48 protein-coding genes, 3 tRNA genes and 1 pseudogene (1 of these 52 running past the window's edge) are annotated in these 57,671 nt (G+C 66.1%); 21 read left to right on the top strand and 31 right to left on the bottom strand.

What is annotated here, in order from left to right:
• Together ON32_RS18420 and ON32_RS18425 are read right to left on the bottom strand one after the other, a co-directional pair.
• Nucleotides 1-3,300: type I polyketide synthase (locus ON32_RS18420; RefSeq protein ID WP_157224232.1), on the bottom strand; the 3,300-nt coding region annotated here is incomplete at its 3' end.
• Nucleotides 3,301-3,359: 59 nt separating this feature from the next.
• Nucleotides 3,360-12,371 carry a type I polyketide synthase gene (locus ON32_RS18425; RefSeq protein WP_051133414.1) on the bottom strand — a complete coding sequence of 3,004 codons (9,012 nt, stop codon included), beginning with the start codon at nucleotides 12,369-12,371 and terminating at the stop codon, nucleotides 3,360-3,362.
• Nucleotides 12,372-13,030: 659 nt separating this feature from the next.
• On the opposite strand from ON32_RS18425, the gene ON32_RS18430 reads away from it, so the two are divergent.
• A complete protein-coding gene (locus ON32_RS18430) occupies nucleotides 13,031-15,061 on the top strand; it encodes an NADPH-dependent 2,4-dienoyl-CoA reductase (RefSeq protein WP_040792326.1) in 2,031 nt (676 codons plus the stop codon).
• A gap of 486 nt (nucleotides 15,062-15,547) precedes the next feature.
• Here the strand turns inward: ON32_RS18430 and ON32_RS18440 are convergent, their stop codons facing one another.
• The gene (locus tag ON32_RS18440; protein WP_083874621.1) at nucleotides 15,548-16,585 is read right to left on the bottom strand and encodes a helix-turn-helix transcriptional regulator; all 1,038 of its coding nucleotides are present in this window, start codon (nucleotides 16,583-16,585) and stop codon (nucleotides 15,548-15,550) included.
• 80 nt (nucleotides 16,586-16,665) lie between these two features.
• On the opposite strand from ON32_RS18440, the gene ON32_RS18445 reads away from it, so the two are divergent.
• A complete protein-coding gene (locus ON32_RS18445) occupies nucleotides 16,666-17,277 on the top strand; it encodes a VOC family protein (protein WP_040792225.1) in 612 nt (203 codons plus the stop codon).
• A gap of 122 nt (nucleotides 17,278-17,399) precedes the next feature.
• On the opposite strand, the gene ON32_RS18450 is transcribed toward ON32_RS18445, so the two are convergent.
• The 6 genes from ON32_RS18450 to ON32_RS18475 form a co-directional block, all read right to left on the bottom strand.
• Nucleotides 17,400-18,419, bottom strand: a complete 1,020-nt coding sequence (locus tag ON32_RS18450; protein WP_040792226.1) for an ABC transporter substrate-binding protein — start codon at nucleotides 18,417-18,419, stop codon at nucleotides 17,400-17,402.
• Complete coding sequence (locus tag ON32_RS18455) at nucleotides 18,416-19,255, bottom strand: ABC transporter ATP-binding protein (protein ID WP_083874623.1); 840 nt, start codon at nucleotides 19,253-19,255, stop codon at nucleotides 18,416-18,418. The genes ON32_RS18450 and ON32_RS18455 overlap by 4 nt, the downstream gene beginning before the upstream one ends.
• A complete protein-coding gene (locus ON32_RS18460; RefSeq protein WP_083874624.1) occupies nucleotides 19,252-20,085 on the bottom strand; it encodes an ABC transporter permease in 834 nt (277 codons plus the stop codon). The genes ON32_RS18455 and ON32_RS18460 overlap by 4 nt, the downstream gene beginning before the upstream one ends.
• On the bottom strand, nucleotides 20,082-20,888 hold the full coding sequence (locus ON32_RS18465; RefSeq protein WP_051133417.1) for an ABC transporter permease: 807 nt from the start codon (nucleotides 20,886-20,888) through the stop codon (nucleotides 20,082-20,084). The genes ON32_RS18460 and ON32_RS18465 overlap by 4 nt, the downstream gene beginning before the upstream one ends.
• 181 nt (nucleotides 20,889-21,069) lie before the next feature.
• Entirely contained in the window at nucleotides 21,070-22,257 is a 1,188-nt protein-coding gene (locus ON32_RS18470) for a DUF5005 domain-containing protein (protein WP_083874625.1), read from the bottom strand.
• Nucleotides 22,258-22,355: 98 nt separating this feature from the next.
• Nucleotides 22,356-25,328 carry a type II toxin-antitoxin system Rv0910 family toxin gene (locus tag ON32_RS18475; protein WP_040792227.1) on the bottom strand — a complete coding sequence of 991 codons (2,973 nt, stop codon included), beginning with the start codon at nucleotides 25,326-25,328 and terminating at the stop codon, nucleotides 22,356-22,358.
• Between the two features lie 93 nt (nucleotides 25,329-25,421).
• Between ON32_RS18475 and ON32_RS18480 the strand changes: the two genes are divergently transcribed.
• Both ON32_RS18480 and ON32_RS18485 read left to right on the top strand, forming a co-directional pair.
• The gene (locus ON32_RS18480; protein ID WP_040792228.1) at nucleotides 25,422-26,072 is read left to right on the top strand and encodes a TetR/AcrR family transcriptional regulator; all 651 of its coding nucleotides are present in this window, start codon (nucleotides 25,422-25,424) and stop codon (nucleotides 26,070-26,072) included.
• A gap of 147 nt (nucleotides 26,073-26,219) precedes the next feature.
• The gene (locus tag ON32_RS18485) at nucleotides 26,220-27,380 is read left to right on the top strand and encodes an acyl-CoA dehydrogenase family protein (protein WP_040792333.1); all 1,161 of its coding nucleotides are present in this window, start codon (nucleotides 26,220-26,222) and stop codon (nucleotides 27,378-27,380) included.
• A 68-nt stretch (nucleotides 27,381-27,448) separates the two neighbouring features.
• Here ON32_RS18485 and ON32_RS18490 read toward each other — a convergent pair whose 3' ends face one another.
• Both ON32_RS18490 and ON32_RS18495 read right to left on the bottom strand, forming a co-directional pair.
• Entirely contained in the window at nucleotides 27,449-29,092 is a 1,644-nt protein-coding gene (locus tag ON32_RS18490) for an acyl-CoA synthetase (protein ID WP_040792229.1), read from the bottom strand.
• A gap of 53 nt (nucleotides 29,093-29,145) precedes the next feature.
• Nucleotides 29,146-29,997 carry an SDR family NAD(P)-dependent oxidoreductase gene (locus tag ON32_RS18495; protein WP_040792334.1) on the bottom strand — a complete coding sequence of 284 codons (852 nt, stop codon included), beginning with the start codon at nucleotides 29,995-29,997 and terminating at the stop codon, nucleotides 29,146-29,148.
• A gap of 116 nt (nucleotides 29,998-30,113) precedes the next feature.
• On the opposite strand from ON32_RS18495, the gene ON32_RS18500 reads away from it, so the two are divergent.
• The 5 genes from ON32_RS18500 to ON32_RS18520 all read left to right on the top strand — a co-directional run bounded on the left by ON32_RS18500 (nucleotide 30,114) and on the right by ON32_RS18520 (nucleotide 32,007).
• Nucleotides 30,114-31,124, top strand: a complete 1,011-nt coding sequence (locus ON32_RS18500) for an AraC family transcriptional regulator (RefSeq protein WP_083874626.1) — start codon at nucleotides 30,114-30,116, stop codon at nucleotides 31,122-31,124.
• Between the two features lie 88 nt (nucleotides 31,125-31,212).
• Nucleotides 31,213-31,455: a hypothetical protein gene (locus tag ON32_RS18505; RefSeq protein WP_040792230.1), complete on the top strand. Its 243-nt coding sequence runs from the start codon at nucleotides 31,213-31,215 to the stop codon at nucleotides 31,453-31,455.
• On the top strand, nucleotides 31,452-31,688 hold the full coding sequence (locus ON32_RS18510; protein WP_051133420.1) for a hypothetical protein: 237 nt from the start codon (nucleotides 31,452-31,454) through the stop codon (nucleotides 31,686-31,688). The genes ON32_RS18505 and ON32_RS18510 overlap by 4 nt, the downstream gene beginning before the upstream one ends.
• 169 nt (nucleotides 31,689-31,857) lie before the next feature.
• A tRNA-Gln gene (locus ON32_RS18515) sits at nucleotides 31,858-31,929 on the top strand.
• A gap of 5 nt (nucleotides 31,930-31,934) precedes the next feature.
• A tRNA-Trp gene (locus ON32_RS18520) sits at nucleotides 31,935-32,007 on the top strand.
• A 52-nt stretch (nucleotides 32,008-32,059) separates the two neighbouring features.
• On the opposite strand, the gene ON32_RS18525 is transcribed toward ON32_RS18520, so the two are convergent.
• Complete coding sequence (locus ON32_RS18525) at nucleotides 32,060-32,242, bottom strand: TetR/AcrR family transcriptional regulator C-terminal domain-containing protein (RefSeq protein WP_040792231.1); 183 nt, start codon at nucleotides 32,240-32,242, stop codon at nucleotides 32,060-32,062.
• Between the two features lie 274 nt (nucleotides 32,243-32,516).
• Here ON32_RS18525 and ON32_RS30980 point away from each other — a divergent pair, with 274 nt between their 5' ends.
• From ON32_RS30980 to ON32_RS18565, 6 genes are all read left to right on the top strand, one after another.
• Nucleotides 32,517-33,683 (top strand): MFS transporter, encoded by a 1,167-nt coding sequence (locus ON32_RS30980; protein WP_505775517.1) that lies wholly within the window; start codon nucleotides 32,517-32,519, stop codon nucleotides 33,681-33,683.
• A 50-nt stretch (nucleotides 33,684-33,733) separates the two neighbouring features.
• Entirely contained in the window at nucleotides 33,734-34,060 is a 327-nt protein-coding gene (locus tag ON32_RS18545; RefSeq protein WP_157224234.1) for a hypothetical protein, read from the top strand.
• Entirely contained in the window at nucleotides 34,057-35,292 is a 1,236-nt protein-coding gene (locus ON32_RS18550; RefSeq protein WP_051133423.1) for a hypothetical protein, read from the top strand. The genes ON32_RS18545 and ON32_RS18550 overlap by 4 nt, the downstream gene beginning before the upstream one ends.
• Nucleotides 35,289-35,957 (top strand): hypothetical protein, encoded by a 669-nt coding sequence (locus ON32_RS18555; protein ID WP_157224235.1) that lies wholly within the window; start codon nucleotides 35,289-35,291, stop codon nucleotides 35,955-35,957. Before ON32_RS18550 ends, ON32_RS18555 begins: the two co-directional genes overlap by 4 nt.
• Before the next feature lie 88 nt (nucleotides 35,958-36,045).
• Nucleotides 36,046-36,495, top strand: a complete 450-nt coding sequence (locus ON32_RS18560) for a hypothetical protein (RefSeq protein WP_157224236.1) — start codon at nucleotides 36,046-36,048, stop codon at nucleotides 36,493-36,495.
• 17 nt (nucleotides 36,496-36,512) lie between these two features.
• Nucleotides 36,513-37,052 (top strand): hypothetical protein, encoded by a 540-nt coding sequence (locus ON32_RS18565; RefSeq protein ID WP_040792237.1) that lies wholly within the window; start codon nucleotides 36,513-36,515, stop codon nucleotides 37,050-37,052.
• A 96-nt stretch (nucleotides 37,053-37,148) separates the two neighbouring features.
• Here the strand turns inward: ON32_RS18565 and ON32_RS18570 are convergent, their stop codons facing one another.
• The 13 genes from ON32_RS18570 to ON32_RS18630 all read right to left on the bottom strand — a co-directional run bounded on the left by ON32_RS18570 (nucleotide 37,149) and on the right by ON32_RS18630 (nucleotide 46,645).
• Nucleotides 37,149-37,976 carry a hypothetical protein gene (locus ON32_RS18570; RefSeq protein WP_157224237.1) on the bottom strand — a complete coding sequence of 276 codons (828 nt, stop codon included), beginning with the start codon at nucleotides 37,974-37,976 and terminating at the stop codon, nucleotides 37,149-37,151.
• 115 nt (nucleotides 37,977-38,091) lie between these two features.
• Nucleotides 38,092-39,801 (bottom strand): MFS transporter, encoded by a 1,710-nt coding sequence (locus ON32_RS18575; RefSeq protein WP_245551140.1) that lies wholly within the window; start codon nucleotides 39,799-39,801, stop codon nucleotides 38,092-38,094.
• 45 nt (nucleotides 39,802-39,846) lie between these two features.
• Nucleotides 39,847-40,791 carry an SAM-dependent methyltransferase gene (locus ON32_RS18580; RefSeq protein WP_083874652.1) on the bottom strand — a complete coding sequence of 315 codons (945 nt, stop codon included), beginning with the start codon at nucleotides 40,789-40,791 and terminating at the stop codon, nucleotides 39,847-39,849.
• Nucleotides 40,792-40,796: 5 nt separating this feature from the next.
• Entirely contained in the window at nucleotides 40,797-41,123 is a 327-nt protein-coding gene (locus ON32_RS28950; RefSeq protein ID WP_157224238.1) for an antibiotic biosynthesis monooxygenase family protein, read from the bottom strand.
• The gene (locus ON32_RS28955; RefSeq protein ID WP_040792239.1) at nucleotides 41,120-41,443 is read right to left on the bottom strand and encodes an antibiotic biosynthesis monooxygenase family protein; all 324 of its coding nucleotides are present in this window, start codon (nucleotides 41,441-41,443) and stop codon (nucleotides 41,120-41,122) included. The genes ON32_RS28950 and ON32_RS28955 overlap by 4 nt, the downstream gene beginning before the upstream one ends.
• Nucleotides 41,440-41,727 carry a hypothetical protein gene (locus ON32_RS28960; protein ID WP_040792240.1) on the bottom strand — a complete coding sequence of 96 codons (288 nt, stop codon included), beginning with the start codon at nucleotides 41,725-41,727 and terminating at the stop codon, nucleotides 41,440-41,442. Before ON32_RS28960 ends, ON32_RS28955 begins: the two co-directional genes overlap by 4 nt.
• Nucleotides 41,728-41,730: 3 nt before the next feature.
• Nucleotides 41,731-42,549, bottom strand: coding sequence for an SDR family NAD(P)-dependent oxidoreductase (locus tag ON32_RS18600; protein WP_245551142.1), 819 nt, complete (start codon nucleotides 42,547-42,549; stop codon nucleotides 41,731-41,733).
• A complete protein-coding gene (locus ON32_RS18605; RefSeq protein WP_040792241.1) occupies nucleotides 42,546-43,817 on the bottom strand; it encodes a beta-ketoacyl synthase N-terminal-like domain-containing protein in 1,272 nt (423 codons plus the stop codon). Before ON32_RS18605 ends, ON32_RS18600 begins: the two co-directional genes overlap by 4 nt.
• A complete protein-coding gene (locus ON32_RS18610; RefSeq protein WP_040792242.1) occupies nucleotides 43,814-45,076 on the bottom strand; it encodes a beta-ketoacyl-[acyl-carrier-protein] synthase family protein in 1,263 nt (420 codons plus the stop codon). Before ON32_RS18610 ends, ON32_RS18605 begins: the two co-directional genes overlap by 4 nt.
• A complete protein-coding gene (locus tag ON32_RS18615) occupies nucleotides 45,073-45,486 on the bottom strand; it encodes a cupin domain-containing protein (RefSeq protein ID WP_040792243.1) in 414 nt (137 codons plus the stop codon). Before ON32_RS18615 ends, ON32_RS18610 begins: the two co-directional genes overlap by 4 nt.
• Nucleotides 45,487-45,541: 55 nt before the next feature.
• Complete coding sequence (locus ON32_RS18620; protein ID WP_040792244.1) at nucleotides 45,542-46,009, bottom strand: SRPBCC family protein; 468 nt, start codon at nucleotides 46,007-46,009, stop codon at nucleotides 45,542-45,544.
• A complete protein-coding gene (locus tag ON32_RS18625) occupies nucleotides 46,009-46,266 on the bottom strand; it encodes an acyl carrier protein (RefSeq protein ID WP_040792245.1) in 258 nt (85 codons plus the stop codon). The genes ON32_RS18620 and ON32_RS18625 overlap by 1 nt, the downstream gene beginning before the upstream one ends.
• A gap of 43 nt (nucleotides 46,267-46,309) precedes the next feature.
• Nucleotides 46,310-46,645, bottom strand: coding sequence for a TcmI family type II polyketide cyclase (locus tag ON32_RS18630; RefSeq protein ID WP_040792246.1), 336 nt, complete (start codon nucleotides 46,643-46,645; stop codon nucleotides 46,310-46,312).
• Between the two features lie 633 nt (nucleotides 46,646-47,278).
• Between ON32_RS18630 and ON32_RS27210 the strand changes: the two genes are divergently transcribed.
• Nucleotides 47,279-49,372, top strand: a complete 2,094-nt coding sequence (locus tag ON32_RS27210) for a serine/threonine-protein kinase (protein ID WP_083874630.1) — start codon at nucleotides 47,279-47,281, stop codon at nucleotides 49,370-49,372.
• A 130-nt stretch (nucleotides 49,373-49,502) separates the two neighbouring features.
• Here the strand turns inward: ON32_RS27210 and ON32_RS18640 are convergent.
• The 6 genes from ON32_RS18640 to ON32_RS18665 all read right to left on the bottom strand — a co-directional run bounded on the left by ON32_RS18640 (nucleotide 49,503) and on the right by ON32_RS18665 (nucleotide 54,869).
• Nucleotides 49,503-49,575, bottom strand: a tRNA-Tyr gene (locus ON32_RS18640).
• A gap of 279 nt (nucleotides 49,576-49,854) precedes the next feature.
• A complete protein-coding gene (locus tag ON32_RS18645) occupies nucleotides 49,855-50,589 on the bottom strand; it encodes a DUF7873 family protein (RefSeq protein WP_040792247.1) in 735 nt (244 codons plus the stop codon).
• 103 nt (nucleotides 50,590-50,692) lie between these two features.
• Nucleotides 50,693-51,331 (bottom strand): DUF305 domain-containing protein, encoded by a 639-nt coding sequence (locus ON32_RS18650; RefSeq protein ID WP_040792248.1) that lies wholly within the window; start codon nucleotides 51,329-51,331, stop codon nucleotides 50,693-50,695.
• A complete protein-coding gene (locus ON32_RS18655) occupies nucleotides 51,328-52,911 on the bottom strand; it encodes an LVIVD repeat-containing protein (protein ID WP_245551144.1) in 1,584 nt (527 codons plus the stop codon). Before ON32_RS18655 ends, ON32_RS18650 begins: the two co-directional genes overlap by 4 nt.
• 131 nt (nucleotides 52,912-53,042) lie before the next feature.
• The gene (locus ON32_RS18660) at nucleotides 53,043-53,954 is read right to left on the bottom strand and encodes an alpha/beta fold hydrolase (protein ID WP_217998080.1); all 912 of its coding nucleotides are present in this window, start codon (nucleotides 53,952-53,954) and stop codon (nucleotides 53,043-53,045) included.
• Nucleotides 53,955-53,957: 3 nt separating this feature from the next.
• Complete coding sequence (locus ON32_RS18665) at nucleotides 53,958-54,869, bottom strand: oxygenase MpaB family protein (RefSeq protein ID WP_051133427.1); 912 nt, start codon at nucleotides 54,867-54,869, stop codon at nucleotides 53,958-53,960.
• Nucleotides 54,870-54,913: 44 nt separating this feature from the next.
• On the opposite strand from ON32_RS18665, the gene ON32_RS18670 reads away from it, so the two are divergent.
• From ON32_RS18670 to ON32_RS18685, 5 genes and pseudogenes are all read left to right on the top strand, one after another.
• Nucleotides 54,914-55,561 carry a TetR/AcrR family transcriptional regulator gene (locus ON32_RS18670; RefSeq protein WP_083874631.1) on the top strand — a complete coding sequence of 216 codons (648 nt, stop codon included), beginning with the start codon at nucleotides 54,914-54,916 and terminating at the stop codon, nucleotides 55,559-55,561.
• Nucleotides 55,562-55,757: 196 nt separating this feature from the next.
• Nucleotides 55,758-55,937 (top strand): annotated as a pseudogene (locus ON32_RS30165) (acyl-CoA dehydrogenase family protein); the annotation flags it as partial.
• A gap of 66 nt (nucleotides 55,938-56,003) precedes the next feature.
• Nucleotides 56,004-56,207: a hypothetical protein gene (locus ON32_RS30170; RefSeq protein ID WP_245551153.1), complete on the top strand. Its 204-nt coding sequence runs from the start codon at nucleotides 56,004-56,006 to the stop codon at nucleotides 56,205-56,207.
• 49 nt (nucleotides 56,208-56,256) lie between these two features.
• Nucleotides 56,257-56,655: a winged helix-turn-helix transcriptional regulator gene (locus ON32_RS18680; RefSeq protein WP_083874632.1), complete on the top strand. Its 399-nt coding sequence runs from the start codon at nucleotides 56,257-56,259 to the stop codon at nucleotides 56,653-56,655.
• 218 nt (nucleotides 56,656-56,873) lie between these two features.
• Nucleotides 56,874-57,671, top strand: partial view of an aminotransferase class I/II-fold pyridoxal phosphate-dependent enzyme gene (locus tag ON32_RS18685; RefSeq protein WP_051133428.1) — the beginning only. Its footprint extends 2,004 nt past the window's final position; only the first 798 of its 2,802 coding nucleotides appear in the window; the start codon lies at nucleotides 56,874-56,876; its stop codon lies off the right edge, out of view.

Below are 57,671 nucleotides of genomic sequence, written 5' to 3' on the forward strand. Positions count from 1 at the left end.
ACCCGGGAACCGGCACCCGATCCCCACGATCGCGATCGGCTCCTCGGACGCGACACCACCCACCACCTGCGGGACAGCGGGGACCGTCCCTTCCAGACGCTGCCGCAGCAACCGCGCCACCGCCGACGGGGTCGGGTAATCGAAAATCAACGTCGCCGGCAACTCCACCCCCGTCACCGCCACCAACCGGTTACGCAACTGCTGCCCGCTCAACGAATCGAACCCGAACGCGGTGAACGCCCGCTCCGGATGAATGGCGGCCGCCGAATCATGACCGAGCACCACCGCCGCCTGCTCGGCCACCACCCCCAACACCAACCCGTCACGATCGCGTTCGGCGACAGCCATCAACCGCGACGCCAGGGCTCCCGCCACCGTCGAGCCGCCGGCATCGGACGCCATCGCCCCCACACCGACCGTCCCACCCGACTCCTCGTCCGCCACCGGATCGACAACCACCCCACCCGACCGACCCACGACCAAACCCGACACATCCCCCGGAACCCAACACCGCCGCCGCTGAAACGCATAGGCGGGCAAATCCACCCGGTCGGCAGGTGCCGCCAACGCTTCTGCGGGCACGTCGATACCGATGCAGTAGGCGTGTGCCAGCGCGGTGGCGATGTGTTCCGGACCGCCTCTATCCCGCTGCAATGTGCCCAGGACGGCGACCTGTTCGGCCTTGCCGATCGAGTTCGCCGTCGACTCGATTGCGGTGGAAACCACCGGGTGCGGACTCACCTCGATGAACGCATTCATGCCCGACTGCAGTAACGCCTCGATCGCCTCGGCGAACCGCACCGGTTCCCGCAATCCTCGATACCAATATTCCGAGTCCAGTTCGCAGGTGTCGATATAGCCCGCGGTTACCGTGGAGAAGAACGGCACCGACCCCGACTGCGGCACGATCGTCTCCAATTCCGCGATCACCCGATCCCGGATGCGTTCCACCGCCGCCGAATGCGATGCGTAGTCCACCGCGATCCGCCGCACCCACACACCGGCGGACTCGCACCTGTCCACGAACTCGTCCACCGCGGCCGTTTCCCCCGACACCACCGTCCGGTCCGGCCCATTCATCGCCGCCACCGAGAGCCGATCGCCGAACTCGGCCACCCATTCGGCCGCGACGTCCGCCGATATTCCGACCGACACCATGCCGCCGGCACCGGCGAGTTGCTCGGCCACCGCCCGGGACCGCATCGCCACCACCCGCGCGCCATCGGCCAACGGCAGGCCACCGGCCACCACCGCCGCTGCGATCTCCCCCTGCGAATGCCCCACCACCGCTGCCGGTTCCACCCCGTGGGAACGCCACAGCCGGGCAAGGGACACCATTACCGCGAACAACACCGGCTGAACCACGTCCACCCGGTCCAACGAGGCCGCGCCCGGCTCACCCCGCAACACCGCCGGCAACGACCAATCCACCCACGGCGCCAACGCGGCCTGGCACTCCGCGATCGATTCCGCGAACACTCCACCCGCGGCCAGCAGCTCGGCAGCCATCCCCACCCACTGACCGCCCTGCCCCGGGAATACGAACACCACACGACGCGACCGGGCGTGTCCTGTCACCGCCGTGGGTTCGAGCCCGAGGGCCGCGGACGGGTCGATCAGCGCGCTCAGTCCGGCGTTCAGTCCGTCGATATCGTGGCCGACGACCGCGCCGCGCCACTCCAGCGGCGTCCGGGTGTTCAGCAGGGAATACGCGATATCGGCGGCGTGGGCCTCGGGGTGATCGGTCAACCATTCCCGTAACCGAACGGCCTGACCGCGCAGCGCCTCCGGGCTCTGCCCGGACAATATCCACACCAGTGACCGCGAAGTACTCGTGGCCGCGGCCGAACCCGCTCCGCCGGATGTTTCTCCGACAGAAGGCTGCGAGGTGACGCTATCGCCCGCCGAAGCCGCCGTGGGGGGTTCTTCCACGATCACATGTGCGTTCGTGCCGCCCATACCGAACGACGACACACCCGCTCGGCGCGGCGCCGCGGTATCGCCGGCGGCGCTTGTGCGGTCTTCCGCCGTTTCCGCTCCCAACCCGGTGCTCGATATCGGGGCGGGCCAGTGCTCCGTCGTGGTCTGTACCCGCAGGCCCAGATCGTCGAGCGGGATTCGCGGGTTCGGGGTGTGGAAGTTCAGGCTGGGTACCAATTCGCGATACCGCAGCGACAATGCGGTCTTGATCAGGCCCGCGATTCCGGCGGCACCATCGAGATGACCGATATTGGTCTTGACCGAACCCACCGCCAATGGCGCGCTCTGTGCCCGCCCCGCGCCGTAGACCTCGCCCAGGGCCGCCGCCTCCACCGGATCACCCGCCGGGGTGCCGGTGCCGTGCAACTCCACATACTGCACGGATGAACCGTCCACCCCGGCCGACACCAATGCCGCCCGGACAACCGCTGTCTGCGCCGCCACACTGGGTGCGCTCAACACCTGGCGTTCGTTACCGTTGTTGACCGCGCTACCGCGGATTACGGCATAGATCCGATCACCGTCGGTGACCGCTTCCGCCAGTGGCTTGAGCACGACGATGCCGCCGCCTTCACCACGGACCGTGCCATCGGCGCTTTCGTCGAATGTCCGGCATTTCCCCGATCGCGAAAGCGCACCGAAATGCGCGTAACGCTCCCCACTCGCCGGCGACAGGATCAGGCTCACCCCGCCGGCCAGCGCCATATCGCATTCTCCTCGACGCAATGATTCGCACGCCAAATGCACTGCGACCAACGAGGAGGATTGCCCGCTGTCGACCACCAGGCTGGGGCCGGTGAAGCCGTAATGATTCGAGATCCGGTTGGCGGTGACTCCTCTACCGACCGCCGACAGCGAGTGCCTGTCGATACCCGAAATGCCTTGTAATGCAGTGATTTCGGCGAAATCTGTACCTGTCGCCCCCACGAACACCCCGGCGCGCGCGCCATTGCGATCGCGGTGACCCGCGTCCTCCAACGCCTCCCAGCTGAGCTCCAAGCCCAGCAGCTGCTGAGGATCGAGCGCTCGCGCCTCGTTCGGTGATACCCCGAAGAAATCGGCGTCGAATTCCGATACCGAATCGAGGAAACCGGCCACCTCACCGATTCCCGACCGGTCGACCGGGGCCGGTCCCACCGCGTCGCGACCTTCACGCAGCAAACGCCAAAAGCTCGAGAGATCGGGCGCTCCCGGCATCCGACACGACATTCCGACAATGGCGATCGCGTCGTTCGCGAAGCCGGCCGACGGCACGATCCGTTGCCGCTTCGGGTCGCTGTATCGCAGCGCTGGGGCGACCTCGTTCGCTGATTCGACCATGGGATTCCTCTACCGCGCCTTATCCTGTGCCAAGCGTTGTGATGTCGTGTGGATGGTTTTCACGGCTTCGGGCCGCCGTGTTCGTCGAGCCGGCGGCGTATCTCCGCCGCCGCGACAGCGCAGTCCGCGCCGATGATCGAGAAGTGGTCGGCATCGATCTCGACCGTCTCGCCGGTGTGCAGCCACGCGGGCATCCGATCGATACCGTCCATTCCCGGCAACGGCCGCGCGGCCCGCAGATTCAATGTCGGCGCGGTGACGGACACGGGTTGCTGTTCGTCGAATATCCGCATGTACTTCGCCATGGCGATCAGACCGTGATCATCGATCTCGGTCATTTCGTGTCCGTTGGCGAGCACCGTGTCGATCGCACTCACGGTCGCCCGACGACGCAGTTCCACACTCTCGGGCGCATAGGGGTCCACCAATATCACCGCCGCCGGACCGCGCCCGCTCTGCTCCAGGCGGTGCGCCACCGCCTGCGCGATCGCCCCACCCGCCGAATAACCGACCAGGACAATCGATGCGCTGTCGCCGATATCCGCCACGGTTTCCGCCAGACAATCCAGTAATGCGTCCGAGGATGCGGGCAACAGCTCCCCGGGTCGGGTACCCGGCAGCCGCAGCGCGATCACCGTGCGGTCACGGCCGAGGGCACGCGCCAATCGCGCGAACTGTTGCGGCCCGGTGCCGACCACGAACGACGGAACACAGACCAAGGAGAATCGGGAAGTACCCCTGTTCAAGGGGATCGGCATCGGCCTGGTGGGCAGGTCGGCGGCGGTGGTGAACGTCTCGGCCAACTCGGCGCTTTCCAACAGCATCGGTATCGCGGTGTCGACGTGTCCACGCCGATGCGCGGCCAGGAACAGGTTGGTGAGACCACCGCGCCAAGAGGATGCCGCGGCACGGGCCTCCGACATACGGGAGCGGAGATAATCCAGTGCTCGTGTCGTCGCGGGGTCGAAGGCGGGCCGGTCGTCTTCGTCGACGGACCGAGCCGCTTCCGGCGAATCCGGGTTGCGGGTTTCATCGGCCGCCACCGTGGCATCGGTGATGGGCCAATAACGTTGGCGCGCGAACGCGTATGTCGGCAACGACACCCGTCTCGGGGCCCGGCCGGTGAACAGGGGCTCCCAGTTCACGTCGATACCCGCATGGTGGGCGTGCGTGAGGAATGTCAGCAGCTGCGTCACCTCGTCGATACCTTCCCGGCCCGCGGCCGCCACCAACGAGGTCGATTCGAGTTCCGCGGGCAGGCACTGCCGGGTCGGCTCCGTCAGCACCGTATCGGGGCCCAACTCCAGGAACCGTCGGACACCCAACTCGCGCAGGGCGTCGACCCCCTGCGCGAATCGGACCGTATCGCGCACATGACCGACCCAATAGCCCGGTTCGGCGAAGGCCGCGCCACCGTCCATACCGAATACGGTGGACACCACCGGCAACAGCGCCCGGCCATAACTCAGCCCCTCGGCGACGGCCTCGAATTCGGGCAATGCGGGATCCACTGCGGCGGAGTGGAATGCGTGATCGACCCGCAGCCGTGAGATCGCGACCTGCTCCGCGGCCAGTATCGCTTCGAGTTTGTCGATGGCGTCCTCGTCTCCGGCGAACTCGACCGCGGACGGACCGTTCACCGCCGCGATCGACAGCCGCCTCCGGAATTCGGCGACGAACTGCGTCGCCCGTTCTTCGGAGACCGCGGCGGCGAGCATCGCACCCTCGGCCGGCAACGCACCCACCAGCCGGCTCCGCGCCACGACCAGCGCGCACGCGTCGGCCGTGGACCACAGTCCCGCCGTGTACGCGGCGACCAGTTCCCCGATCGAATGCCCGATGAGCGCGTCCGGGGTGATGCCGAACGACTCCACCAACCGGAACAACGCCACCTCGAAAGCGAACAGCGCCGGCTGGGCGAATTCCGTTCGATGTACCGAATCCGCGTCCGCGACACCGAAGGCGATGTCCTTCAGCGACACCCCGAGCAACCGGTCGAATTCGGCACATATTTCGTCGAACGCCGATGCGAATACCGGGAACGCCGCATACAACCCGGCCCCCATACCGACACGTTGCGATCCCAGCCCCGTGAACAGAAATGCGATCTTCCCCGATACCGGCGTGCCCTCGGTCACCCTCGGTGCGGTCGTGCCCGCGGCCAGATCCGCCAAACCGGCCAGCATGCCATCCCGGTCCTCGGCGATCACCGCTCCACGCCATTCCAGTCTGCTGCGCATCGTCAGCAGGGAATGAGCCACATCCACCGGTTGCGCTTCCGGATGCGTCGACAGCCAGTCCCGAAGCCGAGCGGCCTGCCTGCGCAATCCCGCGGCGGATTTCGCCGACACCAGCAACGGCACCGTCCTCGCCGCCCCGGGCGGAACGTCCGCTGCCACCGGCTCCACCCGCTGCACGGCCGCCGGTGCTTCCTCGAGGATGAGATGCGCATTGGTGCCGCTGATCCCGAACGCCGACACCCCCGCCCGACGCACCCGCTCCCCCGCGGGCCACGGCTCCGGCTCGGTCAACAACCGCACTCCGCCCGACGACCAATCCACATGTGGCGACGGCGCATCCACATGCAATGTCACAGGCAGCACTTGGTGCCGCATGGCCTGCACCATCTTGATCACACCCCCCACCCCCGCAGCCGCCTGCGCATGACCGATATTCGACTTCAGCGACCCCACCCGTAACGGCTCGGACCGTCCCCGTCCATAGGTGGCGATCAACGCCTGCACCTCGACCGGATCCCCCAACGGCGTCCCCGTACCGTGTGCCTCCACCGCGTCCACATCACTCGCCCCCACACCCGCCGCCGCCAATGCCGCCGCGATCACCTGCTCCTGCGCTGGACCGCTCGGCACGGTCATACCGTCGGCCGCCCCGTCCTGGTTGACCGCCGAACCTCGAATCACGGCGAGCACATCGTGTCCCAACCGTTGCGCATCCGACAACCGCTCCAACACCACAACCCCCACACCCTCCGACCACCCCACACCATCCGCCGACGCCGAAAACGACTTACACCGACCATCCCGCGACAACCCCCGCTGCCGCGAGAACTCCACGAACAAAAACGGCGTCGACATCACCGTCACACCCCCCGCCAACACCAACGAACAATCCCCCTGCCGCAAACTCTGACACGCCAGATGAATCGCCACCAACGACGACGAACACGCCGTATCCACCGTCACCGCCGGCCCCATCAAACCCAACGCATACGCCACCCGCCCCGACGCCATACTTCGCGCCGAACCGGTGCCGACATACCCTTCGGCGACCTGCCCTGCCGCCTTGGCGACCTGGTCGTAGTCCTGGTGGGAAACGCCGGCGAAAACACCGGTTTCGCTGCCGCGCAGGGATATCGGGTCGATCCCGGCGTCCTCCAACGCCTCCCACGAGGCCTCCAACAACAACCGCTGCTGCGGATCCATCGCGACGGCCGCACGCGGACCCACCCCGAAGAACTCCGCGTCGAAGTCGGCGATTCCGGAGAGGAAACCGCCCTCCCGCGTGTATGTCTTTCCGAGCCGATCCGGGTCGGGATCGAACAACCCCGCCACATCCCAGCCCCGATCCTGCGGAAACCCGCCCACCGCATCCGAACCGGACGCGACCAGATCCCACAACTGCCCCGGCGACTCCACACCACCCGGGTACCGACAGCTCATCCCCACGATCGCAATCGGCTCGTCGGTGCGAATTCGGCGCGCCGGCCGTACGGGTCCACCGCCGGCATCCGCGTCACTTTCGCCGATACGGGACAGCACGAACGCCGCCACCGCCGCGGCGGTGGGGTGGTCGAAGACCAGCGTCGACGGCAGCGGGACACCGATCGCCTCGACGAGCCGATTCCGGAATTCCAGGCCCGCCATCGAATCGAAGCCGAGCTCGGTGAACGGCACGGTGGGATCGATGACATCGCCGGAGATATGTCCCAGCACGCCGGCGACCTGTTCCCGAACGATATCGAGCACGATCGCCGCGCGGTCGGCCGGTGGGGCGGCGCTCAGCCGTTGCGCCGATGTCCCGCTCGTGTCCGCGGCGCGATGTACCGGCGTCGCGACAATCGAACGCAGTATCCGCGGCAACGACCCCGCGCGTGCCTGCGCCGACAGGGTCTCGGTGTCGAACTCCGTCCCGATCACCACGGGCGCCGCTGCGCCGAGCGCACGATCGAACAAGGCCAAACCGTCCGCCGTCTCCAACGGCCGCACTCCCATCCGACCCAGTCGCGCCATCGCCGCGTCGTCCAGGCCGCTGGTCATACCGATGCCCTGGTTCCAGGTCCCCCATGCAATCGAGACCGCCGGCAATCCCGCCGCCCGCCGATACCACGCCAACGCATCCAGGAAGGCATTCGCCGCCGCATAGTTGCCCTGCCCCGGAAGACCCACCACACCCGCGGCCGACGAGAAGAGCACGAACGCCGCCAACTCACGGTCCTCGGTCAGCTCGTGCAGGTGCCACGCGCCGTCCACCTTCGGCGCCATCACCCGATCCAGCTGCTCGCCGGTCAATGTCTCGATGGTGCCATCGTCGAGCACACCCGCCGAATGGATCACCGCGCTCGGCGCGAATTCCGCCGGCAACCCCGTCAACAGGCCCGCGACCGCCGCGCGATCGCTCACATCGCAGGCCTCGACCCGCACCTGCGCACCGGCGGCCGCCAGGTCGCGCACCAGCTCGGCCGCACCGTCGCCTCGCTCCCCGCGCCTCGACACAAGCACCAGCCGTCGAACGTCATAGGCGTCGACGACGTGCCGGGCCACCGCGGCCCCCAAACCGGTGGTGCCGCCGGTGATCAACACCGCTCCCGTGCCCAGCGGCGACGGGGTCGCCGGAGCGGGGGCCGAGTGTCGACGTAACCGCGGCGCCCGCAACCGGCCATCGCGCACGGCCTGCTGCGGTTCGTCCGCACGCACCACCGCGGCCACGATGTCCGCGGTCACGTCCTCATCGGCACCCACATCGACGAGGACGAACCGGCCGGGATGCTCGGACTGCGCGCTCCGCATCAGGCCCCATACCGCCGCACCCGCCGGATCCGGTGACTCGCCGGACACGCTCACGGCTCCCCGCGTCACCACGACCAGCCGGGAACCACTCACACGCTCCTCGGCCTGCCAGGCCTGCACCAGTTCCAATGCCGAGTGCACCCACGCCTGGGCCCGTACGGACATATCGTCGGCACTGCCATCCAGGGCGTCGCCTCGGCCGGGCGACCATACGACGATATCCGGTATCGCATCGTCGGCGAGCAGTTCCGCGAGGTCGGCCCGACCATCGGCCCCCGCCGACCGAGCGGCGCCCGAGAACACCATCGATCCCACCGCTTCACCCGAGTCGGATGGCACCGGCACCCAGTCGATATCCGACAGCGAGGCGCGCCGCCCGGGACGGGCGGTGAGTGTCTTCACATCCGCCGGGCGGGTGGTGAGCGATTCGAGGCTCAGCACGAGTTCACCCGTGGGGTCCGAAGCGACGACCCGCACCCGGTCGGTATCCATCCGGATGAGCCGAACCCGCAGGGCCGGCACGCCGGACCGATACAACCGGATCCCGGTGAAGGAGAACGGCAGCGGTATCCGACCCGCGGGCATATCCGAGGCCAATCCCTCGATCAACGGGTGGAATGCGGAGTCCAGCAATGCCGGATGGATTCCGAACGGTATCGCCCGATCACCGGTATCGGCCGGGAGTGACACCTCGACAAGGAGATCGTCACCATCGCGCCACACCGAACCGACCCGTTGGAAAACGGGACCGTAGCCGAACCCCAACTCGGCCAGCCGCTCGTAGAGTTCACCGGTCGGCACCGGCTGCGCACCCACCGGTGGCCATTCCGCGCTCTCCGGCCCGTGCGGTTGTGCGTCGAGCCACGGGAGAACGGTCGCACCGGCCGGCGCCAGGACACCGCCGCCGTGCGATACCCATTCGCCTTCGCCGGATTCGGTATCCTCCTCGGCCACGACACGAGAGTGGATCACGAAGCGGCGTCGCCCCGCCTCGTCGGCCGGTTCGACCCCGACCTGGATATCGACCGCGGTATCGTCGAGCAGCAGCGGCTCTTCGAGCGACAGTTCCTCGACCGATTCGACACCCAGTCGTGCTCCCACGGTCAGTGCCATGTCCACGAAGGCGGTTCCGGGGAGTATCACCGAGCCGAGTACCGTGTGATCGGCCTGCCACGAATGGGTCCGCACCGATATCCGCCCGGTGAACAGCCACTCGTCCTTCCCGGCGAGCTGCACGGCGTTCGTCAACAGCGGATGCCCGAACGAGCCGGTTCCGACCCCGCCGCCGCTGGGCTGCAACCAGTACCGCTGATGCCGGAAGGCGTACGTCGGCAAGGCCACCCGCGCCGCGGCCGGCGCCAATGCCGTGGCCGCCACCGACACCCCGACACAGTGCGCCCGAGCCAGTGCGACGGCGAGCTCCTCCGGTCCCCCGTGGTCTCGTTTCAGTGTGCCCAGGACGGCCACCCGATCGGCCACGCCCAGCACTTCCGCCGTCGACTCGATCCCCGTCGTCAGCACCGGATGCGGACTCACCTCGATGAACGCGTTGATTCCCGCGCCCATCAACGCCTCGATCGACTCGGCGAACCGCACCTGTTCCCGCAGCCCCCGATACCAATACCGGGCATCCAGGCCGGCGGTGTCGAGGTACTCCCCGGCCACGGTCGAGAAGAGCGGCACCGAACCGGTGCGCGGACGAATATCGGCCAGCTGCGCCAACACCCGGTCTCGAATCGACTCCACGGCCGCCGAATGCGATGCGTAATCCACCGGGATCCGTTTCACCCACACGCCGTCGTGTGCGCACCCGGCCATGAACTCCGCCACCGCCGATTCCTGCCCAGACACCACTGTCTGTTCCGGGCCGTTGGTCGCCGCCACCGACAACCGGTCCCCGAATTCGCGCAGCCGCTGCCGGACCGCGTCGGCAGTCGAAGCGACCACCACCATGCCACCGGAGCCGGCGAGTTCCTCGGCCACGGCCCGGGAACGCAGGGCCACCACCCGCGCGCCGTCGGACAACGAAAGACCACCGGCGACAACGGCTGCCGCGATCTCGCCCTGCGAATGTCCGATCACCACCGCCGGCTCCACCCCGTGGGAGCGCCACAGCCGAGCAAGGGACACCATCACCGCGAACAGCACCGGCTGCACCACATCGACCCGTTCCAGCGACGCCGCCGACCCGCCCCGCAGCACGGCGCTCAGCGACCAGTCCACGAACGGCGCCAATGCCGCCTCGCACTCCGCGATCGCTTCCGCGAATACCCCGCCGGCTACCAACAATTCGGCCGCCATACGCTGCCATTGGCCGCCCTGCCCCGGGAACACGAACGCCACCCGCCGAGTCGAGGCGCGGCCCGACACCAGGCCTTCGGCATCACCGGCGGAGTCCGCCAACTTCGCCAACCCGGCCGCCAGATCGGCCGATCCTCGCCCCACCACCGCGGCACGCCATTCCAGGTGGGAACGATGCCGCACCAATGATGAGGCCACCCGCGCCGCATCCGTATCCGGATGAGCGGACAGCCACTCCCGCAATCGAATCGCCTGGTCTCGCAAACCCTCTCGCGTTTTCGCCGAAACGGTCCACACCAGAGCCCCGCCCGAGGCCGTTTCCCCGGCAGGGGGTTCGTCCGGACTCGACGCCGGTGCTTCTTCGAGGATGAGATGCGCATTGGTGCCGCTGATCCCGAACGCCGACACCCCCGCCCGACGCACCCGCTCCCCCGCGGGCCATGCCTTCCGGTCCTGCAGTAATCGCACCGCGCCCGCCGACCAATCCACATGCGGCGACGGCTCCGCCACATGCAGGGTCTTCGGCAACACCCCATGCCGCATCGCCTGCACCATCTTGATCACACCCCCCACCCCCGCAGCCGCCTGTGTGTGACCGATATTCGATTTCAACGACCCCAGCCACAACGGCCGATCCCGATCGACCCCATAGGTGGCGAGCAATGCCTGCGCCTCGACCGGATCCCCCAACGGCGTCCCCGTACCGTGTGCCTCCACCGCGTCCACATCCGATGGTTCCAGACGGGCGTTCGACAACGCGGCCGCGATCACCTGCTCCTGCGCCAAACCGTTCGGCGCGGAAAGCCCGGTCGATGCCCCGTCCTGGTTGACCGCCGAACCTCGAATCACGGCGAGCACATCGTGTCCCAACCGTTGCGCATCCGACAACCGCTCCAACACCACAACCCCCACACCCTCCGACCACCCCACACCATCCGCCGACGCCGAAAACGACTTACACCGACCATCCCGCGACAACCCCCGCTGCCGCGAGAACTCCACGAACAAAAACGGCGTCGACATCACCGTCACGCCCCCCGCCAACACCAACGAACAATCCCCCTGCCGCAAACTCTGACACGCCAGATGAATCGCCACCAACGACGACGAACACGCCGTATCCACCGTCACCGCCGGCCCCATCAAACCCAACGCATACGCCACCCGCCCCGACGCCACGCTGCCCACCGAGCCGGTCCCCGCGTACCCCTCGGCAATCGGGCCCGCGGCCATGGATTTGTACAGGTAGTCCTGGTACATCACACCGGCGAACACGCCGGTGTCACTGCCGCGCAGGGAGGTCGGGTCGATCCCGGCGTCCTCCAACGCCTCCCACGAGGCCTCCAACAACAACCGCTGCTGCGGATCCATCGCCGCGGCCTCACGCGGACCTATTCCGAAGAAACCCGCGTCGAAATCGGCCGCACCACGCAGGAAACCACCTTCCCGCGTGTACACCTTCCCGAACCGATCCGGGTCGGGGTCGAACAACCCCGCCACATCCCAGCCCCGATCCTGCGGAAACCCACCCACCGCATCCGAACCGGACGCGACCAGATCCCACAACTGCCCCGGCGACTCCACACCACCCGGGTACCGACAGCTCATCCCCACGATCGCAATCGGCTCGGTAAGCCTTTCCTGCAGCTGCGTCAGATCGTCACGTGTCGTCAGGAGCTCCACCGTGACCTTTTTCAGGTACTCCATCAGGCGTTCGGACGAATCGCCGGTGCTTGTGTCCATAGCTCGTATCCCGTGGTATTTCGAAGGTGCCAGGGCCGCCCGATCGCGCGAGCAGCGAAAAGTACTGCCCGGCTACTGTTTTCGTTCGAAAGACAGTGACAAGGTGGCGAAGGCGGGCCTCGAGGGCACCTTCCGCGGAAACCCGAACAACTGCGGCGGGGAACCGATGCGCCGACCGGTCACACCGCCGACCGGGACGGGGGCGGACAAGCAGGCGGCAGCGACTTTCGGCGATCTCCCGCGAAGCACGACAGCACGATCACGTATCCGGACAGCGGCAGATTGATCGATAATCAACGGTCCGTTGTCCATGAGTAAGAACTTCCTTTCACGGCCGTGAAAGGCATGCCGACAATGTCGCAGGTAACCGGCGGGCTACCCGAGGCAGGTGCCCACCCTCTCCCGTACAGAAGACGAAATCGCTGCCCATCAGGTATCTCTCTCCGCCAAGCAAGCCACAAGACATCTCCGGGGTGCTTGCTGGACCTAAGGCTGCCGGCCGAAGCGATTCCGCGCAACCGGTGTACTCTTATCCGACGGTACATAGCCTATCGGCATAAATTGCTGGGGCGAGGACCGAGATCGGTCGGATGGACGACAACCCGCTCGAGCCGCTCTCCGGCATTGCGCGCGCCGAGACCGGTTACTACGTTCATCCCATGAGTTCGGCTTTTCCGCGCTTGCTGTCACCGCTCGAGGTGGGGCGCGTCAAACTGCGCAATCGCGTGGTGATGGGTTCCATACACACCGGCCTGGAGGACCGCGATTGGCATATCGACCGACTGGCCGCGTTCTTCGCCGAACGAGCCCGCGGCGGGGTCGGTCTGATCGTCACCGGCGGATGCGCACCCAATCGCGAAGGTTGGGTGTGGCCGTTCGCCCGGGGAATGATCACCGAGGAGGACGCCGAGCGGCACCGCGTGGTCACATCGGCGGTTCACGCCGAAGGCGCCAAGATCGCCTTACAGATTCTGCACGGAGGCCGCGATTCGCATGTTCCGAACAATGTGGCACCCTCGGCGGTGACCTCGCTGCTCACCGCATTCGAACCTCGGGTGATGTCCGAGAAGGACATCGAATCGACGATCGCCGACCATGTGCGCTGCGCCGAACTGGCCGAGTCGGCCGGATACGACGGAATCGAACTGATGGGCGGCGAGGGTTTTCTGATCAATCAGTTCCTGGCGCCGCGCACCAACCTACGAACCGACGGCTGGGGTGGTTCACCGGCCAACCGGCGCCGGTTTCCCGTCGAGATCGTCGCCCGAACGCGGGCGGCGGTGGGCGACGACTTCTTCATCATGTATCGGATGTCGATGGCGGAATTCGTCGACAACGGCCAGACCTTCGAGGAGATCATCGCCCTGGCACAGGAATTGGAAGAGGCCGGGGTCGACATCATCAATACCGGTGTCGGCTGGCACGAGTCACGGGTGCCGACCATTGCCACGGTGGTGCCGCGGGCGGCGTTCGTCGGATACACCGCCCAACTCAAAGCGCATGTGACGGTTCCGGTATGCGCGTCGAATCGGATCAATATGCCTCAGGTCGCGGAGGAAATCCTGGAGCGGGGCGATGCGGACCTCATCTCCGCGGCCCGGCCACTGTTGGCCGACCCGGAATGGGTGAACAAGGCCGCCGAATCCCGGGTGGACGAGATCAATACCTGCATCGCCTGCAACCAGGCCTGCCTCGACCACACCTTCACCAGGAAAACCGTGTCCTGCCTGGTGAATCCCCGCGCCTGCCACGAAACACTGCTGCAGTTGCTGCCCACCCGCCACGCCAAACACATCGCCGTCGTCGGCGCCGGTCCCGCGGGCCTGTCCGTCGCGATCGGGCTGGCCGAACGCGGCCATCGGGTCAAGCTCTTCGAAGCCGACGACAAAATCGGCGGCCAGTTCGATCTGGCCCGCCGCATTCCCGGTAAGGAGGAGTTCGACGAGACCATCCGGTACTTCAACCGGAGACTCGAACTCACCGGCGTCACAGTGCACTTCAATATCCGGGTTACCGCGGAACGGCTGGCCACCGACGACTGGGACGAAGTCGTGCTGGCGACCGGTATCCGCCCCAATCTTCCCGATATCCCGGGAATAGATCACCCGATGGTGCTGTCCTACCCCGAACTGATCCGCAAAGAGCGCACCGTCGGCAAACGGGTCGCGGTCATCGGCGCGGGTGGGATCGGTTTCGATGTCGGCGCCTTCCTCACGGTCGCCGGACACAGCATGGTGGAACTCGAGCAGTGGCAGGCCGAGTGGGGCGTCACCCACGACGCCCATGTCCGTGGTCAATTGACCAGGCCCCGACCCGCTCCCGCTCTCCGGGAGGTGACCCTGCTGCAACGGAAATCGGGCGCATTCGGAACGACCCTCGGCACGTCGACCGGATGGATCCATCGCGCCGTTCTCGACGCGAAGGGGGTCGAACAGGTCGGCCGGGTCAACTACGAACGGATCGACGACCGCGGGCTGCACGTCAGTTTCGGAGAGAACCGACAGGGACGGCGCATCATCGATGTCGACAATGTGATCGTGTGTGCCGGGCAGGAATCCGTCCGCGATCTGGCAGTTCCACTCGAAGCCCTCGGTATGCGCGTGCATCTCATCGGTGGTGCCGACGATGCCGTCGGTATCGACGCCAAACGCGCCATCGACCAGGGCACCCGTCTCGCCGCCATCCTCTGAGCACGCTCCGAGGCCGACGGATGGGCCTCATTCGGTGCGCGGTGACCCATACACCGTTTTCATTGCCCGTCGAGGATCTCGCGGGCCCGGTCGTAGTTCTCTTTCCGTTTCGCAGCGCCGTTGGAACCGCTATTGATCGTCCGGGTGATCTCACGAATATTCGAGTCATCGGCCGGCTCGTTCAAATTCTTGGTGCCCCAATACCATCCGGCGGTGGCGAAGGCATATTCCGGATCGCCGACGAGGTCACCTCCACGGGCGATTCGGATCCCTCCTTCGGAGGAAGCCGAAGGCCATATCGCGCCGGACCCCAAGGATCCATCTCGATCCGGTCGTACGGAGGATCCATGGTTCCGGTTCTCGCGGTACGGGGTCGGCTCCGGCCACCCCCTCCCGGGGGATGAGGGACCACCGAGACCTGTCCAACGGTAACGAGCGTCCCGGCTCTTCGTATCCGATCCGACTCGACCTCGGCACCTTCGTTCTTCATTTCACTCGGGGCGGACGATGTCCGTCGCCGCGGTAGCCGACCCCTGATGTCGATGTCTTCGACTCGTCCTCTCCGCCGGCGGTGGTCGCCGCCAGAAGTGTGGTCCCCCAGCTTCGCATGTGATCGATCGCTTCGGGTGGTCCGTGCACGGTGAACGGCGCGCCGATCGCTGCGAGACAGAAGGCCGCCCAGTCCAGGGACTCGGCGGCGATACGGACATCACACGAGTTGTCGTCGACGGCGGTCACGGCACCGTAGTGCGCGATTTCGGCTCGGATCCTGTCGGCGGGGGCCGCGACCGTGGCATGTACCCGGTACCTGGCGGGCAGCGACCCGATCTGATTCTGCACGTATTCCACCGGGTCGTCGATGGGCAGACGACGCGGAGCGAAGCGCGCACCGGTGCGGTGCGGACGGGTGATTCGGTCGATTCGGAAAATGCGCCAGTCGGTGCGGTCCAAATCCCAGGCCACCAGATAGAAACGATTGTCGACGTTGACGATGTGGTGCGGCTGAGCCGTACGGTCCGATTCGACGCGACCGCCCGAGCGGTAGGAGAACACAACGGTATCGGCGTCCCGGCAGGCGAGCGCGAGCGTCGTGAGCGTGGCGATATCGTCGATGGCGGCCCGGTGGTGGCCGTCGCCCGCGCGCGTGGCCACGGATCTGAGGCTATCGATCCGACGCCGGATACGGGTGGGCAGAACCTGGACGATCTTGGCCATGGCACTCATGGCGGCTTCGGCGGAGGCGGGATGGTTTCCGGTCGCGATCTCCTGCAGGCCCAGCACCGTCGCCGCGGCCTCTTCCTCGCCCAGGACCAGTGGCGGCAGGGCCGCACCTGCGCCGAGCTGGTAACCGCCGCCGGTCCCGCGGGTCGTGACAATCGGGTAGCCGATCTCCTGGAGGACACGCACATCGCGGCGAAGGGTCCGTTCGCTGATACCGAGCCGGCGCGCGAGTTCGGCACCGGGCCAGTGGCGACGGCTCTGCAACAGACCGAGGAGCGCGAGCGTGCGAGTGCTGTTGGACACACCCCGAGGCTATGTTCGGTTGCGGTCGGATCCTGTCCAGAAGGGTGACGAAGCTGGGGTGGCAATCGAAAGGAGACAGTATGTCCACCACCCCTGCAGTTCCCCCGGCACCCGCCGGCTCCGCCACCGTCGATCCCTTCATCTGGACCGACGACGCGGCGGGTCTGATCGAATTCCTGGTCGACGTATTCGACGCGGTCGAGGTCTCGGAGGCTCGGACGCTCGATACCGATGGGCTGATTCTGCACTCGGAGCTACGGATCGGTGATTCGACACTCACGATCGCCGAACGGAAACCCGACTGGCCTTACACTCCGGCATTCGTCCGTGTCTACGTGCACGACCCGGCCGCGACCCTGGAGCGCGCCGTCGCTCGAGGGGCCCGGATCGTCACCGAGCCGACGGATTTCTGGGGTGATGTGCTTTCCCGGTTCGCCGACCCGTTCGGACACCTGTGGTGGGTGTACAAGCACAACCCGGGCGATGTCTCCTGGGACGAGGAACCCACCTCCGGAAAAGGCGAATCCGATTGGGGCTCGACCGATTCCGCGGCAGACGACGCCCGGGAGCAGTCCTGGGAATCGTTCACGACACCCGAGTTGGAATCCATCCACTCCTCGCTCATGGAAGCGATGTCGTCGCTGCGAGATCCGCGCGACCGTCGACCCGCGACCGACGGAACCGGCTCGTAATCACCGGAGAACCTCGTAATCACCGGAGAACCTCGTAATCACCGGAGAACGATGCCCTGCGGCTCCCCTCCGTGCCGCGGGGCATCGACCCTCCTTCCCACATCCCGGTTCGTTCGGTCCGTTCACCGGGGGCCGGCGGCGGCCCGCTCGGCGGCCGCGAGTCCGGAACTCACCGCCGCCGATATGTCCGGTGTGCTCTGATAGGCCCCGAGTTCGACGAATGTCTCGGCGAGATTTTCCAGGTCGGTGCCGAGCCTGCTCCGATAGAGCTCGATCGAACCGGGCAGCGACAGGTACTCCACTTTGTCGATCTGCAGGGCGGCCTGTTTCGGATCGATGGTGATGCCCTGGGTCGTGTAGTACTCGATCAGCAGGTCGGCGGCCTGGTCCCGGTGTTCCGGAATCCAGGCGTTGGCCCGGAACGCGGCGCGCAGGAAGTCGTCCGCCTGTTGCGGTCGTTTCTGCACGAACTCCCGGGTGAGACCGATGAAGTCGTATACCGGGGTACCGGCCATATCGCCGTCGCAGACGCGCACATAGTCGGGGTTTCCTTCGAAACCCGCGTCGAAGGGCGGCCAGGTCATCGCTCCCCCGCCCCTACCGCCGCCGAATGCACTGGGTATCGCATTGGTCTCGATCGGAACCAGATGAACCTCGCCCGCCAGGTTCAGCTTCTGCAGGCAGCTGAGCAGCACATAATGCGCGGTCGAGTTCGTTTTGACCAGAATGTCCTTACCGCGCAACGCCTCGGTGGGCGTCGTACCGTTCAGATCCGCCCGCCGGACCCACAACGCCAGAGTTCTGCCTTCTTCGGTGTTGACCCCGGCGGGCACCATCTTCCATTTCTCGGCCGCGGTCAGGCCGGGTGGCGCGCCCATGAATCCTGCGTCCCACGCTCCGCCGGCGCCCGCTTCGACGAGTGGGGCGCCACTGGGGAAATAGACCAGGTCGACGTCGAGACCCGCTTCGGTGTAATAGCCCAGTCGGTCCGCCAACCAGAGTGGGAACCCCGTGGACGACGGCTGGGTCGCCACCGTGACCTTGTTACCGGTATTGCCGGTTCCCCCAGTGGCGCTGTTGCATGCCGCGAACAGCAATACGGCACCGATCAGCGCGGCACACCGCCACCAGCGACGCGTCATCGGAGACCACCCAGTTCCGCGCGCACCGAATGCCATATCCTCTTGTGCAGTTCGGCGAATGCCGGGTCGGCCATCGATTCGTCGACTCCCGCCGACCGCCAGGCACGTCCGGCCTCGAGGGAGAACTCCTCCTTGATCGCACCCGGACGGGCGGTGAGCACCACACAGCGATCACTGAGGTAGACGGCCTCCTCGACACTGTGCGTGACCATCAGGACGGTGAGTTCGAGCTCGCGCACCAGAGTGGACAATTCCTCCTGGATCAATACCTTGGTCTGGGCGTCGAGCGCGCCGAGGGGTTCGTCCATCAGCAGCACATCCGGACGTACCACCAATGCTCTGGCCAGCGCCACCCGCTGCTGCATCCCGCCGGACAATTCGTGGGGGTAGGAACCGGCGAAACCGGCCAGTCCGACCATCTCGAGTGCCTCGTTCACCCGCTCGTCCCGCTCCTGTCGCGGCACCCGCGCCATCCGCAGTCCGAACTCGACGTTCCCTTTGACGGTTTTCGCCGGAAACAACGCAAACTGTTGGAACACCACGGCGCGATCCGGTCCCGGACCATGCAACGGTTTTCCGTTGAGAAGAACCTCGCCCTCGGTCGGTTTCTGGAGCCCCGCCGCAAGCATCAGCAGCGTCGATTTACCACAACCGGACGGCCCCACCAGACTCAGGAACTCGCCCGCGGCGACCTCGAGGTCGATCGGGGTGAGGGCGGTGAGCTCCCGTCCCCGGGAACGAAACCGCATTCCCGCTCCCCGGAAGGCGAGCTTCACCTCTCGACCGGCCGGGGCCGTCTCGTCGACGACCGGGTCCTCGTTCTCGGTAATGGTCATCGCTTCGTACCCAATCCTTTCGTCCAACGGGTGAACGGCCGTGTCACGACCCGCAGCAACAGGTCCATTGCGGCGCCGAGCACACCGATGGCCACCATTCCGGCGATGATCAGGGCCGGATCACTGCTCTGCTGGCCGGAAAGGATCACGAAGCCGAGCCCGGAGTGGCCCACGATCAATTCGGCGCCCATCAATGCCATCCAGCCGTTGCCGACCCCGATCTGCAGGCCGGCGATGGTCAGCGGTGCTCCGGTGGGGATCGCTACGCTGGTCAACGTGCGGTGGGTGCCCCCGCCGAATACGGCCGCGGCGCGCACCAACGCGGGGTCGACCCGACGTACCGCGGCCTCGGCGTTCAGAACACAGGCGGGGAACACCGCGATGAACACCACGAACGCCTGCGCCGCCAGCCCCGGCCGCAACCACAGGATCGCGAGGGGTATCCAGGCGAACGGGGCGATATAACGCAGCACCTCGAACAGGGGCAGCAATACCGCCCGGATCAACGGGTACCAGGCGAAGACATAGCCCGTGACCACACCCGATACGGCGGCCACTCCGAACCCGACACCCCACCGGGCGAGCGACACTCCGGCATGTCCCAACAGGGTATGGCCGGCGAGCGGGGCGACCAGCAGGTCCGCCAGTCGGCGGGCGACCTCCGGCGGCGACGCGAGGGTGTGGTTGGCGTCGAGTCCGAACACCTCCACCGCCAACCACCACACGGCCAGTAGGGCGATGATGCCGCTACCGGCGAGCAGTGCCTTGCGCGCACCACCGGGTAGCGCGGCGACGGTTCGGGCGCCGGATGTGCTCGTCGTCACGCTCATGTGGTCACGCTCCAACGGATCAGTCGTTTCTCGGCGATTCGGATCCCTTCCGACAACACGACCCCGACCAGGCCGATCAGCAGCATGGCCGCCACCATGATGTCGATGTCCAGGGTGGATCTGGCATTGAGCGCGACGTAGCCGAGCCCTTCGGTGGCGCCGAGCAACTCGGCCGCGACCACGGTCATCCAGGCGTTGCCGAGCGCCAGCCGCGCACCGGTGACCACCGTCGGCATCGATGTCGGCAGCACCACGGCCCACAGGGTGCGCCAGGTACCCGCACCGAGAGTGTGGCTCGCGTGGATCAACACCCGATCGGTTCCCGAGACCGCCTCGTAGGAGTTGAGGATCCACGGCACCACCGCGGCCAAGGTCACCACGTATACGCGCGCGAGGTCCCCGAGCCCGAACCAGAGGATCGCCAGCGGAATCCATGCGATCGGCGGGATCGGTCTGATGACATTGAAGATCGGCCGCGCGATCAGCTCGAATGTACGGAAGGCACCCATTGCGATCCCGACCGGGATACCGATGACCGCACCCACCAACCAGCCGGTCACCACGATCCCGACACTGGCCAGCAGATGCCCGCCGAAGGTGTTGCCCTGATACGGCGAGGTCAGGAACTGTACGAGGCGGTCGAATACCGCGTCCGGCGGTGGCAGGAACAGCGGTGGGACGAGCTGCGTGACCTCGGTCACCAGATACCAGAGGCCGACGAACAGAACCGTCGAGATCGCACCGATGGCGAATCGCCCGCCGGCCGAGCCGGTAAGTCGCTCTTGTCTGGTGGGAAATGTCACGACGAACTACTCCCACTCCGACTCAACGCTCGACGTGCACGCACTTGCCACCTCTTCCTCCATGAGCCCGACATCGGTCTGCGGTCGCGTCAATTTACGACCGGATTCGCGGCGGAACAATGATTGAAATCGGGAAGATCGAATATCGCGAATAGAGATATGGACCACATTCGCGGGTGGATTATCGGACGGAATTCTCGCCCGTCACGCATGGCTCTCGGGCGGGTCTCCCGCTCGCGCCGTCCGCGCCCGCCAGGACAACCGTGACGAAACGCGGCCGATAGATGCCGACGTCTCGGTAGAGATCCCCGCCGGGTGCGGTGTCGAGACTGTTGACGTTGTAGGAGACGACCAGTTCCGTCGGCGTCGAGAATTCGGGGTGGGCGTGCGCGTTGTAGGTGTAGACGTCGGGGTCCGCATATGATCCCGACGCCCCGCTCTCCGGTGCCGTGTACAGCGTCACCGCCGGACCGAACGGGCCGGTCGGCGTCGGAGCGAACCTACCGATCACACGATTGCCGAATACACTGTCATTCGCCATGGTGACGAGCAGATAGCGGCCGTCCCGCACCCGATGAACCGATAGTTCGGAATGGACTCCGCGCGCGATTCGCGCCGACTCCGCCTCGAATTCCGACCAGCGATACCCGTTCCAGAACGACAGCGGCTCGCGCAGATCGTTTCCCGCGACGCGGGCCACATGCAGATATTTCTCCGTGCCCGCTGTCTCCACCCCGTACACATGGGTCCACTGCCCGTCGGGCTGCACCCACTGCCCCCACTGAATTCCCCTGCCGCGCGGCAACGGGGTCACCGAAACCACTTTTCCCAGATCGGTTTCCGCGATTCGCGCCACTGCGGAACCGACGAATTCGATATCCCAGGATCCGGGTCCGGCCGACCGCCACTCGCCGACGGGAATCTGCAATACCCCGTCGAGTGCGACAGCGGCGCCCACCCAGTACCAATTATCCGGTTGTGTCGGTTCTATCAGTGCGGCGGGTTTCTCCTCGGTACCACCGACCACCGTGGACAGCCGGCCGTCCACGCCCTGCACGACCAGTGAATTGTGCAGGAAACCGGCTTCGTCCGGGCGCCGAGGGGGATCGATGGGTCCCAGGAAGGTATCGGAGAACGCGAATACCGCGCGGCCGTCCGACAATACCGTCGACCAGGTCGAATCCGCACCGGTCCACCCGGCGCCGGAGTTGCCGTATTCCGTGAACATGGTGTTCAGACAGTCCAACGGCCGGGCGTCCACCACGAAAGGCGCTGTTTCGCTCCCGGGCGGGACGGAACCGGGAAGAAGCAACGCGACGACCCCGGCGAGGGGCAGCATCACTGCTCGTATGCCGGCGCGAAACGACATGGCGCCGATCGTGCCATACGGCCGCCGTACACACAGCGTGGGTTCCGGTGGCGATCTTCACCACCGGAACCCACGGCTGCTCGTGGATCGGACGGGACTCAGCGACCGGTCCAGACAGGGGGACGCTTTTCGTTGAAGGCACGCACACCTTCGGTCGCATCTTCGGAGAACAACGCGGTGGAGGCGATGTCGTACTGTTTGTCGAAGGCTTCGTCGGTGGTCCAGTCGAGGGTCTCGTCGACAATGCGCTTACTGCCCTCCAGGCTGAGCGGCGCATTGGCGGCAATGCGTTCGGCCAGTTCGATAGCCGCCTCGAGCGCCCGACCCGGTTCGGCGAGGACATTGATCAGACCGAGTTCGGCCAGCCGACCGGCCTGCATGGGGTCACCGGTGAGCGCCAGTTCCATGGCGATATTGCGCGGTAGGCGTTCCCGCAGACGCATGACCCCACCGGCGGCGGCGATGAGACCGCGCTTGGGTTCCGGGATGCCGAACTGTGAATCGCTCGCCGCGACGATCAGATCCGCGGCCAGGGCCAATTCGCAACCACCCGCGAGGGCCGGACCTTCGACCGCGGCGATCAACGGTTTGCGGGGTGGTTTACCGGCCAGTCCCAGGGCGCCGCGGTTCTCGGTGAGCGGGGCCTCGCCCCGGGCCATCGCCTTCAGATCCATTCCGGAGCTGAAGTAGCCGTTCGCGCCGGTGAGGATGGCGACGCGGACGTTCGGGTCGGCTTCGAACGCGTCGCAGGCCTTTTCGAGTCCGAGTGCCATGGCGTGATTGACCGCATTGCGGACCTCGGGGCGGTTCATCGTGATGATCATGATGGGACCGCGACGTTCCACCAGCACCGGCGGCGGCGGAGGCGCGGGCAGCTCCTGGCGCTGTGTGCCCTCGAATGTGATGTCGCCACCGTGGACGGTCACGGGCAGGCCCAACGCGTCACCATCACGTAGTTCGGTGACGAGCTCGGACCTGTTGCTGCGCAACAATACTCGCGCACCATCGGGGGTGATCAAGCTGATGATGGCCGCTTCCGGTTCACCGTCGCGACCGTAGGGCAGGGTGTAGGCCTCGACCACCGCCGGACCTTCGTATTCGGTGCGGACCGGCCGGGCGGGCGGGTTGTCGACGACCGGCCGCAGATGGGCGTAGGGCCGCTGCGGTGGGGTGGCGGAATAGATACCGAGCGCATGTTTGGTGACGTACCAACCGAGCGAGGTGCTCAGACCGAAAGCCTCGGGATCGTCGCGCAATTGCCGGACCATGGTGGCGATCGCGTGGGTGCCGTAATTGTTGCCCGGCCCGCCACCGAAGGTCAGGCCGCCCGTCACCGAGAGCGGACGATCGGGATCGTCGGTGGGAAGTCCCAGTTCCCGAGCCGCGATCTGCACCGCCACCGGGAAGCAGGAGTACAGGTCCACGGGACCGATCCGGTCGATGGTCAGACCGGCATGCTCGAGCGCCGCCGCGCCGACCGCCCGGATCGCCGGGGAGGCGGCCAGTTCCGCGCGTTCGGAGACGAACCATTCGTCGTGTGCGCTGGCTCCGGCGTGGAGGAAAACCCATTTGTCCTGCGGAATGCCGGCCTCCTCGGCGGCGGCGGCACTGCACAGCACCAGTCCGGCGGCCATATCCACCTGCAGATTGGCGCACAGCAGTTTGGTGTACGGGGCCGATACCGCCCGGTTCTCCGCGGTCGGTGTGGTCAGCTCCGGCGCGCTGTACCGCTGCGGCAGCCAGGCGTTCGGATTATCCGCACCCACCTCCGACAGCCGCGACCACAGCTCGCCGATCGCCTGGAGATGTTCTTTGGGCTCGCGACCGAGCCGATGCCGGTTGGCCGATTCCATGAGCGCGTACATGTAGATGGGCGCGCCCAGCCCGACGGCGGTTTCGGCGGCGTTGTTGGCCTCCTTGTCGATCCCGGCGATGCGGGTCGGCTCCACATCGGACCCCTGTTGCGGCCACGCCACCTCGGTGCCCACCCGCTGCGCGGCGGCCATGGTGGCGCCCGCCTCCGCACCGGTCACCAGCACGATCTCGTAGGTGCCGTCCGCGATGGCCTGCGCGGCCTCGTTGACCAACAACTGACCGCCGTCACCACCGTAGGTGGTGGATTGCACGGTATCGACCGAGGGCGCGCCGACGGCCTGCGCCACCAGGGCGCCGAGATCCCGGTACTGCCAGGAGGCGCTGGCCACCGCGAAAACCGCGTCGGCGGACGCGAGCAGAGACCGTCCCACCCCGGCGTCCTCCGCCGCTTCTCGCAGGGCCCGCACCGCCAGCGCCGACGGGTCCTCGGCGGTGTTCGGCTGATGTTGGACGAACTGTCCGGCGCCGACCAGGACCGGTGTGTTGGGCGCGAGCGTACGACCGGATGCCTTGTGCAGCACTGGCTTCCGCACCGATTTCGCACCGGCGAGGGGCCCCGCCGCATCGATGCGTTCCGGCACCCGGTCCAGCGATTCCCGCAAGGCCTCCGACAGGCTTCGCACCAACGACGCACCCAGGGGTCCGTCGACGGGTTGTCCCGACAATCCGGCGTCGAAGTAGGCGATCGCCCCGTTCGCATCGGCGCGCACAGTGAGCCAGAAGCCGAGGGTCAGGCCCATCGGCCCGGTGCCGCGCAGCACCAGCGCGGTCTCGTCCACCGTGACCACGGTCCAGGCGACCTCGGCCGGGATGCCCATGAACTTCACCTGCTGGGTGAACTCCCATCCGGGATATACGCCCTTGGGGGCGTCGCCGCGGAAGGCGGCGTGCATGGTCAGCCATTCGGCGAAGCGGGCCGGATCGGTCAGATAGGCCGCGACATCGGCCACCGGGCGGTCGATGCGTTTGCTCGCGTGGGCTCGTTTGTCGAATTCCTCGATCCCCTCCGGCGGGGTGTAGTCCGCGGGGACGGTCGGGGCGGCGGACGGTGCGGCAGGCGGCTTGCCCAGCGCGCTCCCGACCACGTCGCGCAGAATCGCCGGATCCTTTTTCACGGCATCGGCGAGCGTTCGTACCGTGCGCACACCGGCGCGCGCCTGTCGCAACACTCCGGGAAGTCGACCCTTGTCAGCCACTACCTTGCCCTTTCGATTGACGGAACTATTACGGGGAAGATAGTTCCGTGGAACTATTAGACGGATAGTGGTTCCACATGTCAAGATGTGCCTGTGACCAGACCCGGTGCGCCGCTGTCCAGCCTGCTCAGCCGCGCGATGACCCTGCTTCCGCAGTCCGCGCCCAATGACGATGCGACGGACGCGCGGGTTCTCGACGCCGCATTGCGGGTCCTGGCGCGTCGCGGAACCCGCGAGGCGACCATGGACGACATCGCGGCCGAGGCCGGCGTCGGCCGCACCACGCTGTTTCGCCGCTACACCGGCAAGGATCAGCTGTTCGCGCGGGCGCTGGCCCGGGACATCGGCCGCATACTGGCCGGCCTCGCCGACCGGTTCACCGAGGTCACCGACCCCACCGAACAGGTGGTGCTCGGCTTCCTGACCGGGCTGGCATTGGGCGACCACATCCTGTTCCGCGACGCCGACCCACTGCGCCGGGCCGAACTCATCCAGGCCCTCGGACAGGGCGATCCGTCACCGATGACATTGGCCTTCGACGCGATCCGTGCGAATATCGCCAAGGCACAGGCCGACGGCAAAATCCCGGTCCGCGACCCCGACGCCCAGGCCGACGCCCTGGTACACCTGATCATCGGCTACCTGGCCACACCCGGCCATGCCATCGACCTCACCGACCCCGCGGAGGCCGAGCGCGTCGCTCGTGCCGCCGTCGCGCCGATCCTCACCGGAACCATCGACTGATCGGCACCCGTCCGGGACCGTCCCGCGACGACATCCGAATACACCGCCCCGATCTTCGCCGCACCGCGTACCCCGCGGTGGCGACAGGCGCTACCCGGCGCCCGAAAGCGCCATGCGCGCATCCGACCCGAAATCTCAGGAGTGATCATGACAGACGCCTACACCGACCCCTACCGCACACCGGAACGCCTCGCGCTGCGGGAGGCGATGGGTGAATTCGTCCGCCGCGAGATCACCCCGAATCTCGACCGATGGGAACGCGAGGGTGCCCTGCCCCGCGAACTGCATCGCACCGCCGCGAAATCCGGCCTGTACGGTATCGGCACCCCCGAGGAGTTCGGCGGTGACGGCGGCGACCTCATCGATATGACCATCGCCACCGAGGCGTTCATCGAGGCGGGCGGTTCATCGGGCTGCCATTCGGCCCTGTACACCCATGGGATCGCGCTACCGCATATCGTCGCCAGTGGGGACTCCGCCTTGATCGACCGGTACGTGCGCCCCACCCTCGCCGGCGACCTGATCGGCTCGCTCGGGGTGACCGAGCCGGAGGCGGGCTCCGATGTGGGTTCCCTGCGCACCACCGCGGTGCGCGATGGCGATCACTATGTCGTCAACGGTTCGAAGCTGTTCATCACCTCCGGCACCCGCGCGGATTTCGTGACCACCGCGGTACGCACCGGCGGACCGGGCGCGGGCGGTATCAGCCTGCTCGTGATCGACACGAACACCCCAGGGTTCAACGTATCGCGGAAGCTGGAGAAGATGGGTTGGCTGTGCTCGGACACCGCCGAGCTGACCTTCACCGACTGCCGGGTGCCCGCCACCAACCTGGTCGGCGCCGAGAACAACGGATTCGCCCTCCTCGGCATGGCCTTCGTCACGGAACGACTCAATATCGCGGTACACGCGTACTCGATCGCGCAGCGTTGCCTGGACCTGACCCTCGAACACGTCCGGCTGCGGGAGAGCTTCGGCAAACCGCTGATCGCGCGGCAGGTGGTGCGCCACAAGCTGGTCGAGATGCGTCGGCAGATCGAGCTGGCCCGCACCTACACGCGCCAGATCGCCCTGCGCGCCACGACCGGCGAATTCGTCGTCGGAGAGGCCTGCCTGGCGAAGAACTCCGCCGTCGAGGCCGTCAAACACGTCGTCGACGAAGCGGTCCAACTGCACGGCGGCATGGGGTACATGCGGGAGTCGGAGGTCGAACGCCACTACCGCGATGCGCGCATCCTCGGTATCGGCGGCGGCGCCAGCGAAGTGATGACGGACCTGGCGGCCAAGCTCTTCGGTTACGCCGGCTGAGTCGGCAGAAACACGTCACCGCGACCGACTCGACCGGTCGCGGTGACGTGTTTTCAGGGGGCGCGGGGTCAGTTCATTTCCTGAAGCACCCGACGCAGAACCTTGCCGGTGGCGTTGCGCGGGAGTTCGTCCATGACGATCACATCGCGGGGAACCTTGTAGCGGGCCAGATTCGCCTTCACATACGCCTTGATGTCCTCGGCATTCACGGAGACGCCGGGCGCGGGCACGATACAGGCCCGCAGCCGCTTCCCGAACTCCTCGTCGGGCACGCCGACAACCGACACATCGTCGATATCGGGTCGGGCCGCGAGCAGATTCTCGATCTCCAGGGGATAGACGTTCTCCCCGCCGGACACGATCATGTCGTCGTCACGGCCATCGATGTGCAGCAGCCCGTGCTCGTCGATTCGGCCCATATCACCGGTGGACATGTAACCGTCGATGAACTGTTTGTGTCGACCGTCGGTGTAGCCCTCGAACGGCGCGCCGCTGCGCACGAACACCCGAGCGGTGACATTCGTGTCCGTCACCCTGTTCCCGTCGTCGTCGAACAACGCGATCTTGCTCGTCACCGGGGGGCGGCCGACCGTGCCCGGGGCCAGGCGCAGGTCCTGTGGCTGCGCCACTGTCGCCACCGCTACCTCGGTCGAGCCGTAGACGTTGTAGAGCACATCGCCGAAGGTGTCCTGTACCCGGGTCGCCAGCTCCGGTGACAATGCCGAACCGGCCACGGCAATGGTCTTCAGCGTCGACAGATCGTAGCGGCCGATGATCTCCGGGCCCAGCGACACCAGGCGGTGCAGCATGGTCGGCACCGCCACCAACATCTCGGCGCGATGCTCGCTCACCGCGCGCAGCGTGGCCTCGGCGTCGAAACGACGCATGAGCACGGTCTTGTTGCCCAAGGCGGTGGCCACGGTCCACATCCCGAACCCGGTCGAATGGAAGATCGGCGACACGATCACCGCACAGCCGTTGCGCGGGAACGCGATTCGATCCGCGATCATCGCACTGGCCAACGGTGACACCTTGGTGCGCGGCGCCCCCTTGGGCAGGCCCGTGGTGCCGCTGGTGAGGATGACGAATCCACCCGGCCGCGGCGGCGCCGAGGGCAACCGCCGGTCGGCGCCGACTATCAGCTCGTCCACGGTGCGCGCACCTGCCGGCACCGTGTGTCCCTCGTCCACCCACGTGAGAATGCGCGGCAGCGTCGGGGGCAGCGCGTCGAGCAGGTCGTTGAACTCGCTGTCGTGCAACATGGCCCGCACGTTCTCCCGAGCGGCCACCTCGGCGAACTGCGGTTTGGCGAATCCGGTGTTCATCATGGCCAGCCGCAGCCCGGCACGCCCGGCCGCACTGATCGCGAGCACCAGGCCGCGATGGTCGCGCGCCAACACACCCACCACCGAACCTGCCGTAAGACCCTGTGCCAGTAGCGCATTGGCCAGAGCATTGGACTGCTGATCGAGTTCACCGTAGGTCAGCACACCACGCTCGTCGGCGATCGCGGGCCGGTGCGGATGGTGGCGGGCCCCCGCCATGATCAGCGCCGCCTGCGGACCGTAGGTGCGGTTTTCCCGAGCCATTCGCGCCACGCGATCCGGGCGCGTCAGATCGATTACGCCACACTGGTGCAGTCGGCCGACGGCCCGCAGCATTTCGGCCGCATCACCGAGCCTGGTCGCCAGACTCTCGAGGTTGCGTGCCATGAATGAATTCCTCCTTGCGACAAGACGTTCCGACCGGAACGCCGGTGTGCTTCTCAGCCCCGCTCCGCACGTTCCAGATAGGCCGCTCGCTGTGACATATCGGCCTTGGCCACGGTGTCATGGCTGCCCAGTAGGCGACCGAACCGGTAGCGCAGCCCTTCCGGCATCGCGGTGAGCACCGCGATGGCGACCCCGCCGATACGCGGAACAACTCGCAATCCGCCCCGACGGCGGGCCAATACGCCGACCACCGCGCGGGCGACGTCCTCGGGCTCGACGAAACCGATGAACCTGGTGATCCGGTTCGGGGAGAGCCCGGCGATCAGCTGGGTGTTGACGAAGGCCGGGCACAGGGTGCTCACCCGCACATCGAACTTCTCCAGCTCCTGATGCAATGCCGTACCGAGCCCGACGACGCCGTACTTGGTCGCCGCATACGTCGCGATATCGGGTGTGGCGATCAAGCCGAGTACGGAGGCCACGTTCACGATATGGCCGCTACGCCGCTCGGCGAAACGACGGGCGGCGAGCTTCGATCCGATGATCACCCCGCGCAGATTGATATCCACCTGCCGGTCGGCCACCTCCATTGATTCCTCGAGGAACGACCCGGTCGGCATGATGCCCGCATTGTTGATCAGCGCGTCCAGACCTCCGAGCTCCGCTTCGGCCCGGCCCAGGAATTCCTCGAACGACTCCGGATCCCGCACATCGAGCCGGACACCGATCACCTTGGCGCCCGTCGCGGTGGTGAGCTCCGCGGCCGTCCCCGCCAGCGTGTCACCGTCGATATCGCCGATCACCACCTGTGCGCCCGCCTCGGCCAGAGCTGCCGCGGTGGCGCGCCCGATACCCCTCGCACCGCCGGTGACCGCCACCCGCATCCCGTCCAGACGCCTACTCATATCCACTCCTCATATCTGTTGCGCGTATCACGAGGCTAGGAAGCGGGACCCCACCAATCCATGACGTAATCGGCCAAGACTTGTTCTTTTCGGCCATTCTGCCTCAGGATGGGACCATGACGGCCCAGATGAACATGCCGCGGTCCAGCACCAGTGCCGCGATCCTGGTACAACTCGGCCTCACCCACGGCCTGACCCTCGCGCAGTGCCTCGACGGCTCCGACATCACCCTAGCCGTCCTGGACGATGCGAACGGTGAGATTCGCGCCGCACAGGAATTGCGGGTCGTCCAGAACCTGGTCACCCACCTGGGTCACGTCCCGGGTCTCGGCCTGTCCGCGGGCCGGCGCTACCACCTGGCCACGCACGGTATCTGGGCCTTCGCGGTGATGACGAGCCGAACCGTGCGCGAGGCGGTGCGTATCGGCATCGAACACATGGATATCGCGTATTCCTTCGCCCGCTGGCGGCTCCAGGAAACCGCCGGCGACGGCACATTGACGCTGGACTATTCCCTGGTCCCGGTCGAGCTGCGCCAATTCCTGCTCGAACGCGACCTGGCCGAACTCATCACCCTGGACCGCGAACTGTTCGGCGCAGCGGTACCACCGACGACCGTCGAACTCGCCTGCCCCGCACCGGACTACGCCGAACTGTTCACCGAATTACTCGGCGCCCCTCCCGTCTTCGACGCACCGATCACCCGACTCACCCTGGCCCGGGAGATCCTGGAACTCCCTATGCCCCAAGCGAATCCACACGTCGCCGCGATCGCCCGACAACAGGCCGCCGACATCATGCAACGCCGACGCCGACGTGACGGCACCGCAGCCCGCGTCCGCGCCTGTCTCCTGACCCGCGGCGTCACCGCCGCCCAGGAAGAAATCGCCGCCGACCTGCGCATGAGTGTGCGCACCCTACGCCGACGCCTCGAGGCCGAAGGCACCTCCTACCGCGACCTGGTCGCCGAAACCCGCCACCTCCTCGCCGAAGAACTCCTCACCCTCGGCACCACCGTCGACGAGGTCGCCCGCCGGCTCGGCTACGCCGACGCATCCGCCTTCACCCATGCCTTCACCCGCTGGACCGGCACCACCCCGGGTCGCTTCGCCCGTTCCACCCGGTGAGGTCACATGGTCGTTCGGTGGGTCGTGCCGCCGCTCCCCGGGTCGCGGCGCACCGGCGTTCACCGATCGGTACGGCACGATAGATTTCATGCCCACGAACTCAGGGGAGCCGAGCGACGCCGCACCCGTTCCGGTCTTCGTTCCGGAATGTCGGCCGGTGCCGGAGTCGACCGGGTATGCGTCGAAGGTCGTGCGGGATCTGCGCTACGACGGCGGTCTCACCATCGCCATCCAAGGCCCGGCTTCTCCTACGCCCATATCGTCTTCCGCCGGCCGGTGGGGTTTCGCGTACTCGACGAAGTCGATCTCACCGAATGATCTCGCCGAATGATCTCGCCGAATGATCTCGCCGAATATTGGAACACCTACAGCGAACCCAACGGTTGGCTGTGGGAAGTCCTTCGCGGCGGTTGGCTCGATCTGGAGCGGCAGCGCCCTCGCTTCTGCAGCGGCGGCGAGGACGGTCTACGCGAATACTTCCTCGTCGACGACGACTGCGTCAATGTGCTCACCCGGCAACTCCCCGAGATCATCGACCTGGGCACCGATCCACGACAGCGGTAACACGATCCGCAACGACGACCGTAACCACACATGGAAGAGCTTTGCTCCGAATACATTTCGGTAAGGGCATCGCACGTCCCGGGCTCCGGACACAGACCCGCCGACGGACCCACCGGCCTCGGAAAATGAGATGCGCCGATATGAATGTCGTCCATATGCTGAACACGATTGTCCCGTGGTGTAATCGGCAGCACAGCGGATTTTGGTTCCGTCGGTCCTGGTTCGAATCCAGGCGGGACAGCGCGATGCCCCGTGGGGTAATCCGGCAGCACAACCGACTCCAACTCGGTGGATTCGGGTTCGAATCCTGGCAGGGCAACAACCACCACGTACAACCCGCCGGGTGAGTACCGGATACGACCTGTTTCCGGTCAACGGGATGGTGCGGCGTAGCCGTAGAGGAAAACGCGGACACCGGCGTCGGTGAGCCGGTGCAGTTCGGCGCCAGGGAGCGGGATCGCTCCGTGATAGGTGCGGGTCACGATGTCCCCGGCGATGAGTTGCACCAGGTGCGCGGCGGCGAGGTCGGCGTCGGCGATCTCGAGGTGCCCCATGTCCGGCGCACGACCCGGACCGGATGACTTTCGGAGAAACAGATGATCGAGATTGCGAGCATGGGATGGATGCCCGACCGGGAAGCCGGCGCGACCAGGTCACATCGGATTTGTTCACCTGTCCGATAGCGATGACCATGTCCGCGACACGGTGCTGGGAGCCACGATGACGGACACCGCGCCGAAGACAACGGCAACCGGTATCCGTTCGGTTCCCCACGGCAGGGCGACACTCGCGGTGGTGCTGCCGGGATTTCTCGTCCTACCGATGTCGATGTCGGGCGCCGGTGTCGCGGTACCTCGAATCGGGGCCGATCTCGAGGCGAGCGGACCGGCAGCGCAGTGGGTGGTCACCGCATACTTCCTGACCACGTCATCGTTCATGCTCGTCACCGGCTCGCTCGGTGACGCGATCGGCAGGCGACGGATCTACCGGTTCGGCGCCGTGGCCTACACCCTCGGCTGTCCGGCCGCAGCTCTCGCCCCCGAATATCGCGCTACTGCCGGCGGCCGGAATACTGACCGGCCCGGGCGCTTCGGGGGTGATGGCCGGTGGTGGGGCCATTCTCGCGGCGACCTTCGGCGGCACGGCCCGCGCCCGCGCGTTCGCGGCAATGGGAACCATCTCCGGACTCGGCCTCGCCTTCGGTCCGACGCTCTCGGGGCGACCGGTCGACGGCCCGGGCCGGCGACTCGGACTCGGGGCTTTCGTCGTCCCCGGGCTGATCCTGATCGTCGGTACCCGATTCATGCGAGAGAGCCGCGCCGAGAAGTCTCCGCATATCGACCTCGCCGGTGCCGCCACATTCATCGCCGGCCTCGCCGCCGTCATACTCGCCCTCACCCAGGGCTCCGCACTCGGTTGGACATCACCTGTCGTACTCGCCCTGCCGTGTTGCGTGATACTCCTCCTGGCGGGGTTCGTGGCCATCGAACGTCGTGCGATCGGTCCGATCCTCGACCTCTCGCTATTGCGCAGACGTCGATTCATGGGCTGGTTGCTCGCCGCCTGAACCCGGCCATCACCGCGCTGGGACCGGCCGGGCCTCTGATATTGCTCGGCGTCGGCCTGGCCTCGGGCATCATCGACGCCCAGGCCATGCATCAGGTCGACGAGAACCAGGTCGGAATGGCCGCGGGAATGCTCAATACGGTCCGCGGCACCACCAATGCCCTCATCCTGGGTCTGTTCGGCTCCGCACTCATCACCATCCTGACGGGCAAGATCGGCTCCTCCGACCTCGCCGGACAGGTCGCCACCGGAAACCTGCCGGATACGGCCGACGCTGCGGGGAATCGACGACACGGCGAGACTTCACAGTCCCACGCGCACAACAGTTTTCCACCGGAAACTCACTGGTATACGAAGAAGGAATCACTCACATCGGGCTGTACTCGCATGGACTCTCGGACGGCAAGATCACTCACTGTCGGCCCGTAGCGTCGATGATATGGTTTGCGACGCCAGTTGATCCGCCGATGGGGGACGAGGTGCCAGGACCACTCGCGGTCGATATCGATGTGCTGACCAAAACTGCTACCGCCCTGAAGGACTCCCAGCAAGTACTCGACGACGCCCTGAAGGCGATGGCCGATGTGGGGACCGCGAGTATCGGCACCAAAACCCTCGACGACGCCGCCGATAGCTTCCAACGCCGTTGGCATTTCGGCGTCCGACGCATCGGGGAGCTGTCCCGGATCACTGCCGACGGCGTCGATCAGTGCCTTGTCGCCTATCAAGCCGCCGACAACGCGACCGCTCAGGCCCTCGGACAGGTCACCGGAACCCCGGTCGACACCGAAAGCAATCAGAAGTGACCACCAACCCGTATCCCCACCTGGGTTTCAACCCCGTCCCCGGTGTCCCCGACGACGTAACGGACCTGACCAACCGCATCAAGACCGCCACCGAGGCCGTGCGTGACACCAGCGACCTGTTGTTTCGGCTGCGCAACAGCAATGACGAGGTCTGGCGCGGTGAAGCCGGTGACGCCTTCCGCAGTCACTTCGACGCCACTCTCGCCCAAGACCTCGGATACGCCCAGAAATCCCTGGAACGCGCCGTCACCCTGCTCGGGGAGTGGAATACCGCCCTGATCGGCTTTCGCGATCAGGCCAAAGCGTTGGACCAGGAAGCCGCCACCGCCGCGGATGAGCTCGACAAGGCCATCCTCGAACTGCAACGCGCCAACGCCAACCCCGATTTGGGTTTGGCCAACCAGCAGTTCGACGATCCCGCGGCCCTCCAGGCCGCCCAAAATCGCCTAAATGCCGCCACCGCACGGGTCAATACCGCCAGTGCGGCGGTCGATCACTGGATGGGAATCCAGGACTCCATTCGCGCCCGCGCCCATGACTTGGAAACCGAGCACGGCAATGTGGCCAAACGTATTGCCGCCGAGTTGGATGCCGCGGCGAAGGACTTCGCCCCCAGTGAACCGGACAAAAGTATCTGGGAGCGCATCACCGATGCCGTGAAGGCGATCGGCGACTGGATCGATGAACACCGCGAAGGCATCCACACCGCGCTGGGCATCGTATCCGCGGCGTCCGGTCTGTTGGCGTTGTGCACACCGCCCCCGATCTCCGCGATCGCTCTCGGGGTTGCCTTGGCAGCCAGCGCAGGTGCGCTAACGCTGGACCTGACCGACGATCAGATGCGCCAAGACCTGATGTCCCTAGATCCGAAGGCCTGGTTGACGCTTTCGGGAGATGCGCTCGGAGCGGTACCGGGCGTCAGCGGATTGGGGAAGACGGCCTGGGCTGGACTCACCGGCGCGGACGAAGCGGGGCGGCTGGCGAGTATGGCCACTGCGTGGAAAGACGCCGCCCACGACCCCGGACTGGTGGCCAAAATCCTCACTGACGGCACCCGGCTCGGTGCAAAACTCGACAGTTCCGGCATCACCGGTGCCACTCATCGAATATTGCAGGCCACCGGAGGCGCAACTGCGCCGAGCGACGCCGGGAAAACCGCGATCGCGGGTGGTGTACTGAGCCGAGCCGGTAGCACGGTGCTGGGCCTTCTCGGGCTCGCGGTTGGGGGGTGAACGAAGCCATGACAGAAGGCAGGTCACGGCAGCAGCCCGCAGTGGGAATCGATATCCCGCCCGGCTACTACGAGATACCGATGAACTGTGTGGAAGATCTTACCGATACATATCTTCCGATGGTGATCGAGGCCATTCCCCCCGAGTTGCGAGCCGGCGCGCCAACAGTCGTGGAAACCATGCGCTTTCTACTCGGCACACTGGCGGCCAATAATGCCTTGTACTGTGGTATCGGCGTTCATCGCTCCGCGCTATCCGAGGAAAGCATCGTCTCCTGGCTCACTGTGTCGTCCTTCGCCTACGGGCCGACGCGTAACCCTCGCCTGGCTCTGAGCGACCTTATCGCGGCCAAGGCGGCCCGTGGAGAAACCGGCCACCTCGAAATCATCGAACTCGGCCAACGACCGACTCTGTATTTCGAATATACCGTCAACTATGGAAGACCCGATTTCGTGGGCTATCCGGGCGGCTCGGAACAGGTTGCTGTCTTCCGGATCCAGGCAACGATTCCCTCACCCGACGGTCGGTCGATCGCCGTGATCGACTTCGCAACGGCCGATGTACCCAACGGACCGCAGTATCGGGTCATGGTCCTGGGTATGGCGGCATCGGTCAAGTTTCCGGTTCCACCAGTCGAGTTTGGGAGTCTCAGCCTTGCGATCTGATGAGAAGACCGCAATCGAGTCGATCACCGGGCGGTGGCCCTGGCGTGAATATCCTTACAAGGTAGGACGCTGGGCCTATTGGGAAAGGGTGACCCTGCTCGGTCTACTGGGTGGGCAGGGTAAGAAAGAGTGGCATCGCTCCATGCGAGTATTGCTGCTCTGCGACCCTGATAATGGTGGTGGAATAGCGGAATTCGATCTGGCCCGTATCTGGTGGTGGTCGTACCGGGGGCTCGAGCGGTACTCCGGTCGAGTGCAATTCGCGGGTGATCCCCGATTTCTCGGCGTACTGCGTAGCAATACCGGATCCGACTCGATGCGCTTGGTCCATGCCACAGGAATCGACCGCGCTACCGCCCTGTCGGCAGCCCTCGAGCTACACCCCGACCATCCGACCCCCGCCGAGTTGCTCGCCGCACCCGCATCACGCGGCAGACGGGATCGGCGGTACCCGGCCCCCGACTCACCCGAACGTTCTACGGGCAGGATCTCCCCCGACAACGTTCGCCGCCCCTGGATCGCCGATCTACCGTTCTGACCCTGGAGAAAGAATCCGTGAAAAGCGACGAACTCGAGTACCTCGGTGACGCGGACGAGCAGAAATGTATCTCCGCGATCCTGTCGCATTACGAGTGGGAGGCCTACAACTACAAGTCGGTGGCCTGGGTACGGAAGCCACGAAGATGGCGCTCATGGCGCACAGGCGAGAACTACAAGTGGGTGCGATCGGTCGATACCCCGATCCAATTGATCAGCCGAACCACCGGTGAGCCGGTATCGGAGGTGGTTCGATACCGGCCCGCGAGCCGATTCGGGGTCACGCTGTTCGCCGGCGATCCCACGGTGGTCGGCGTGTTCCGGGACATGAGGTCGTCCGCCGGTCGGCGCCAGATCTGGTTCACCCATTCCACTTCCATCGACCGCGACACGGCTATCGCGATCGGTCTTTCCATCACCCGATACATACCCATGCCCCGCAATGTCCCTCCACCTCGGTTCAGCGATCTGATCTGGGTGGCCGACGAACTGGAAGAGTATTCGAACAATATCGCCCTCGTGACGGGCAAACGGCACCTGCGAAAAATCCTCGGGTGATTTCGCTTCACCCTCGTCATCACAATGACGCAATGCTGTACCGTCGCTCCACACCCTGTCTCGCATTTCACGAACGCAGCCGAACAACGGGATCGGTCACCCGATACCGGGCTCCGATATCGCCAATTCGCGGGCAGCTGTGACCACTTCGGACCACCTGTGTTCGGGGATGGCCTCCACCAGGTCGTTGCCGTCATCCAGAGGGGTGTGCTCGATCGGCAACCGTTCCAGGGCCGCGCGCGGTAGTTGCAGCACGGTATCCGTGTCGCGAACCAGGAGCCTGGTCACCTGCGGTATCAGGCAGGCGCGTTCGGAGAGCAGCACCGCGAAGGTGAATTCCTCGCCGTTCCCGCTTGCCTCGAACACCCCCGCCGCCTCGTACCGGGGATCGGGCCACAGCACCCGGCGCATCAACTCGAGCAGGCGACGTCCCCGGGTGATCTCGTCGCCTTGTTCGAGATCGGGCAGGGTGCGGGGGCCGAGATGAATACTGCGGGTGGGACCGGGCAGCGTGATCACCCCGTCGTCGCGCCGGGACAGCTGCGCGATCATGGACACCGACCGGCCGAGCTGGTGCAGCGCCCACATCTCGTCGTAGAACTCGGACAGCCGATCCGGTGGGAGCAACCCGTATTCGGTCTCGATATCGACGCCCGCGTATTCCGCCGCGGCCCGCAGTATCCGCAGGGCGAGATCGAGGTCCTCCGGAGCGGATGCCGCGCGCACCGTCATCTCGAGGACACCATCGGACCAGTCGACGGTCAGTGCCCGGGTGGAGATCCCTTCCCGGTAGGGGTACCACGTGCCGGGAGCCACCACCGAATCCGTGGGAGCATCGCCTCGCCAGCGAAGATCGTCGAGCGGCGGCGCGAGAAGTTCTGCCGGAAAAGGGGATCCGATGGCTACGGTGAAATCGGTGCTCACATCCACAGCATGCGCCGGGCACCCTGCCATCGCACCTGTTTTTCCGTGAACGTAGTACGTTTCGGCCGAACGAGTGTCTCTCGGATGGGCCCGAACAACACCGACGCCATCCTCTTCACCGGATCGGGGTGCCCATCTTCTCTCGGTCACCGCTCGGCGGTGTATCACGCCCGGGCGAATCCTGATCGCGATGATCGGCGCGTCGCGGCAGTGCGAAGAACCCTACGAAAACGACGGCGAGAATCCCCGCCCCCCACCACAGCGTGCGCCCGAAGGCGCGGGAAAAATTCTCCGCGTTCGCCTTTTTCCCTGCCGTATCGAGTATTTCGGTTATCCGGTCGGCACTTCCGGATCGAGCCGTCCGGCAACCCGGCGGAGCATCGGCGGGATTGATACCGGCGGATCTGTCCTGAACACAGGCGCGGAAGCCGGCGAGAATCCCCTCCTGCGCGGAGGTGTCCACACCGGCCGCGGTGAGTTCGGTGCGTACCTGGGGTATCACCTGGTCGACGGCGTGCGCGGAACCGCTGTCGAGTTGGGCGAAGAAGAACACGCCGGCGAGCGCGACACCGAGTGCGATACCGAGTTGCTGAGCGGTGTTCAGCAGGCCGGACGCCGAACCGGCGTCGTTTTCGGGCACGCCCGCCAGCACGAAGTCGACGGTCGGCGCAACGACCAGCCCGAAACCGAGTCCCGCGACGATCAACGGGCCGAGCATCTGCCACGGGGCGATCTCGGGACCGTAATGACCCACCACCCGGATGTAGCCGGCGAGACCGATCGCATCGATCAGCGCGCCCACCGACAGCACACGTCGCCCGTACCGGGGGACGAGCAGTTGCACGGATACGGCCGACGCCGCGGCCGCACCGAGGGCGAATGCGCCGGCGGTGAGACCGGACCGCAGGGGCGACCAACCGAGTCCGAGTTGCATGTAGAGCGTCCAGACGAGGAAGAATCCGCCGAGCACGATCCAGAAGGTCAGCCAGAGCCCGCCGCCGATCGTGAACGCGCGTGCCCGGAACAATCCGGGCACGATCAGTGGTGAACCGATCGTCCGGTCTCGCCGGCGTTCGTAGCAGACGAGGACGACCAGTAATGCGGCCGCACCGATCATCATGACGAAAACCCATTCCGGCCAACCGAATCGGCGTCCTTCGGTGAGCGGATAGATCAGCATCGCAATGACGGCGGTGACGAGCACGGCGCCGACGAGGTCGAGTTTCGCAGCGGTCTCGGACTTCGATTCGCGCACCACGAACCGGGCCGCGACGATGGCGGCGATACCGATCGGGACATTGACCAGGAAGATCAGCCGCCAATGTAGATCGAAGACGTTCCATTCGATCAGGGCACCGCCGAAGGCGGGCCCGACGACCGCTGCCGAACCGACGACGGCGCCGAAGAAGCCGAATACCTTGCCGCGGTCGCGGAGCGGAAAGGTGACATGGATGATCGACAGGATCTGCGGCACCATCAGACCGGCGGCGCCGCCCTGTAGGAAACGGGAGGCGATGAGCATCTCCGGGTTGCCCGCGATACCGCACAGCGCCGAGGCGAGGGTGAATCCGGCGATACCGGTCAGGAACAATCGGCGGCGGCCGTGGATGTCGCCGAGCCGGCCGCTGGTGACGAGGACCGCGGCGAACGCCAGCACGTACCCCGAGACGATCCATTCGAGCTGTGCGTACTGCGCCCCCAGGTCACGTTGGATGCTCGGTATCGCGACATTGACGATGGTGGTGTCGAGCAGATCCATGAACCCGGCGACGAGAACGACCACGAGCGCGATCCAGCGTCTGTGCTCCGGCGACATCGAAACCATCTGCGGCCCTCCCATCGGTGAAGGTGCTGTGTCGGAGGGGCATGGTCAGTTCCGGGTGTCGGCCGGTGTCCGTTTACCCATGGTCGCAAGACTCATCAGGGACGGGTTGAAATGCCCCACCGCCTCGCCGCCGGCGGGTATGGAACGGCCACGGGCGCGCAGGTAGTCGACCAGACCGGTGGCAGCACCGGTCCAACCCCGCGGCGTGAACCACTGCACCGCTTGGGTTTTGCGGTCGTTGTAGATGAGTCCTGCCCATTGTGCGCCCTCACCTCGGTCGTAGCTGTCGGCGTCGGGGGACGGTGTGGTCATGGCGGAGTAGACATCGGAATCGATCACGGCCATTTCCTCGATACCCAGCCGGCTGTCGGGGGCCGACAGTGTGTTCAGGGTGTCGAACAGGCGATCCTGATCGGCGGGGGTGAGGTAGATGACGAGACCTTCGACCAGCCATGCCGTCGGCAGTGTCGGATCGAAACCGTGGTCGCGTAGGGCGGCGGCCCAGTCATCGCGCAGATCGACGGCAACTTCGCGCCGATCGGCGGTGGTCGTGGCGCCGATCTCGTCGAGCACACCGCGTTTGAACTCGAGCACCGACGAACGGTCGAGTTCGTAGACGACCGTACCGGCGGGCCAGGACAGGCGGTAGGCGCGGGAGTCGAGCCCGGCGGCGAGAATGGCGACCTGACGCACCCCCTCCTCGGTGGCGGCGCGCAGATAGTCGTCGAAGTATCGGGTGCGGGCGGCCTGGAAGGCCTGGAACAACTGTCCGAACTCGGCCGAACGCAGCGGATGGTATTTCGTCGATTCCGAATCGGCGGCGAACAGGTCGGCCCATTCGCCACCGGCGGCGCGACAGAACACTTCGGCGTATTCGTCGACGGCCAGGGCCTGCGGTTGTTGGGCGGCCAGACCGCGGGCGGCCGCGACGAACAGCGCCGTGGCGCCGACGCTGGTTTTGATGTCCCAGGAATCGTGGTCGTTGCGCATGGTGCTCACTTTCTGTGATGAGGGGTGGGTGTGGTGGGGCCGGCGTGCGCGACGACGTGGATATCGCGGCGAACCCGACCCGCCCAGTACGGGCGCATGGGGGTGGTGATCTGTCGGTGGATCGGGGCGTCCTCCCAGGCGAGGAACGCGTCCACATCCGTCCATTCCGACAGCAGGATGTAGTGGTCGTCGCCGGCGCAGGGTCGCAGCAGCTCGTCCCGAATATGGCCCGGTGTGCCCGCTACCCGCGCGGTGACCTGAGCGTATGCGGCTTCGAAGGCCATTTCTTCCCCAAGCCGGATACGGGCTCGGACCATCACTCGCGCGGTCATACGATCACCTCGCGGGTGGTCGGGATGTTCACCGTGCTCAGTCGCATATCGCTGCCCGTGCGGACGGTACGCAATGCGGCGGTGGCGGCGTCCTGGGCGCGGCTGCGTTCGAAAGCGTGGAAGCTGTCCGCGTCGGCCCAGTCGCTGGTGACGATGTAGGTGCGCGTATCCGGGTCCGTGGACACGGCTCGCGTGATGCACTGCCGGATGAAACCCGGGGAGCGCGCGGCCAGGGCGAACACCGGCCGCAGGCCCGCGAGCAGGCGAGTGGCGTCGCGTCTGGCGACGGTCATGGTGAGGGTGGCACGACAAGTGGTCATCGTGGGATTCCTCCGTCCGTGTCGAGGTGGACACCGGTGACGAATCGGGCGAGTTCACCGGCGAGGAACAACACGGCGACAACGATGGCGCCGTGGGAGCCGAGACGGCCGAGGATCGCAAAACGCTGTTCCGAGACATCGGCCACTGCGGCTCGGGTGAAGTACTGGTGGATGAAACCCAGGGACTGCACGACCAGGGTGATCGCTGGCCGTAGCATCGCGATCAGGCGGGTGATGTCGCGTTTGACGACGGTCGTGGTGAGGGTGGCACGCAAGGCGAGCAACTTTCAGATTCCTCCATCGACATTGAGGCAGACGCCGTTGACGAATTGCGCGAGTTCACCGGCGAGGAACAGCACGGCGCCGGCGACATCGTCGGGGCGACCGAGCCGGCCGAGGGCCGCCAGGTTCGCGTAACGCTGTTTCTGTGTTTCGGACAGACCGACGATCTGGTCGGTCTCGATGATTCCGGGGGCGACGGTATTGACGCGGATCCCCTGGGGCCCCAATTCCTTGCACAGCGAGCGGGTCAGGCCGTGCACACCGGCTTTGGACGCGGTGTAGTGGGCGCGGTTGGGCATTCCGACGGTCGCGACGGCGGAGGAGATATTGATGATGGATGCCGACGGACCCAGGCGCGGGAGCAATGCGCGCACCATCAGGTACATTCCGGTCAGGTTGGTGTCGAGGACACGGTGCCATTCGGCCGGATCCATTTGCAGCAGCGGTGTATTCGATATGACTCCGGCATTGTTGACGACGATGTCGACAGTAGACGGGACGGTTTCGGCGACGGCAGCCACTTCCTCGGGATCGCCGACGTTCGCGAAGCACACGCGGCCGCCGGCGGTGGCCGTGTCCAGTTCACGGGCGAGCTCGGTGGCGGCGGCGCCGGGTTTGCTGCCGACCGCTGTCACGTGTGCGCCGTGCGCGGCCAACGCGCGGACGATACCCCGGCCGATACCGCGGGTGCCGCCGGTGACGATCGCGGTCTTGCCGGTCAATCGCAGCTCCGGCCGGGTGGGAGGCCCGGCGGCGGGGTACTCGCGTCGGCGCGCGGTGGTGGGTCCGGGCGGGGCGGTGCGGACGGTGGCGTTGTCGTTCACTTTCGGGTTCCTTCGGGTCGGCTTCGGGTTCCTTCGGGTCGGCGCAGAATCAACGCGCTGTTGAAGCCGTCGTATCCACGGGCGGCGACGGCAGCGACATGGACGGGCGCTCGACGCGGGGCGGCGATGAAATCGAGTTCGCAGCCGGGCGCCGGGTCGGTCAGGGCTCCGAACGCGGGCAGGGTTTGTTCACGCATGGCCAGGACAGCGGTGGCGACATCGAGCGCGGAGCTGCCGTGGGCGGCTCGGCCCAACAGTCCTTTGTGACCGGTAACGGGCACCCCGCCGGGGAAGACGGTGCGGATCGCTTCGGCCTCGGCCCGGTCGGCGGTCGGCACGCCGACCGCGTCGGCGAACAGCACATCCGTTCGTTCCGGCGTGGTATGCGCACGGTGTAATGCTCGTTCGAGGGCGGCGGCGAGGTATTTCGACGGCTGCTCCCCGTTCGAGTCGCCACGGGGACGGCAGGTGCGCCCGTCGTGGGTGGCGGCGTATCCGGCGAGTTCCGCATACATGTACGGAGCGCCGCGCCGCAGGGCGTGCTGTTCCTCTTCCACCACGAAGATGGCGCCGCCCTCGGCGGGGAGATACCCGGCGGCGTCGGCGTCGAAGGGCAGATATCCGCGTGCCGGATCGGTCCGTCGGCTCAACCATCCGTTGCGCTGCAGGCAGGCCAACGCGTAGGGACCCAGGGGCGCTTCGGTACCGCCCGCGACGACGACGTCGACACCGCGGCGGATGGCACGTATCGCATGCCCGAGACTGTCCAGGCCGCCCGCCGCCTCGGACACGAGCACGCTCGACGGCCCCTTCATCTGATGCAGGATCGAGGTCTGTCCCACGCTCGCCGCATAGAACCAGGCGATCGACTGGTACGCGCCGACGGTGCGACCCGCACCGGACCACAATCGTTGTAGCTCTCGCTGGCCGAAGTGGTTTCCGCCCGAGGAACTCGCCAATGCGACCGACATCCGATACGGGTCCAGCTCGGCCGGGTCGAGGGCCGCATCGGCCAGTGCCTGGGCGGTGGCCGCCAGCGACAACCACGTCCACCGGTCGGTCTGCACGATCAGTCGGCGGTCCAGATGCTGTTCCGGCGCGAAGTCCCGAACCTCGCCGGCCAGGGTGGTCGAATATTCGGAGGCGTCGAAGTGGGTGATGGGGGCGATTCGGTTCTCGCCCGCCAACACGGTCTGCCAGTGTTCGCTCGCCGTCGTACCGCTCGGGGCCACGACGCCGATTCCGGTGATCACCGCTCGTCGGCTCATCGCAGCTCCTCCGGACGGGTGAAGACCATCGCGGACTGGAACCCGCCGAATCCACTGCCGACCGACAAAGCTGTGTCGACGGTCGCGGCGCGGGCGGTATTGGGGACGTAATCCAAATCGCACTCCGGGTCTCGGTGGTTCCAGTTGGCGGTGGGCGGTATCACCCCGGTATCGATCGCCAGGGCGCAGGCCGCCATCTCAATGGAGCCGATCGCGCCGAGCGAGTGCCCGACCATCGACTTGATGGAACTGATCGGCACCTCGTATGCGGCGGCGCCGAGCGCTTTTTTGAAGGCGGCCGTTTCGTGGCGATCGTTTTGTTTGGTGCCCGATCCGTGGGCGCTGATGTAATCGATCGCGCCCGGATCGAGCCGGGCCTGACCCATCGCGTCGCGGATGGCAATGCTCATCTCCAGCCCGTCCGGGCGGAGTCCGGTCATGTGGTACCCGTTGCACCGCGAGGCATACCCGCCGATCTCGCAGTAGATATGCGTGCCTCGGGCCAGGGCGTGGTCGAGTTTCTCCAACAGCAGCACCGCTGCTCCTTCCCCGAGCACGAAACCGCTCCGCGTCAGATCGAAGGGGCGGGACGCGCGCGCGGGGTCGTCGTTGTCGTCGGTGGTCGCCCGGATCGCATCGAATGCCGCCACGGAGATCGGCGAGATCGGCGCGTCCGAGGCGCCCGCGAGGACGAAATCGGCGTCACCGTCCTCGAGCATGTGCAGTCCGCGACCGATCGAGTCGATCCCGGAGGTGCAGCCGGTGGAAACGACCGCGGCCGGGCCGTGCAGCTCGAAGTCCGCGGCCACTTCGGCGGCCATACTGCTGGGGACGAGGGCCTGGTACAGGTACGGCAGCACCGAACCCTCGTCGACCAACCACTCCCGACCGTTATTGCTGGCGATCAGGTATTCGTTCTCCAGTGTTATGGTCGCCCCGACCGCCGAGCCCAGCGACACTCCGAAATCCGCGCGCACGGCGTCGGACAACTCGAGACCGCTGTCGTGCATCGCCTCGTGGGCGGCGACGAGCGCGAACTGGGTCATCCGATCGCAGCGACGCACCTGCCGGGGCGACAATCCGTACGCCTGCGGGTCGAAATCGCATTCCGCCGCCACCTGGGAGCGGAACCCGGTCGGGTCGAAGGAACTGATCCGACGGGTCGCAGTCCGGCCGGCCGACAGACGATCCCAGAACGGTCCGCGCCCGATTCCGCCCGGGGCGACGACCCCGATCCCCGTCACCGCGACACGTGTCATCGCGCCTCCGTCGTCGTGGGAGAAGTCGCCGCCTCGGTGTCGACGTGGCCGAGTTCGGGCCGGGGGGCCAGCGGTCCGAGATGGAAGACGACGTTCGCGGTTTCGGTCCCGGTGTTACGCAATCGGTGCCGGACCCCGATCGGCACGAACAGTCCCTGGCCTGCTGCCAGCGACCACGCCGCGCCGTCGAGGTCGACGATGATCTCGCCGTGCACGCAGTACAAGAACTCTTCGGAATACGGGTGGTAGTGCTCGGCGATGCGTTCCCCGGGTTCGAGTACGGCGACACCGGTGAATCCGGACGTGCTGCCGACGGTTTTCGGGCTCAGCACGGTCCTGATCTCACCTCCCCGGCGACGATCGGCAGGGAGATCGGAAATATCGACGCGACCCGGTAGAGTATTCGGCATATCGGCAAATCCTCTCGGCGGATGATGGGGCGGCACGAAGTCTTCGAGGCCGTGGTCAGGCGGCCGGGTGCGCGGAGGCGTGGGAGCGTTCGACCTTTTCTTTGATGAGCTGCATCTGGATCGCGCTGTTGGTGTTGATCCGGTCGGTCATCCCGGCGTCGTCGAGCGGCGCGCCCGGACGCATGTGAAAGTCCTGCACCCAGGTCATGCGGGTGCCCGATCCGGACTCGGCGTAGTACCAGCGAATGTGCATGTATTCGAACGGTCCGGTTTCCACCCGGTGGGCGTGTACGGTCCGCCGGGCCGGGTCGGCGGTTCGTTCGCTGACCCAACTCCAGATACGGCCTTCCTCGTCCGGGTGCATGGTGAGCCGGAATCGGACGGTGTCGTCGTGTTCGGCGAGAACGTCGACGGCGGCGTATTCGGAGAACAGGCCCGGCCAACGGCGCACATCGTTGGTGGCATCCCACACCACATCGATAGGGGCGTCGATGTGGATCGAATTCTCGGTATGTCCGGTCATCAGGCGGCCTCCCCGTTCACATAACGGTCGACGTACCGAACCACTTGCGCACCGGTCATCTCGAGGAGCGCGGCGGGCAACGTGACACCGAAATCGCCTTGCACCACGCTCTGAATTTCGAAGACGGCCAGTGAATCCACCCCGAGTTCTTCCATGGTCAGCCGGTCGGCTGCCGCCAACTCGCCGGGGGCGATATCGACGCCGACGTGCTCGCCCAGGATCTCACGCAGGGTTTGGATGGTGAATCTTTCGGTCATTCGTTTCTCCTCGTTCCGTTTCGTAGGAATATTCGAAATTTCGCTACAGCGTCGGTCCGTTTTGCGGAGTCCAGCTGTAGAACATTCGGGCGCGGGCATCCGCCGGGGATTGCCAGTTCGGCAGATAGGGCGAAATGAATTCGCTCAGCCGGGAGCTCACCCGGGCGAACTCCGGATGTTTCTGCGCGAAACCGATTGCGGTGCTTCCCGTCTCGGTGGTCTCCAGCAGGTGTACATACAGGTCGTCCAGGATGTAGAGTTCGCGGCGGGAGACACCGGCGATCGTCGGAAGAGCCGTCGCATCGGATTCGGCGAAGATATCGGCGACTCGGGAAATGGCATCCGGACGTATTCGAGCGATAATCAGTGAACGGTTCACCGGGCACCTCCGAACCTATCGGCCGCTGATCTCTCGGTGATACGAGAATCCGCCGAACAGCGGCCGCGATGTCGAATGATCATTGAATTTCTCCGATTCGAATTCGTGGATACATGGGATCGACGCCTCATTGCATCGGGACGTGGCATGAACTTTATGAGAAAAGATGCCGAGTGATCCACGACCCCAAGGGGCCTCGGTCCGGCACCCGAGGGTGAATAAAACCAACACCCAGGGTGACGCGGGATTGCCGGATAATATTTCTCGAACTCAGTGCCGCCGATATGCGGCATACCGCACCGATTGGTGTCGACGACAACGGGATGTATGCGCCCCACCGACACCGGGATGGATTCGGAAGATGATCGAACGAATTGCGATGGTCGACACAGGTGAAGCGGTCGTGCCGCATCCCCCGCCCGTCGCGGCGGTCGGGCGCGGTACGGCCCGCGCGGCGGCCCATTAGTTCCGTATCCGAGTTCCGTATCCGGAATCCATGTCGCTATCGGACGAGGAGTCGAGGGTCGTGCGGGGATGCCGCGGGGATGTCGAGGTCGATATCATCGATGAGCGACCTTTTCACGGTGCCAATCCTTCACGACGAAGGCGATCCATCCGTGCAGGAGGTGGTCGGTGAACGGCATAGCATTCGGTCGCTACCGATTACAGGAATTGATCGGTGAGGGTGGTATGGGCCAGGTATGGCGGGCCTATGACACCGTCACCGACCGGGTCGTGGCGATCAAATTGCTGCCCGAGCACTGCGCCACCAACCCCGACTTCCGAGAACGATTCCGCCGCGAGGCGCACGATACCGCCCGACTGCGCGAACCTCATGTGGTGCCGATCCACGGGTACGGTGAAATCGATGGGCACCTCTACCTCGACATGCGCCTCATCGACGGCGTCGACGCGAGAACCCTGATCAGCCGTGAGGGTGCCATGCAGCCGGCGACGGCGGTCGCGGTGATATCCCAGGCCGCGGCGGCACTGGACGCGGCACACGCCCAATATCTGGTGCACCGCGACGTCAAACCGTCCAACCTGTTGGTCACCGACAACGGCTTCGTGTATCTGATCGACTTCGGTATCGCCCGCTCGGCCGGCGACACCCCGTTGACCAGCAAGAGCACCATGATCGGCACCTTGGCCTATATGGCTCCGGAACGATTCACCGAAGGCGTCGCCGATGCTCGATCCGATGTATACGCTCTCGCCTGCGTACTGTGCGAATGCCTGACCGGAATCCCGCCCTATCCGAGCAATAGCGCCGAACAGCAGATCGCAGCGCATCTGACGGCCGACCCTCCGGCGCCGAGCCTGCGCCGACTCAATCTGCCGATCGGGTTCGACGAGGTCATCGCCCGAGGTATGGCGAAGAACCCGGACGAGCGCTATCCGACCGCCGGGGCGCTGGCCACCGCCGCCGGCCGCGCGCTCACCACCGCCCCCGCCGCTGTCGCCGGTGGCGCCGACACCACCACCCATGTCTCGACCTCCCAAACCGACGGCGGAGAGCCCACCGATCGGCTCCACACACCGCCGCCGATTCCCCCTACGGAACCGAATACGGGGCAAAAGCCCACCGTCGCCGCCGGGACTTCCGGGCGTCTCCGTGGTCTACTGTCCCTCCGAGCCGAATCGGGAGAGGACCGAGGATCGGGAGGAGACGGCACCGCCCCACCGCGGCGTAAACGACCCGTCATCCGAGCCTTGGCGGCCATGGCCGTCGTATTGCTCGCCGCGGCGCTGATGACCGGGGTGTGGCGGCTGACCCGCCCCACGCCGGCGGCAACACCCGCCTTCGACGGCAAATACGAGGTCACCTACACGGCCCGAACCATGAACGGAAAGCCGTACGACAAGCCCTCGTCCACCCGGGTGTGGTCGGTCCGATCCGACTGCCCCTCGGCAGACGAACGCTGCGTGGCCTCGATAACCAGCCAGAATCCGTCCGAACCGGAGAAAACCCCGGCGCAGTTCGTCGCGGACTACCGCGACGGTACATGGGTGATCACCAGGGAGGTGGCACCCGAGCCCAATACCGATTGCGACAGTCCGATCACCCGTATGCCCCAGACCGCCCCGTTATGGCAGCGGGCCCAATTCCGACCCGGTGAGCCATCGTGGAGCGGAACATACTTCGCCTTCGCCGGTGGGGCCTGCCCATACACCCTGGAGGCGGATATGCGACTTTCCCGGATCGGCGAGGTCGACCCGGAGATCGCCATCGTCCCGCCCGGAACCATCCCCGCCCCCGTCGACGATCGCCCCGGACCGCTGATCAGCGGCACCTACGACATAACCATCGCCCCGACGGCGGCACCGAACGCCCCCACCCCTCCACCGCCGAATATGGTCCGGCAACGATACGACACCATCTGCCTGCGCGATGGTGACCGCTGCGCCGCCACGACCCAAGCGAATCCACGCACCGACCCCCGCACAGATCCCCGTGCGGTCTACGCTCCACTTCTGGTGCGCGAAGGCGGGACCTGGCGCGCCGACTACAGCAATCCTTATCCCTGCTTCGCGGAGTCGAACGATCCGCACACCGATACGACCTCTCGGTGGGAGCTGTCCCCGTCCGATGGCGGAGTCCATCCCATCGAATCCCTGACGGGCACCCGGGACCGCGACCGAACCGCTCCCTGCCCCGGGACAAGTCGGGCGAACGTCGAGATGCGGCGGGTTTCCGCGGTCGGCGGACAACCAGCCGTCGCCTGATCCGCGATCCATACCCCGACACTCGGTTCTCCCGGCCTTCGATCGCCACCGCATACGACGTCCGGCACGAAGAACCGGCACAGGTCGAAACAGGCGGAGGGGCCGGGAGTACCCTTCCCGGCCCCTCCTGTCAGACGAGTGGGATTTGAACCCACCACCCTCGGATCTACAGTCCGATGCTCTACCGGATGAGCTATCGTCCACCCCATCCGTGATCACCGAATGCGTGAGTGTGAGTCATGGTGAGTATCCCCGCGCGTTGCCATTACGCCACAGCGGCAGGAAGAGCCGCCACCGGGAATCGAACCCGGATAACAGGGTGGTCTTGCCGCACACCCACATATCGTGCGATCGATGGAGTTGTGAGCTTGGAGCAATAATCTGAATTTGACGGCAGCCTCTGGCAGCGCCTGCCGGTGTCAAACTGAGCTTCAGTTTCAGCTTGTGCTCCATCCCCCCGCAGGGGGAGTCCGTGGTCCCGGCTAACCGAACAGGTAACCGAGAATGGCCCGACCCGGCTCGACATCCGATACGGGCGTCGAGTTCGCCTCCTCCCGAGCCACGCGCACCGCGTCGAGCAGCTTGCCGAGCCGCTCCGTGATATCACCGACCTCCTTCGCGGGCAGTGCGCCGGAGAACTTCGTGGTGGTCCAGCGCCCGACCACGACATCCTCGTAGTACACCTCCACCTGCGCCGGGTGCTTGTCGGTGGCCTGGGCCAGCACATGGTTGCGCGGCACCTTCTTGGTCCGCACGGTCTGTGCCGGCTGGGTGGCATAGCAGTCGCTGACCTCGTCGAACGTCCACGACTCGGCCGGGTCCAGGGTTGGCAGCCGGGCGACGAACTTCTTCAGCTCGCTCAACTGCTTCTCCAGGAAGAGCAGGTAGGTGACCGGCAGATCCCGGGCAATGGTGACACCGTCGATCGTCAGGTCGGCCTTCGCCGAGCAGTTGGCGGTGTCCTTGGTCGCGGTGACGTCGAACAGCCGGGTCAGGGTGTTCTTCACGTCGGCGATCACCTCACGCGCCCGCACCTGGACCCGCTTCGACTCCGACGGCAACTCTTCGCCCATATCGTCCAGTGGACGGTAGGTGCGGGAAATACCCGACAGGAGATCGGCTTTGGCCACCCGCTGGTACGCGGCGGCCACGTCGGCACTCGCCTGCGACTTCACGCCCTTTTCGATGGCGATGATCTGATTCAGCTTGGTGGACACAGGTTTTCCTCCTTCGGCCGCTCCTCGCGACCGAGGGCCACCGTAACCGAACCGCGCCGCCGCCCGCCACCGAAATATTCCCCGCCGAAATCGGGAGGCCCGCTCACGGATACGGTAGTACCTGCGCCCCGCGCTGATCCAACAGCACCACCATCGACGATATTTCCTGCTGCTGACCGTTGACCATGGACAGTGCACGCGTCCGCACAGCGGGTGTCGTACCGGCCTGCGCGGCGGCAGACGCCATCGCCACCCCGCCCTGGTGATGGCGAATCATCAACTGGAGGAACAACACCTCACGCTCGGCGCCGGTCGCGTGGTGCAACCGGGTCAGCTCCTCGTCGGAGGCCATACCCGCCATATTCGGTTCACCGGCGCCGTGCGCACCGTCGTGGTCGTGCCGCCCACCCGTCTCGGTCACCGCCTGCATCGGCGCGCCGACCAATTCCAACCAACCGGTCAGGGTGCCGATCTCCCGCCATTGCGAGGTGCGGATCTGATCGGCGACGGCCCGCACCTCACGCGCGGCATCGGGTCCGAGCAGGTCGACCATGGTCAGCGCCTGCTGGTGATGGGCCGACATCTGTTGCGCGAAAGCGACATCGGCATCGGACAGGACACTCTGCGGTTCGTTCCGCGCGGTACCACCGCGCGCGAACCAGCCGGCCGCCACACATACCACCGCCACCGCGAACAGAACGAGCGGTGTGCGCCACGATCGTCGTCGAGTCGAGGTACTCATCGGGGCGGGTAGATCGCGGGATCGAGCTGTAAGGCCATGAACCCGTTGTCCATACAGGCCACGAACAGCTTGTCACCGTGAAACTCCGGCGGCGACAGACACCAATCGGCGGACAGATCACCGCCGAGCAGTCGGCTCTGGTCGTTGACCACACCGGCAAGACCGGTTTGTCCCTGGACGACCGCCCGCGCCAGCGCGATGGTGCCGATGACGGGTGGTCCGATGATCGATCCCAGGGTGGCGTGCAACGAGTTCGGCAGTTGCAGATGTTTGCCGGTTTGCGCGGGCGGGTTGTAATAGGCGATCTCCTCGAAATGGTCCGGGTCACGCACGTCGAACACCCGGATACCGGACTGGATCCACCCGCAGGCCAGCGCCTGCGGATTGTCCACTCGATCGACGGAGCAGTAGTGCGCGTCGTAGGCGAAGGCACCGTTACCCGCGGCGCTGGAAGCCCAACGATCGGCGTGCTGCGGCAGGTTGATCGCCAGTTTGGCGCTGGTACGCCATTTCGGCGCGGCGCGGTCACCGATATCCATCAGCTTCACTCCGCCGGAACCGCCCTCGTCGACGGTGAAGATATGCGGCACACCGTTGTAGGTGACATATATGGTGTGCTGGTTCAGCTGCCCGTCGGTCCAGAACTTCTGCCCGATGTGCGGTAACGGATGTCCGATCACGGTGCGTGGCGCGCGGTTCTGCACGGCGGAGACATCGATGATCGTGAGCCCGCCCAGATTGGCCAGATACATGGTGTTGCCGTCGGGGGTGAAGCCCATACCGTGCGCTTCGACCCCGGTGAGTCCGCTCCACACCACCATCGGCTGTGCGGGGTCGGTGATATCGACCGCGCTGACCCATCCCGGTGCGATACCCGAGGCCCAGTAGGTGTTGCCGTCCGGGGAGAAATCTCCCTCGTGGGTGGTGATCGGGATCGGCATGTTCAACATCGAACCGGTCGTGGTGTTGAGCAGCCGCGGATGTGCGCAGTCCTGGGAGATGTCGTAGATGGAGATGTAGCCCGCGCCCTCGATCAGGCCCACCCCGGTGCCGACGAGCAGTCCGCGACCCTTGTGCACCTTCAACGATTCCCAGGTGCCACCGAGCATCGCCGGTTCCTTCAGCACGGCGGTGCGCACCGGATGGGCGGGGTCGCCGACGTCGACCACGTGCACTCCCGCGTCGGGGCCGAGCAGATTCGTCGGAAAAGTCGAGGCGATATAGGCGCAGTGTTCGTATGTGGGACTGACCGGTCCCGCGCCGAGACCCTGATACTGCCCGATCAGGTCGATATTGCAGTTGTAGCCGGCCCGGCTGCGCCCGGATCTGCGGTCCTCGAGCGGTACCTCGCCCTGGAGGCCGGTTTCCACCCGATCACCGGGTCGGCAGCTCGCCGGATCGACCGCGGTCGGCCACACACCGGTGAACTCGTCGAAACCGGTTGGCGGGGCGGCACTTCCGACCGCCGAAGCGGCGACCAGCACGGCCACCGCCGCCACCACGGACGCCGCGCGCGCGGCCATGGAACCCCGACCGCGTGTCCGGCGGACCTCGACACCGTTGTCTCGTCCTCGGAACATTGTTCTCCTCTTCCTCCGCGCCACCGTGACGCAGTGGGTGTTCGGCACGCGGTGGACCGTGTACCGAACACCCGCCTCTTCACCGGCCACGGTGATATCGCGCACCGCGTCGGCCGAAGAGTCCGTTTCGCTCAGGCCGTTTCCCCCTGCCCCAGCGAGTTGTGGTGCCCGCGGATCAATTCCCGCAGGCCGGCCGTGACCTCGTCGGCGCATTCCAGCGGGCCGCAGTGGCCGCTGTCGAGTTCACGGAGTTCGATCGGTTGCGGCAACGCCGAGGCGATCACCCGCGAGCGCTCGGGCGGGGTGATCTTGTCCTTGTTTCCCGCGATGACCAGAGTCGGAACGGTGAGCGCACCGGGATCGAGGTTGGTCACCAGACCGACCAGCATCGCCCCGTAACCGCCTCGGCCGCGCGCGGATGTGGCGGCGACGATCCGGTCCAACTCGTGGACCACACCCGGTGCGGCCGCGGCGCCTACCGCAACCTGGGTCAACAACCGTCTCCGCACCGGCATACGGCGCGGCATGGGGATACCGGCCAGGGGAACCACGGTTTTCGCCAGTCGCCGACGGGTACCGAGCAGCCGGTCGGGACCGCGAAGGAAACGCACATTGTCCAGGATCTCGCCGGGCGTGGTGTTCACCAGAGCGACGGCGCAGGCTCGGGCCGCGATATCCTCGGGATATCGATTCGCCCAGGCCAGAATGGCGATACCACCCATGGAATGTCCGGCCAGCACGGCGGGGCGGTCGGTCGACACCGTGGCGGCGAGGACGGCGTGCAGATCGTCGGCGAGGTGGTCCATCGTGTAGCGGCCACGTCGGGCCGCTTCGCTGCGTCCGTGCCCGCGGTGGTCGAAGGCCACCACACGGTAATCCTCACGCAGGGCCGTGATCTGGTGCCGCCAGAAGCCGATCGAGCACAGCACCCCGTGCGTGAGCACAATGGTGGGCGCGTCCTCGGGACCGTGGATCTCGACGTGCAGACGGGTGCCGTCCGCACTGCGCACCTGCCGCGTTTCACGCGGATTCGGAAGGGACACGATCTACTCCTGCACGGCGGGCACCGCGGCCGGGGCCGGGGTGCGGCGTGCGCGCCGTACGGCGCGGCGCGCCTGGGGAACCTGACGCAGCAACCGCGGCAGTCGCGGCAGCACGGTGCGGGAGACCGCGGCCAACACACCGAAGGCCATGGCGCGACCGCGATTCCACCGCACTCCGAGCAATTCCCGCAGTTCCGGGGTGAGCAGACCGGCGGTGATCAGCGTCAGCACCCGTCCCGCGACCGGGCGTACCGTGTAATTCCATACCAGCGGCCGGCGCAGCACCGGGATCATCGGCGGCGGTTTCGGCGCGGCGATCACGGCGAGCACCCGGTCGGTGATATCGGAGCGTTCGAGCCGGGTGGCGATCATATGGTCGAACCATTCGCAGAACGCCGACCAGTCGGGCGGCATGTCCTGTTCGCGGACGCCGTAGAGACGGCCCACCCGACGCATTTCGAGATAGAACTGTTCGACCTCGCCCGGACGCCAGCCGCGCCCGAGTACTTTCTGCTGGGTGTAGACGCCGTGGACGAGACTGGCGTGCACCCAGTGGAAGGCCTCCGGGTTCAGAGCGCTCCAACGGGTGCCGTCGGCATTGCGGCCCTTGAAATCCTGGTGCAGATTCCGCAGCGCACGGGCGGTTTCCAGGGCTTTCTCCTGCCCATAGACCACACCCATGATCATGTCCAGGGTGCGTTCGGCCCGGCCGTACGGATCGGATTCGAAAACCGAGAACTCCCGCACGCCTGTCGCGACGATTGGGTGGGCCACATCGATGAGCAGCCGGCGCGAGGCGCCCAATACGAATGTCAGTTCCCCGAAAACCGACCAGACCACCGAATCCGGACCCAGGGGTGTCGGTTCGTCGGCCGCCGACGGCAACGCTGCCGCGGCAGTCACTCCCTCGCTCATGAGACTATTAGTAGCACGTAAGTCTCAGGTGCCACAATGGTCGAATGCCCCGTTCTTCGGCAACGCTGACCAGCCTGTTCGGTGGCGCCGTGGCGAAGGTTCTCGCACCGGCACCGGTCACCTCCGACGTCGCACCCATCTACGAGGCGGCGTTACACGTACTCACCGAACTCGGTCCCCGCGCCGCGACCATGGACGATGTCGCCGCGCGAGCCGGTATCAGCCGTGCCACCCTGTTCCGCCGGTTCCGGAGCAAGGACGCGCTGTTCGAGGCCGCCGTCGCCTATACGCTGCGCTCCTTTCTCGCCGAGATCACCGCGACCTTTCTGACCGTCACCGACCCCACCGACCGGATCGCCGAGGCCTTCGTAGCCTGCCTGCGCCTGCGGCGGCGACTGCTCGCCGACGGTTCCGGCGCCGCGCGCAATGCCGAACTGCTCGCCATGCTCTCGGTCGGCGACCCGTCACCGCTGGATATCGGCCACAGGTTCGTCGCCGGCCGGATCGCGGCGGCACAGGACGAGGGCGCCCTACCACCCGGCGACCCCGATCTACAGGCCGAGGCCATCATTCGACTCACGGCGGGCTATCTGCTGCTACCCCCCGCCGACTGCGATCCGGACGACGAAACCGCCGCCCGCGATCTGGCCCGCCGCGTCATCGCACCGCTGGTCACCAATCCGACGCGCTGAGCCTCTCGATCGTTACGAGGCGCTTCGCCGCCGGGCGACGCGGTAGGTGTAGCGCTCTGGAAGGAAGTGACCGCTCGAAAGGTCGATCGCCGTCTCTCGGCCCGCCCGGCCGCGAGAATATTCTCGGCGGTGTGCCGGGCCGCGGCTTCGCGCACATGAGGGACGCTGTCGAGATCGGCCGCGTCGATAGCGCCCCCGCGCCGAGGACTCCGGTGAACACACCGATATCGTCGCCGGTCCGGCCGAGCTCCTCGCCGCCGAGTACTGCACCGAGGTCACCCAGGAATCCTTCCGTACCCACGGCGGCTACGGCTACTCCAAGAAAGCCGAGATCGAACGATTGGTGCGCGAGGCACCCTTCCTGTCGATCGGAGACACCGGCGGATTCGGCCGCCGCCACGAAACCGTCGATCCCCTTCGGCTTGGCGTAGAGGAACACCCGTTGCGCACCGGCGAGGACGACGGGCAGGGTTTCGGGGCGCTCCAGATCGGCCGTGACGATTTCGGTGTCCGGCGGGAACCCACCGCGTCCGGTGTTCTGCTCGTCGGGCGAACCGTCTCGCCCAGCGCACTCAGGCCCGCCGCGACATGGCGACCGACATTACCTCTGGCTCCGAATACGACCGTGACCATGGCCGCAGCGTAGACACCGAACTTTCCGATAGAAAGGACATACCTCGAAGTAAGCTACGAACGTGACAGTAGGTTCGCAGGCGGAAAGTAGTGCCTGGAAGGGCATCAGTGACGCATTCAACAGCAAATGCCCGGCCCGTGATGTGCTCGAGCACATCACCGGTCGCTGGGGAATCCTGATCTTGACCACGCTGGGTGGTGGGCCCCGACGGTTCTCCGAACTGAATGCGGCGATCGAGGGGATCAGCGAGAAGATGCTGTCACAGACCCTGCGCACCCTGGTTCGGGACGGACTCGTCGCACGCACGGTCGCACCCACCACACCCCCGCGGGTCAGCTATGAACTCACTCCTCTCGGCCGGGGACTCACCGAATCGATGCAGCAGTTCCTGGACTGGATCAGAAAGCACACGCCCGAGATCGTTACCGCTCGGCACCACTACGACCGAGAACACCGATAACGCCGGTACCGACCTCTGCCGGCGCTTCGGGTGCGTTGCCGCCGACCTCGGATCACCACGACTTCTCGCGGACCGGCTAGGAATTTGATCGTCGGCGGAGCACAATATTCCTGCGAACGGTTCTCGCGGACGAGTTTTTTGTGGATGAAAGCTCCAGGGTGGTCCGCCACGTTCGACGGACCACTTCGCCCACCGATCGAGAGGGCGGAACCGACGATATGCACCCAGACGGCGAACGCCCGAAAGGGCTCTCCGTTTCCGCGCTGGCGGCGGTGGCGAACCCGTCGTACTCGCGAATCGACACCTGGAATCTGCTCGACGACGCGTGCCGTCGACTCGCCGATGTCGACGATGCCGGACTGGACACCACCCACGAAGCCGCTCGGGTGCGACGCCTACTCGACCGTCTCGGCGCCTACGAACGGTACTGGCTGTACCCGGGCGCGACGAGGTTGGCGGAGTTTCGCGAATACCTCGCCGATCTGGCGACGGCACGGCTCGCCGACGAGGTGACGCTGGCCGTGCGCCTGCTCTCCGAGTACGGCGACCGGGCGGCCCTGTTCGACACCGCCGCGCCATTGGCCGATCAGGAGCTCGTGGCACGGGCCAGACGACAACAGTTCTACACCGTCCTGCTCGGTGACGACTCCCCACCCGAGGCCCCCGAAGGCCTGGCGGACTGTCTGCGGGCGCTACGCGACCCGGCCGACGATGTGCGGTTCGAACTGCTGGTCGTGACGAGCATCGAGGACGCCATCACCGCCGTCGCGTTGAACGGCGAGATCCAGGCCGCCATCATCCGGCACGATCTGCCGCTCCGTTCCCGCGACCGGGTACCGGTGATGACCTCGTTGCTCGGCGCCAACGACGACGTGGTCGTGACCGACCGCACCCGCGACTGGATCGAATGCGGCGAATGGATCAGGAAGCTGCGGCCGCATATCGATCTGTATCTGCTCACCGACGAGTCGATCGCCGCGGAAACCGACGAGGCCGATGTCTACGATCGCACCTTC

Origin of the sequence: Nocardia paucivorans NBRC 100373 (genome assembly GCF_000308675.1) — a bacterium.
GTDB lineage: Bacteria > Actinomycetota > Actinomycetes > Mycobacteriales > Mycobacteriaceae > Nocardia > Nocardia paucivorans.

What these genes read in the sequence shown, in the direction of transcription:
- ON32_RS18425 (WP_051133414.1), bottom strand. Translation starts at nt 12,371, where the DNA reads ATGGACACAAGCACCGGCGATTCGTCCGAACGCCTGATGGAGTACCTG.
- ON32_RS18430 (WP_040792326.1), top strand. Translation starts at nt 13,031, where the DNA reads ATGAGTTCGGCTTTTCCGCGCTTGCTGTCACCGCTCGAGGTGGGGCGC.
- ON32_RS18445 (WP_040792225.1), top strand. Translation starts at nt 16,666, where the DNA reads ATGTCCACCACCCCTGCAGTTCCCCCGGCACCCGCCGGCTCCGCCACC.
- ON32_RS18450 (WP_040792226.1), bottom strand. Translation starts at nt 18,419, where the DNA reads ATGACGCGTCGCTGGTGGCGGTGTGCCGCGCTGATCGGTGCCGTATTG.
- ON32_RS18455 (WP_083874623.1), bottom strand. Translation starts at nt 19,255, where the DNA reads ATGACCATTACCGAGAACGAGGACCCGGTCGTCGACGAGACGGCCCCG.
- ON32_RS18460 (WP_083874624.1), bottom strand. Translation starts at nt 20,085, where the DNA reads ATGAGCGTGACGACGAGCACATCCGGCGCCCGAACCGTCGCCGCGCTA.
- ON32_RS18470 (WP_083874625.1), bottom strand. Translation starts at nt 22,257, where the DNA reads ATGTCGTTTCGCGCCGGCATACGAGCAGTGATGCTGCCCCTCGCCGGG.
- ON32_RS18485 (WP_040792333.1), top strand. Translation starts at nt 26,220, where the DNA reads ATGACAGACGCCTACACCGACCCCTACCGCACACCGGAACGCCTCGCG.
- ON32_RS18490 (WP_040792229.1), bottom strand. Translation starts at nt 29,092, where the DNA reads ATGGCACGCAACCTCGAGAGTCTGGCGACCAGGCTCGGTGATGCGGCC.
- ON32_RS18495 (WP_040792334.1), bottom strand. Translation starts at nt 29,997, where the DNA reads ATGAGTAGGCGTCTGGACGGGATGCGGGTGGCGGTCACCGGCGGTGCG.
- ON32_RS18500 (WP_083874626.1), top strand. Translation starts at nt 30,114, where the DNA reads ATGACGGCCCAGATGAACATGCCGCGGTCCAGCACCAGTGCCGCGATC.
- ON32_RS18505 (WP_040792230.1), top strand. Translation starts at nt 31,213, where the DNA reads ATGCCCACGAACTCAGGGGAGCCGAGCGACGCCGCACCCGTTCCGGTC.
- ON32_RS18510 (WP_051133420.1), top strand. Translation starts at nt 31,452, where the DNA reads ATGATCTCGCCGAATGATCTCGCCGAATATTGGAACACCTACAGCGAA.
- ON32_RS18525 (WP_040792231.1), bottom strand. Translation starts at nt 32,242, where the DNA reads ATGGGGCACCTCGAGATCGCCGACGCCGACCTCGCCGCCGCGCACCTG.
- ON32_RS30980 (WP_505775517.1), top strand. Translation starts at nt 32,517, where the DNA reads ATGTCGGGCGCCGGTGTCGCGGTACCTCGAATCGGGGCCGATCTCGAG.
- ON32_RS18575 (WP_245551140.1), bottom strand. Translation starts at nt 39,801, where the DNA reads ATGGTTTCGATGTCGCCGGAGCACAGACGCTGGATCGCGCTCGTGGTC.
- ON32_RS18580 (WP_083874652.1), bottom strand. Translation starts at nt 40,791, where the DNA reads ATGCGCAACGACCACGATTCCTGGGACATCAAAACCAGCGTCGGCGCC.
- ON32_RS28950 (WP_157224238.1), bottom strand. Translation starts at nt 41,123, where the DNA reads ATGACCGCGCGAGTGATGGTCCGAGCCCGTATCCGGCTTGGGGAAGAA.
- ON32_RS28955 (WP_040792239.1), bottom strand. Translation starts at nt 41,443, where the DNA reads ATGACCACTTGTCGTGCCACCCTCACCATGACCGTCGCCAGACGCGAC.
- ON32_RS18605 (WP_040792241.1), bottom strand. Translation starts at nt 43,817, where the DNA reads ATGAGCCGACGAGCGGTGATCACCGGAATCGGCGTCGTGGCCCCGAGC.
- ON32_RS18610 (WP_040792242.1), bottom strand. Translation starts at nt 45,076, where the DNA reads ATGACACGTGTCGCGGTGACGGGGATCGGGGTCGTCGCCCCGGGCGGA.
- ON32_RS18615 (WP_040792243.1), bottom strand. Translation starts at nt 45,486, where the DNA reads ATGCCGAATACTCTACCGGGTCGCGTCGATATTTCCGATCTCCCTGCC.
- ON32_RS18620 (WP_040792244.1), bottom strand. Translation starts at nt 46,009, where the DNA reads ATGACCGGACATACCGAGAATTCGATCCACATCGACGCCCCTATCGAT.
- ON32_RS18625 (WP_040792245.1), bottom strand. Translation starts at nt 46,266, where the DNA reads ATGACCGAAAGATTCACCATCCAAACCCTGCGTGAGATCCTGGGCGAG.
- ON32_RS18650 (WP_040792248.1), bottom strand. Translation starts at nt 51,331, where the DNA reads ATGAGTACCTCGACTCGACGACGATCGTGGCGCACACCGCTCGTTCTG.
- ON32_RS18655 (WP_245551144.1), bottom strand. Translation starts at nt 52,911, where the DNA reads ATGTTCCGAGGACGAGACAACGGTGTCGAGGTCCGCCGGACACGCGGT.
- ON32_RS18665 (WP_051133427.1), bottom strand. Translation starts at nt 54,869, where the DNA reads ATGAGCGAGGGAGTGACTGCCGCGGCAGCGTTGCCGTCGGCGGCCGAC.
- ON32_RS18670 (WP_083874631.1), top strand. Translation starts at nt 54,914, where the DNA reads ATGCCCCGTTCTTCGGCAACGCTGACCAGCCTGTTCGGTGGCGCCGTG.